52 protein-coding genes and 2 tRNA genes (2 of these 54 running past the window's edge) are annotated in these 56666 nt (G+C 61.5%); 21 read left to right on the plus strand and 33 right to left on the minus strand.

The window, feature by feature from the left end:
• On the plus strand, positions 1-227 hold the end of the coding sequence (locus AC02Y0_RS09225) for an ATP-binding protein (RefSeq protein ID WP_476383593.1). Its footprint begins 646 nt before the window's first position; only the last 227 of its 873 coding nucleotides appear in the window; its start codon lies off the left edge, out of view; the stop codon is at positions 225-227.
• A gap of 75 nt (positions 228-302) precedes the next feature.
• Here AC02Y0_RS09225 and AC02Y0_RS09230 read toward each other — a convergent pair whose 3' ends face one another.
• The 14 genes from AC02Y0_RS09230 to AC02Y0_RS09295 form a co-directional block, all read right to left on the minus strand.
• The gene (locus tag AC02Y0_RS09230; RefSeq protein ID WP_476383594.1) at positions 303-1844 is read right to left on the minus strand and encodes a peptidoglycan DD-metalloendopeptidase family protein; all 1542 of its coding nucleotides are present in this window, start codon (positions 1842-1844) and stop codon (positions 303-305) included.
• 178 nt (positions 1845-2022) lie between these two features.
• Positions 2023-2676, minus strand: a complete 654-nt coding sequence (locus AC02Y0_RS09235; protein ID WP_102019872.1) for a protein-L-isoaspartate(D-aspartate) O-methyltransferase — start codon at positions 2674-2676, stop codon at positions 2023-2025.
• Positions 2673-3443 (minus strand): 5'/3'-nucleotidase SurE, encoded by a 771-nt coding sequence (gene surE / locus AC02Y0_RS09240; RefSeq protein ID WP_476383595.1) that lies wholly within the window; start codon positions 3441-3443, stop codon positions 2673-2675. The genes AC02Y0_RS09235 and surE overlap by 4 nt, the downstream gene beginning before the upstream one ends.
• Before the next feature lie 22 nt (positions 3444-3465).
• On the minus strand, positions 3466-4749 hold the full coding sequence (gene serS, locus AC02Y0_RS09245; protein WP_476383596.1) for a serine--tRNA ligase: 1284 nt from the start codon (positions 4747-4749) through the stop codon (positions 3466-3468).
• A 103-nt stretch (positions 4750-4852) separates the two neighbouring features.
• Positions 4853-5662, minus strand: a complete 810-nt coding sequence (tatC, locus tag AC02Y0_RS09250) for a twin-arginine translocase subunit TatC (RefSeq protein WP_476383597.1) — start codon at positions 5660-5662, stop codon at positions 4853-4855.
• The gene (gene tatB, locus AC02Y0_RS09255) at positions 5659-6429 is read right to left on the minus strand and encodes a Sec-independent protein translocase protein TatB (RefSeq protein WP_476383598.1); all 771 of its coding nucleotides are present in this window, start codon (positions 6427-6429) and stop codon (positions 5659-5661) included. The genes tatC and tatB overlap by 4 nt, the downstream gene beginning before the upstream one ends.
• 114 nt (positions 6430-6543) lie before the next feature.
• The gene (locus AC02Y0_RS09260; protein WP_054150147.1) at positions 6544-6765 is read right to left on the minus strand and encodes a twin-arginine translocase TatA/TatE family subunit; all 222 of its coding nucleotides are present in this window, start codon (positions 6763-6765) and stop codon (positions 6544-6546) included.
• Positions 6766-6777: 12 nt separating this feature from the next.
• Positions 6778-7905 (minus strand): ABC transporter ATP-binding protein, encoded by a 1128-nt coding sequence (locus AC02Y0_RS09265; protein WP_476383599.1) that lies wholly within the window; start codon positions 7903-7905, stop codon positions 6778-6780.
• A 91-nt stretch (positions 7906-7996) separates the two neighbouring features.
• Positions 7997-8731, minus strand: a complete 735-nt coding sequence (gene scpB / locus AC02Y0_RS09270; RefSeq protein WP_476383600.1) for an SMC-Scp complex subunit ScpB — start codon at positions 8729-8731, stop codon at positions 7997-7999.
• 7 nt (positions 8732-8738) lie between these two features.
• The gene (locus AC02Y0_RS09275) at positions 8739-9608 is read right to left on the minus strand and encodes a segregation and condensation protein A (protein ID WP_476383601.1); all 870 of its coding nucleotides are present in this window, start codon (positions 9606-9608) and stop codon (positions 8739-8741) included.
• Positions 9608-10636, minus strand: coding sequence for a beta-N-acetylhexosaminidase (gene nagZ / locus AC02Y0_RS09280; protein ID WP_476383602.1), 1029 nt, complete (start codon positions 10634-10636; stop codon positions 9608-9610). Before nagZ ends, AC02Y0_RS09275 begins: the two co-directional genes overlap by 1 nt.
• A gap of 125 nt (positions 10637-10761) precedes the next feature.
• A complete protein-coding gene (locus tag AC02Y0_RS09285; RefSeq protein ID WP_476383603.1) occupies positions 10762-13836 on the minus strand; it encodes an SPOR domain-containing protein in 3075 nt (1024 codons plus the stop codon).
• Positions 13837-13901: 65 nt separating this feature from the next.
• Positions 13902-15662: an arginine--tRNA ligase gene (gene argS, locus AC02Y0_RS09290; RefSeq protein ID WP_476383604.1), complete on the minus strand. Its 1761-nt coding sequence runs from the start codon at positions 15660-15662 to the stop codon at positions 13902-13904.
• A gap of 60 nt (positions 15663-15722) precedes the next feature.
• Positions 15723-16940, minus strand: coding sequence for a deoxyguanosinetriphosphate triphosphohydrolase (locus AC02Y0_RS09295; RefSeq protein ID WP_476383605.1), 1218 nt, complete (start codon positions 16938-16940; stop codon positions 15723-15725).
• Positions 16941-17137: 197 nt separating this feature from the next.
• Here AC02Y0_RS09295 and erpA point away from each other — a divergent pair, with 197 nt between their 5' ends.
• The gene (erpA, locus tag AC02Y0_RS09300) at positions 17138-17470 is read left to right on the plus strand and encodes an iron-sulfur cluster insertion protein ErpA (RefSeq protein WP_229576384.1); all 333 of its coding nucleotides are present in this window, start codon (positions 17138-17140) and stop codon (positions 17468-17470) included.
• 7 nt (positions 17471-17477) lie between these two features.
• Complete coding sequence (gene xth / locus AC02Y0_RS09305; protein ID WP_476383606.1) at positions 17478-18263, plus strand: exodeoxyribonuclease III; 786 nt, start codon at positions 17478-17480, stop codon at positions 18261-18263.
• Positions 18264-18351: 88 nt separating this feature from the next.
• Here xth and exoR read toward each other — a convergent pair whose 3' ends face one another.
• The 10 genes from exoR to AC02Y0_RS09355 form a co-directional block, all read right to left on the minus strand.
• The gene (exoR, locus tag AC02Y0_RS09310) at positions 18352-19143 is read right to left on the minus strand and encodes an exopolysaccharide production regulator ExoR (RefSeq protein ID WP_476383607.1); all 792 of its coding nucleotides are present in this window, start codon (positions 19141-19143) and stop codon (positions 18352-18354) included.
• A 32-nt stretch (positions 19144-19175) separates the two neighbouring features.
• On the minus strand, positions 19176-19457 hold the full coding sequence (locus AC02Y0_RS09315; RefSeq protein WP_476383608.1) for a hypothetical protein: 282 nt from the start codon (positions 19455-19457) through the stop codon (positions 19176-19178).
• Positions 19458-19690: 233 nt separating this feature from the next.
• Positions 19691-20923 carry an OmpP1/FadL family transporter gene (locus AC02Y0_RS09320; protein WP_476383609.1) on the minus strand — a complete coding sequence of 411 codons (1233 nt, stop codon included), beginning with the start codon at positions 20921-20923 and terminating at the stop codon, positions 19691-19693.
• 435 nt (positions 20924-21358) lie between these two features.
• Positions 21359-24289: a valine--tRNA ligase gene (locus AC02Y0_RS09325; protein ID WP_476383610.1), complete on the minus strand. Its 2931-nt coding sequence runs from the start codon at positions 24287-24289 to the stop codon at positions 21359-21361.
• A 114-nt stretch (positions 24290-24403) separates the two neighbouring features.
• Entirely contained in the window at positions 24404-25357 is a 954-nt protein-coding gene (locus AC02Y0_RS09330) for a PopZ family protein (RefSeq protein ID WP_476383611.1), read from the minus strand.
• 194 nt (positions 25358-25551) lie between these two features.
• Positions 25552-26223, minus strand: a complete 672-nt coding sequence (locus AC02Y0_RS09335; RefSeq protein ID WP_102019854.1) for a protein-L-isoaspartate O-methyltransferase family protein — start codon at positions 26221-26223, stop codon at positions 25552-25554.
• Between the two features lie 144 nt (positions 26224-26367).
• Positions 26368-26694: a hypothetical protein gene (locus AC02Y0_RS09340; RefSeq protein ID WP_476383612.1), complete on the minus strand. Its 327-nt coding sequence runs from the start codon at positions 26692-26694 to the stop codon at positions 26368-26370.
• 195 nt (positions 26695-26889) lie between these two features.
• Positions 26890-26963, minus strand: a tRNA-Cys gene (locus AC02Y0_RS09345).
• A gap of 124 nt (positions 26964-27087) precedes the next feature.
• On the minus strand, positions 27088-27312 hold the full coding sequence (locus tag AC02Y0_RS09350) for a hypothetical protein (RefSeq protein WP_476383613.1): 225 nt from the start codon (positions 27310-27312) through the stop codon (positions 27088-27090).
• A gap of 159 nt (positions 27313-27471) precedes the next feature.
• Complete coding sequence (locus tag AC02Y0_RS09355; protein WP_476383614.1) at positions 27472-27753, minus strand: hypothetical protein; 282 nt, start codon at positions 27751-27753, stop codon at positions 27472-27474.
• Between the two features lie 163 nt (positions 27754-27916).
• On the opposite strand from AC02Y0_RS09355, the gene AC02Y0_RS09360 reads away from it, so the two are divergent.
• The 7 genes from AC02Y0_RS09360 (at position 27917) to sseA (ending at position 35286) form a co-directional block, all read left to right on the plus strand.
• A tRNA-Asn gene (locus AC02Y0_RS09360) sits at positions 27917-27991 on the plus strand.
• A 172-nt stretch (positions 27992-28163) separates the two neighbouring features.
• Positions 28164-28391: a hypothetical protein gene (locus AC02Y0_RS09365; protein ID WP_476383615.1), complete on the plus strand. Its 228-nt coding sequence runs from the start codon at positions 28164-28166 to the stop codon at positions 28389-28391.
• Positions 28392-28499: 108 nt separating this feature from the next.
• Positions 28500-29951, plus strand: coding sequence for a cryptochrome/photolyase family protein (locus AC02Y0_RS09370; protein WP_476383616.1), 1452 nt, complete (start codon positions 28500-28502; stop codon positions 29949-29951).
• 105 nt (positions 29952-30056) lie between these two features.
• Positions 30057-31778 carry a DUF262 domain-containing protein gene (locus AC02Y0_RS09375; protein ID WP_476383617.1) on the plus strand — a complete coding sequence of 574 codons (1722 nt, stop codon included), beginning with the start codon at positions 30057-30059 and terminating at the stop codon, positions 31776-31778.
• 266 nt (positions 31779-32044) lie between these two features.
• A complete protein-coding gene (locus AC02Y0_RS09380; protein WP_476383618.1) occupies positions 32045-33082 on the plus strand; it encodes a cysteine synthase A in 1038 nt (345 codons plus the stop codon).
• Positions 33083-33102: 20 nt separating this feature from the next.
• Positions 33103-33834, plus strand: coding sequence for an alanyl-tRNA editing protein (locus tag AC02Y0_RS09385; RefSeq protein ID WP_476383619.1), 732 nt, complete (start codon positions 33103-33105; stop codon positions 33832-33834).
• Between the two features lie 27 nt (positions 33835-33861).
• Positions 33862-35286 carry a 3-mercaptopyruvate sulfurtransferase gene (gene sseA, locus AC02Y0_RS09390; protein WP_476383620.1) on the plus strand — a complete coding sequence of 475 codons (1425 nt, stop codon included), beginning with the start codon at positions 33862-33864 and terminating at the stop codon, positions 35284-35286.
• A gap of 24 nt (positions 35287-35310) precedes the next feature.
• Here sseA and AC02Y0_RS09395 read toward each other — a convergent pair whose 3' ends face one another.
• A complete protein-coding gene (locus AC02Y0_RS09395; protein WP_476383621.1) occupies positions 35311-36225 on the minus strand; it encodes a DUF4344 domain-containing metallopeptidase in 915 nt (304 codons plus the stop codon).
• 160 nt (positions 36226-36385) lie between these two features.
• Here AC02Y0_RS09395 and AC02Y0_RS09400 point away from each other — a divergent pair, with 160 nt between their 5' ends.
• Both AC02Y0_RS09400 and AC02Y0_RS09405 read left to right on the plus strand, forming a co-directional pair.
• Positions 36386-36853 (plus strand): DUF1203 domain-containing protein, encoded by a 468-nt coding sequence (locus AC02Y0_RS09400; RefSeq protein WP_476383622.1) that lies wholly within the window; start codon positions 36386-36388, stop codon positions 36851-36853.
• A gap of 116 nt (positions 36854-36969) precedes the next feature.
• Entirely contained in the window at positions 36970-38067 is a 1098-nt protein-coding gene (locus tag AC02Y0_RS09405; RefSeq protein ID WP_476383623.1) for a catalase family protein, read from the plus strand.
• Positions 38068-38126: 59 nt separating this feature from the next.
• On the opposite strand, the gene ald is transcribed toward AC02Y0_RS09405, so the two are convergent.
• Positions 38127-39245 carry an alanine dehydrogenase gene (ald, locus tag AC02Y0_RS09410; protein ID WP_476383624.1) on the minus strand — a complete coding sequence of 373 codons (1119 nt, stop codon included), beginning with the start codon at positions 39243-39245 and terminating at the stop codon, positions 38127-38129.
• 159 nt (positions 39246-39404) lie between these two features.
• Between ald and AC02Y0_RS09415 the strand changes: the two genes are divergently transcribed.
• From AC02Y0_RS09415 to AC02Y0_RS09430, 4 genes are all read left to right on the plus strand, one after another.
• Positions 39405-39866, plus strand: coding sequence for an Lrp/AsnC family transcriptional regulator (locus AC02Y0_RS09415; RefSeq protein WP_054150114.1), 462 nt, complete (start codon positions 39405-39407; stop codon positions 39864-39866).
• A gap of 91 nt (positions 39867-39957) precedes the next feature.
• Positions 39958-40293: a PilZ domain-containing protein gene (locus AC02Y0_RS09420; protein WP_444557329.1), complete on the plus strand. Its 336-nt coding sequence runs from the start codon at positions 39958-39960 to the stop codon at positions 40291-40293.
• Positions 40294-40454: 161 nt separating this feature from the next.
• A complete protein-coding gene (locus AC02Y0_RS09425) occupies positions 40455-40793 on the plus strand; it encodes a PilZ domain-containing protein (protein ID WP_476383625.1) in 339 nt (112 codons plus the stop codon).
• Positions 40794-40895: 102 nt separating this feature from the next.
• Positions 40896-42884 (plus strand): bifunctional 2',3'-cyclic-nucleotide 2'-phosphodiesterase/3'-nucleotidase, encoded by a 1989-nt coding sequence (locus AC02Y0_RS09430; RefSeq protein ID WP_476383626.1) that lies wholly within the window; start codon positions 40896-40898, stop codon positions 42882-42884.
• 67 nt (positions 42885-42951) lie between these two features.
• Here the strand turns inward: AC02Y0_RS09430 and AC02Y0_RS09435 are convergent, their stop codons facing one another.
• Positions 42952-43890: a LysR family transcriptional regulator gene (locus AC02Y0_RS09435; protein ID WP_476383627.1), complete on the minus strand. Its 939-nt coding sequence runs from the start codon at positions 43888-43890 to the stop codon at positions 42952-42954.
• 130 nt (positions 43891-44020) lie between these two features.
• On the opposite strand from AC02Y0_RS09435, the gene AC02Y0_RS09440 reads away from it, so the two are divergent.
• Positions 44021-44632 carry an FMN-dependent NADH-azoreductase gene (locus AC02Y0_RS09440; protein ID WP_476383628.1) on the plus strand — a complete coding sequence of 204 codons (612 nt, stop codon included), beginning with the start codon at positions 44021-44023 and terminating at the stop codon, positions 44630-44632.
• Between the two features lie 72 nt (positions 44633-44704).
• Here the strand turns inward: AC02Y0_RS09440 and amt are convergent, their stop codons facing one another.
• A complete protein-coding gene (gene amt, locus AC02Y0_RS09445) occupies positions 44705-47842 on the minus strand; it encodes an ammonium transporter (protein WP_476383629.1) in 3138 nt (1045 codons plus the stop codon).
• Between the two features lie 201 nt (positions 47843-48043).
• Positions 48044-48364, minus strand: coding sequence for an HlyU family transcriptional regulator (locus tag AC02Y0_RS09450; RefSeq protein WP_102019832.1), 321 nt, complete (start codon positions 48362-48364; stop codon positions 48044-48046).
• 112 nt (positions 48365-48476) lie between these two features.
• On the opposite strand from AC02Y0_RS09450, the gene AC02Y0_RS09455 reads away from it, so the two are divergent.
• Positions 48477-49466: an alpha/beta hydrolase gene (locus tag AC02Y0_RS09455; protein WP_476383631.1), complete on the plus strand. Its 990-nt coding sequence runs from the start codon at positions 48477-48479 to the stop codon at positions 49464-49466.
• Here the strand turns inward: AC02Y0_RS09455 and ilvA are convergent.
• Positions 49459-50673, minus strand: a complete 1215-nt coding sequence (gene ilvA / locus AC02Y0_RS09460; RefSeq protein WP_476384003.1) for a threonine ammonia-lyase — start codon at positions 50671-50673, stop codon at positions 49459-49461. The genes AC02Y0_RS09455 and ilvA overlap by 8 nt on opposite strands.
• Before the next feature lie 132 nt (positions 50674-50805).
• Between ilvA and AC02Y0_RS09465 the strand changes: the two genes are divergently transcribed.
• On the plus strand, positions 50806-52260 hold the full coding sequence (locus AC02Y0_RS09465) for a TrkH family potassium uptake protein (RefSeq protein ID WP_476383632.1): 1455 nt from the start codon (positions 50806-50808) through the stop codon (positions 52258-52260).
• Between the two features lie 95 nt (positions 52261-52355).
• On the plus strand, positions 52356-52955 hold the full coding sequence (locus AC02Y0_RS09470; protein WP_476383634.1) for a hypothetical protein: 600 nt from the start codon (positions 52356-52358) through the stop codon (positions 52953-52955).
• A gap of 30 nt (positions 52956-52985) precedes the next feature.
• Here AC02Y0_RS09470 and AC02Y0_RS09475 read toward each other — a convergent pair whose 3' ends face one another.
• From AC02Y0_RS09475 to AC02Y0_RS09485, 3 genes are all read right to left on the minus strand, one after another.
• On the minus strand, positions 52986-53804 hold the full coding sequence (locus AC02Y0_RS09475; RefSeq protein WP_476383635.1) for an ABC transporter permease: 819 nt from the start codon (positions 53802-53804) through the stop codon (positions 52986-52988).
• Positions 53801-54589: an ABC transporter ATP-binding protein gene (locus tag AC02Y0_RS09480; protein ID WP_476383636.1), complete on the minus strand. Its 789-nt coding sequence runs from the start codon at positions 54587-54589 to the stop codon at positions 53801-53803. Before AC02Y0_RS09480 ends, AC02Y0_RS09475 begins: the two co-directional genes overlap by 4 nt.
• 160 nt (positions 54590-54749) lie before the next feature.
• Entirely contained in the window at positions 54750-55784 is a 1035-nt protein-coding gene (locus AC02Y0_RS09485) for an ABC transporter substrate-binding protein (RefSeq protein WP_476383637.1), read from the minus strand.
• Here AC02Y0_RS09485 and AC02Y0_RS09490 point away from each other — a divergent pair.
• Positions 55783-56666, plus strand: partial view of a bifunctional helix-turn-helix transcriptional regulator/GNAT family N-acetyltransferase gene (locus tag AC02Y0_RS09490; RefSeq protein ID WP_476383638.1) — the 5' portion only. 292 nt of this gene lie beyond the right edge of the window; 884 of the gene's 1176 nt are visible here — the first part of the coding sequence; its start codon is at positions 55783-55785; the stop codon falls past the right edge of the window. The genes AC02Y0_RS09485 and AC02Y0_RS09490 overlap by 2 nt on opposite strands.

Below are 56666 nucleotides of genomic sequence, written 5' to 3' on the forward strand. Positions count from 1 at the left end.
CCGATCGCTTCGGGCTGTGGCTCGGCTTCCACAAATGCAGCCAGGACGACTATCTGACGATGATCGACGGCTATGCCGCGCATTTCGAATTGCCGCTGCCGCGCGAACAGTTGCACCACGAGGCGCTCGAATGGGCAACGACCCGCGGCGGCCGGTCCGGGCGTGTCGCCTGGCAATATATCCAGGATCTCGCCGGGCGGCTGCGGATCTCCACCGACCGCGCCTAAGACCTCACAGCCGAGAATTGAGAAAGGCCCGGAACGCGAGTTCCGGGCCTTTTCACTTACCTGGTACGCAATACTCTATTCCAGGAAAGTGATGGGGTTGACCGGTGCTGCGTCCTTGCGGACTTCGAAGTGCAGCATCGGGCGCTTGACGTTGCCGGTCATGCCGGAGGTGGCGATCGTCTGGCCGCGCTGGACCTTCTGGCCGCGCTGGACGGACAGGCTGTCGGCATGGCCGTATACGGTGACCTTGCCGTCATCGTGGCGGACGAGAACCGTGTTACCGAGTTCCTTGAGGCCGTTGCCGGCATAGATGACGACGCCGTTTTCAGCGGCCTTGATCGGCGTGCCCTGCGGGACCGAGATCGCGATGCCATCGCTGCGCTTGCCGTCGATATTGGCGCCGAAGTTGGCGATGACTGCACCGCGTGCCGGCCAGCGATACTTGCCGATACCCGTCATTTCGGGTGCTGCCGATTCCGGCTTAGCGGCGGCAACTTCCGTTACCGACTTGTTGGCGGCAGGCGCCTTGTATTCAGCCGGCTGGCTGGCGGCCGGAACCGATGCGGTCTGAACCGGGTCAGCGGCCGCAGCAGGCGCCTTGGCAACCGTTGCGCCCTTTGCGGGAACAGCGAGTGCCTGGCCAATGCGGATATTGCCGGTCGTCAGACCGTTCGCCTTCTTCAGATCATCGACGGAAACACCGTTCGCCTTGGCAATGCGAGCGAGCGAATCGCCGGGCTTCACGACGTAGGAACCAGCCCCTTCGCCAGCGCCCGCGGTCGACTTGCCGGTTGCGGCCGAAGCGGCGACCTGCTGCTTTTCACGCGAATTCGGTGCGCTCGGCAGAACGGCAACGTTCTGCTGCTGATCACCCGGCAGGACCGGCTTGCGGCCGTCGGTCGGCAGACCGGAGGCGTTTGCAGCGGCACGGGCGGAATTCGGACCACCAAAGGTCGGGATGATGACCAGCTGGCCGGGTGCCGCATCCGATGCATGGGTCAGGCCATTGGCCTTGAGCAGTTCCGTCTGCGGCACGCCGTAACGATCGGCGAGCGTCGCGATGGATTCGCCGGGACGCAGCGTCACGCGGGCAGCACCGGTCGTCGACCAACCGCCCTGCTTCGGCGTGGAGCCTGTCGTGGTCGGCTCGGCAAGAACCTGGCTTGGATTGGCGGATGCCATCTGCTCGCCCTGCTGGGGTGCAGACGGGAAAGGCTGTGAGAGCGCGGCAGCGCGTTCGGAATTGTTGTTGGATACCGGCGCCTGGGCCATGCCCGAAGGTGCGGCAAGCTCGGAACGCTGGACGGAGGCTGGCGTGCTTGCTGCACGCGCTGAGACCGGCTGCTCATAGGCAGGCGCTGCCGGCATCGGCTGCGCCATTGCCTGGTTCTGACCATACATCCCACCCCCATTGCCGATATTCTCGGCGGGTACGGGCGGCTGGCCACGCACAGCGGACTGACGGGGAATGGACGCAGTCGTCAGACTGTCCGTAGAGAAGACCGAGCTGAACCGCGAGGCATCCGAACTGCAACCGGCTGCAGTACCGGCCAGGAGCAGCGCACCGCACAAACGAGCGACGGGCAATCCAGCTTTCGGCGATACACTTTTACGCATGACTCGACCCACATATGACTCAACTTGATGTGGGATCATTAAAGCGCGTTAGTATTACCGGTCAGTTAACCCCGTGGATTCATTGTGAACGAATTCGACCATGCGCATATAAATGATGCAGAAAACCGGCTTGTCCGCAGGGCCTTCGGTCACACTCGACAGATGTTAAACATCGACCTTAGAGGTGCTGGGCAATCTTCGGCTGCAGAGGCAGGAAGGGCACTTCGAACAGGTCTTCACGTTCGAAACGGCTGCCCGTCTTTGTCAGCCGGACCATGATGCAGCGCTCTTCTTCCACCATCAGTGGCACGAGCAGCATGCCGCCGGAGACGAGCTGCTCGGCGTAGAAGCGCGGCATGACGGGGTAGGCTGCGGTCGAGACAATGCGGTCGAAGGTGCCCTCGCCCGGCAGTCCATTCAGACCATCCAGCTGGCGCAGGATCACATTGCGGATCGACAGCTGCTCCAAGCGGCGCTGCGCACTGGCGATCAGCGTCTTGTAGCGTTCGATGGAGATCACCCGCTCCGCAAGGCGCCCCAGAATGGCCGTGACGAAGCCGCTGCCCGTGCCGACCTCGAGGACGCGGTGACCGGGCTTCACCTGCAGCTGGGCCAGAAGCCGAACCGCGAGATCAGCGCCTTCCATGAACTGACCGCAGTCGATCGGGATCGAGCGGCTCGAATAGGCGCTCTGGGCAAATTCCGGCGGGACAAAAACCGAGCGCGGCGTCTGCTCGACAGCCGTCAATAGGTCTAGATTGGTGATGCCTTCCGCCCGCAGCCTGAGAACGAGTGCGGCAAAACCTTCGCGCTCGACAAGAGCTGATCTCACGCGTCGTCTCCCGCAGCGAGCGCCTGGGCGACCAGATCCTGCACCGCGTAATCCGTCATGTCGAGCTTCAGCGGCGTCACCGAAATCTTCTTCTCGCGCAGGGCGTGGATGTCGGTGCCAGCACGGAAATTGCCCTTACGGTCGCCGAAGCGGAGCCAGAAATAGGGAAGCCCGCGCCCGTCCTGGCGCTCCTCGACCGAAAGGCCGAAGTCCAGCTTCCCCTGCGACGTGACGTCGATGCCCTGAACCTCTTCCGGTTCACAATTCGGGAAGTTGAGGTTGAGGAAGGTGCCGGGTGGCAGATCCACGGTCGACAGCTTCTTCAGAAGGTCGGGCGCCAGCGCCTCGGCAACATGCCACGGGATCGGCGCACCGGCCTCGTAGCTATAGGCCTGGCTCAACGCAAAGGAGCGGATGCCGTGAACCGTGCCTTCGATCGCGCCGGCAACCGTTCCCGAATAGGTGACGTCGTCAGCGAGGTTTGCGCCGGCATTGACGCCCGACAGGACCAGGTCCGGCTTGCGGTCCAGCACCTTACGGATCGCCATGATGACGCAATCGGTCGGAGTGCCGCGCAGCGCAAACTTCTGATCTCCGAGTTCCCGCAGGCGCAAGGGCTCGGAAAGCGTCAACGAATGCGCAAGGCCGCTCTGGTCGGTCTCGGGCGCCAAGATCCAGACATCATCGGAGAGGCTGCGGGCGATCCGCTCCAGGGCGCCGAGGCCCGGAGCGTGGATACCGTCGTCATTCGTCAGCAGGATGCGCATGGTCACTCCGGTCGCGGCGTGATCAGGCCGCCTTCTCGATTCTCTTGATACCGCCCATGTAGGGCAGAAGCACGGCCGGCACGGTGATCGAACCGTCCTCGTTCAGGTAGTTTTCCATGACCGCGATCAGGCAGCGGCCGACAGCCGTACCCGAACCGTTCAGCGTGTGCACGAAGGTCGTGCCCTTGCCGTCCTTGTTGCGGTAGCGGGCATTCATGCGACGCCCCTGGAAATCGCCGCAGACCGAGCAGGACGAGATTTCGCGATAGGTGTTCTGACCCGGCAACCAGACTTCGAGGTCGTAGGTCTTGCGCGCGCCAAAGCCCATGTCACCCGTGCAGAGCGTCATGGTGCGGAAATGCAGGCCAAGACGCTTCAGCACTTCTTCGGCGCAGGCCGTCATGCGCTCATGCTCGGCCATCGAGCTTTCGGCATCGGTGATCGAGACGAGCTCGCACTTCCAGAACTGGTGCTGGCGCAGCATGCCGCGCGTGTCGCGACCGGCGGAACCTGCCTCCGAGCGGAAGGACGGGGTGAGTGCTGTAAAGCGCAGCGGCAGCTTTTCCTGGTCGAGGATTTCGCCCGAAACGAGGTTAGTCAGGGTGACTTCCGCCGTCGGGATCAGCCAGCGGCCGTCGGTCGTCTTGAACAGGTCTTCGGCGAATTTCGGCAGCTGGCCGGTGCCATACATGGCATCGTCGCGCACCATCAGCGGCGAGGACACTTCGGTATAGCCGTGTTCGCTCGTGTGCAGGTCGAGCATGAACTGGCCGAGCGCGCGCTCAAGCCGCGCGAGCTGGCTCGTCAAGACCGTGAAGCGGGCGCCAGAGAGTTTCGCGGCGCGCTCGAAATCCATGTAGCCGAGGTTCTCGCCAATCTCGTAGTGCTCGAGCGGCTTGTGGTTCCAGGGCGGCTTTTCGCCAACAACGCGAGCAACCACGTTGTCGTGCTCGTCCTTGCCCACGGGCACGTCGTCATGCGGAATGTTCGGGATGCGCGACAGGGCGTCGTTGAGCTCAGCTGTGAGCTGGCGCTCTTCCTCTTCGGCCGCCGGCAGCGTGTCCTTCAGCGAGGCGACTTCCGCCTTCAGCTTCTCGGCCAGCTCCATGTTCTTCTGCGCCATGGCGGCGCCGATTTCCTTGGAGGCCGAGTTGCGGCGCGACTGCATGTCCTGCATCGCCTGGGCAACAGACCGGCGCTTCTGGTCGAGCGCGATCAGCGAGGCAGACAGCGGCTCGGCACCGCGCTTGGCAAGCGCTGCATCCAGGGCTTCGGGGTTTTCACGGATCCACTTGATATCGAGCATCGTCGTTCCAGGTCTTCAGCTGCGACCGGGAACGGAGTGGCCGGCGGCCATGTCCGGCCCCATGTCTCAATGGGTTGGCTGCGGCAGGACTGCCCGGATCGCCTCAGGCTTGCTCCGCAGAGCCGGCCTCGGCGAGTTCCGTGGCAGCGCGCTTCTTCTCAATGAGTCGCGCCGCATAGATCGCAACCTCGTAGAGAAGGATGGTCGGCAGTGCAAGACCGATCTGGGAGAGCGGATCCGGCGGCGTCACGATGGCGGCAATGACGAAGGCAACGACGATGAAATACTTGCGCTTGTCGGCCAGCCACTGGCTTTCCAGAATGCCGACACGCACCAGCAGGCTGGTCACGACCGGCAGCTGGAAGACGAGGCCGAAGGAGAAGATCAGGGTCATGATCAGCCCCAGATATTCCGAGACGCGCGGCAAAAGCGAGATCGCAACGCCGCCCTCTTCAGGCGCCTGCTGCATGGCGAGGAAGAACCACATCACCATCGGCGTAAAGATGAAATAGACCAGCGAAGCGCCGAGCAGGAAGAGGATCGGCGAGGCGACCAGGAACGGCAGGAAGGCTGCGCGCTCGTTCTTGTAAAGACCGGGGGCAACGAACTTATAGACCTGCGAGGCGATCACCGGAAAAGCGATGACCATGGCGCAGAATGCCGCGACCTTCACCTGGGTGAAGAAGAATTCCTGCGGCGCGGTATAGATCAGCTCGGTCTTCGCGACGTCGAGACCGGCCCAGGATACGGCCCATTTGTAAGGGACGACCAGCAGGTTGAAGAGCTGCTTGGCGAAATAGAAGCAGACAAGGAAGGCGACGAAGAAGGCGCCGAGCGCCCACATCAGGCGCGAACGCAGTTCGATCAGATGCTCGATCAACGGCTGGGGCTTGTCGTCCATATCGCCGCTCATGCGCGGTCCTCACTCTTGGGCTTGCGTGCCTTGGGCGCCGGTTTTGCAACTGCCGTCTCGGCCGGGGCCGGCTTGGCGGCTGCCGTCTTCGCCACAGCAGGCTTCGATTTTTTCGGTGGGACGACGACCGGCGCGGCGGCAGCCACAGGCGCCGGTTTCACTGGTTTCGCAGATGCCTTCACCGGAGCATCGGCCTTGGCAGCGGTGTTGGCTGCGAGCTTGCGCTTCACCGGTTTCGTCTCGACCACAGCCGGCGAGATGGCAGCGGGGGCGGAGGTGGCAAGCGCGGTTGGCATTACGGATGCGGCTGCTGGAGCAGCTGCCGGAATGGGCGCTGCCGGCGCGACCGGCTGCTGAGCCAAAGGCTTCAATTCTTCCGGTGGCTCACCGAGGCCAAGAGGCACATCGGGGAGAATCGAGTTCTCCTCATAGCCATCGTCAAGCGGAGCCGGCTTGCCGTTGGGGCGCGTGGAGCGCTCCAGATCCGACTTGATCTCTTGCCCCATCTGGCGGAGCGGATTGAGCGTTTCGCGGATCGTGTTGGCGGGATTGAGCGAACGGATATCGTTGACCGAGTTCTTCAGGTCGTCGAGTTCGGCCTCGCGCAGCGCCTCATCGAACTGGGCGCGGAACTCGCCCGCCGTCTGGCGAAGGCGTTTCGTCATCTTGCCGAAGGCCCGGATCATCGGCGGCAGATCCTTGGGGCCCACCACGACGATCAGGATGACCGCAATCACCAACAGCTCGGTCCAGCCTATATCCAGCATGCAAACGGGCTCCTGATGCCACGCCATGGCGCCTCAAGACGGGCGCCGGTCTTCCAAGATTTCAACGAAGAACGGGCAGCCCGAAGAGCCGCCCGTCCAATCGGCGAAAGCCGATCACTTTACCTCGTCGGCCTTGTGGTCGACCGTCTTCGTCACGGTGGGCTGTGCGTTGGAGGCGGTCTGCTTTTCGCTCTCGTCCTCTTCGCTGATGCCCTTCTTGAAGCTCTTGATGCCCTTGGCAACGTCACCCATCAGTTCCGGGATCTTGCCGCGACCGAAGAGAAGCAGGACAATCGCCAGAACGATGATCCAGTGCCAAATGCTAAACGAACCCATGCCTGCCACTCCTTAGATTTGCGTTTCCCCGATGTAGGGGCTTTGCGGTGTCTTTTCAAACACCAAAATGTCTTTGGGCTCAACCGCAATCGTGACGTCACGCACACCCGGCGACAAGATATCGGCCCTGATGCGGGCGCGAACGGGGCGCTCCGTGCCGGGGACGGCAAGATCGAGCAATTCGACCACGCCGAGGAAACGGCGGGCAATGATGCGGGCGGGAATGTTGCCACCGCTTTCGCGCACCGAGACGCCGGAGAGGCGAACGGCCACCTCGACCTCCGCGCCCTCGGCGATCCCGCCGGAATCGGCCGCTCCCAGTGGCGTCTCGACCCGTCCACCACGAACGCGGCCCGAGAATTCATTGATTTCGGAGAAGAAAGCGGCAGCGAAGATATCCTTCGGGCGACGGTAGAGATCGTCCGAGGTTCCGACCTGCACCAGGCGCCCATTTCGCAGGAGCGCGATGCGGTCGGCCATGCGCATGGCCTCTTCGGCGTCGTGGGTCACAACGACAGCGGTCGCGCGGGTTTCACGAAGAATTGCGAGCGTGTCAGCCCGCACCGTGTCCTTGAGACGCGAGTCGAGGCCGGAGAATGGCTCGTCCATCAAAAGCACGCTGGGGCGCGGTGCAAGCGCTCGCGCGAGTGCCACGCGCTGCTGCTCGCCGCCCGAAAGTGCATGCGGGAATTTGTCCGCGTAGTGGGCAAGACCAACGCGCTCCAGGGCGGCCATGGCCTCTGCCACCGCATCCTTGCGGGGGAGCGCCGTCAGGCCGAAACGCACATTGTCGAGCACGCACATATGGGGAAACAGGGCGAAGTCCTGGAACATCAGGCCGATGCCGCGCTTTTCCGGCGGCAGGAAGGTCTGGGGTCCAGCGACTTCGCGATCATTGATCACCACACGCCCGGACGCCTGGGCCTCAATACCGGCGGCGATCCTGAGCAGTGTCGTCTTGCCGGAACCGGAGGGCCCGAGCAGACAGAGCACCTCACCCGGTTCCGCCGTCAGTGACAGGCCGCGGATCGTATCCTTGCCGTGATAGCGGTGGTGGATGTCCTCAAACGTCAGACGCGCGGCAAAGGTCACGCCCGCCGTGCGCTGGCCGTCTCCATGCTGGGTCTTCGCTGGGTTCATTCTGCCGTCCGCGCGGATCAGGCCGGATCGTCGCGGATCTCTGCACCGCAAACGAGCCCGGCATCACCGGTCACCGTTGAAAAAGCTGACCCTATTCCTCTGCTTCACCGCCCGGAGTCAAGAGGCCGAGCTCTTCGAGATCGAGCTGAGTAATCGGATCTTCCTCGTCGGTCAGATCGTCATGGCCCATCGGAAGGGGAATGTTGAAGTTTGCCGGGATCCGGCCCGAGAGCAGCCCTGCCCCCTTCAACTCTTCGAGACCGGGCAGATCGCGCAGCTCTTCCAGCCCGAAATGGTCGAGGAAATCCCTGGTCGTGCCTAATGTCACCGGGCGGCCCGGCGAACGGCGGCGCCCGCGAAACCGGACCCAGCCCGCCTCCATCAGCACGTCGAGCGTACCCTTGGAGGTCTGTACGCCTCTGATATCCTCGATCTCGGCGCGCGTCACCGGCTGGTGATAGGCAATGATCGCCAGAACCTCGAGGGCGGCGCGCGAGAGCTTCTTGACCTCGGCCTCATCATTGCGGATCGCAAAGGAGAGGTCGGCTGCCGTGCGGAAGGCCCAATGGTCGTCGACCTGCACGAGGTTCACGCCCCGTCCGGCATACTCTTCCTTCAACTGGTGCAAGACCTCAGTAGCAATAATGCCGCGCGGCAGACGCTCTTCGATGAAGGAGGTCGAGACCGGCTGAGCCGAGGCAAAGACCAGGGCTTCGGCAATCCGCAGCGCCTCGCGCCGGTCGAGTTCGGCACGCAAGGATGCGGAGTGACCGCCATCCTCTGCGTCCACACCGTCTTCCGGCTCGAGATCATCGACATCGACCATATCAGCCTCACTCCACCGATTTCAAAGCTTCGGCCTTGGGGCCGCTGCGCATGTAGATCGGCTGGAAGGCGCCGTCCTGGCGGATTTCGAGGCGGCCTTCGCGGACCAGTTCGAGGGAGGCCGCAAAGGAACTCGCGATCGCCGTCACCCGATCCTCAGGGCTTGGCAGGTATCGCAGAAGGAAATGGTCGAGCGCGGTCCAGTCGGAGATCTCGCCGATCATCCGGGTCAGGATGCTGCGCGCATCCGACAGCGACCAGACCCTTCGCCTCTCTATCGTCACCTGCATGACCGCCTGGCGCTGACGAATTAGCGCATATGCAGTGAGCAGATCGTAGAGCGAGCCCTCGTAGGCGCTGTTGGCACGCGAAGGCACGTGCTCCGGCATGCCACGAGGATGCACATCGCGACCGAGACGGTTGCGGTTGATGAGCCGGGTCGCCGCTTCGCGCATGGCTTCCAGCCGCTTCAGGCGGAAAGCGAGCGTCTGCGCCATCTCCTCACCGGAGGGACCATCGTCCTTGGCCTGCTGCGGGATCAGCAGGCGCGACTTCAGATAGGCGAGCCACGCGGCCATGACGAGATAGTCGGCCGCGAGTTCGATGCGGATGCGTCGGGCGCTGTCGATGAACAGAAGATATTGTTCGGCGAGCGCCAGCACGGAAATGCGGGCGAGATCGACCTTCTGGTTGCGCGCGAGAAAAAGCAGCAGATCGAGTGGCCCTTCGAAGCCGGCGACGTCGATCAACAGCGCCGGATCACTCGCGGCCCTGTCTTCGGCGGTGTCCTGCCACAGGCTGTCCATCGGCGTCGGCGCCGGCGTTTCCCCTTGCGAGGGCCGGTTGACGATCGTCGGCTGGACGGGGCCACGTACCATCAGGCCACCGCCATCAGGTTGGCAAATTCGTCGCGAAGTGCCTGCTCGTCGGAAGCATCCGGGCCGAAAAATGCAGCCTCGACGGCATCCGCCCGCTCACGTGCGCGACCGGAGAGTTCTGAGACGGCAGCAGCGACGGCCTTCATCTCGTCCATATGGCCATGGCAATGCAGGACGACGTCGAGTGTCGCGGCAATCCGAACCGCGCGTTCGCCGATCGTGCCTTCCAGCGCATTCATCGAGATATCGTCAGACATGAGCAGTCCCTCGAAGCCGATCGCCTTGCGCACGATCTCCTCGGTGACGATGCGCGAGGTCGAGGCCGGACGATCTGGGTCGATGTCGGTATACACGACATGGCAGCTCATGCCCATCAGCTCCTGCGCCAGCGCCTTGAAGGGCACGAAGTCATGCGCCTCGAGTTCGGCGCGCGGAACGGTCACAACGGGCAATTCGTGGTGGCTGTCGGCCATGCCACGACCATGGCCCGGCATGTGCTTCATGACGGGCAGCACGCCGCCGGCCTTCAGACCATCGGCTGCTGCCTGCCCCATCTTCGCGACCACATACGGATCGTTCGAATAGGCGCGGTTGCCGATCACATTCGACGCCCCCTCGATCGGCACGTCGAGCACCGGCAGGCAGTCGACATTGATGCCAAGGCGATAAAGATCGAAGGCGTGCAGGCGTGACATCAGCCACGCGGCGCGCAGCCCCTTTTCCACGTCCCGATCATAAAGTGCGCCCAGATCAGCGCCGGAGGGATAACGCGGCGCGATCGGTTCACGGATGCGCTGCACGCGCCCGCCTTCCTGATCGATCAGGACCGGAACTTCGGCACCGCCGCCCACAGTCTCGCGCATTTCCGCGACCAGATCCTTGACCTGTTCCGCCTCGCCGATATTGCGGCCAAAGAGGATGAACCCCCATGGCTGCTCATCGCGATAAAATGCCTTCTCATCAGCGCTCAAGCGCTGGCCGAGGCATCCGAGGATCATGGCTTTGGCGGGACGGGATTGTGCTGTCATGGGGAGACCATATCGGTGGGGATGAAAAAGCCGAAGGGACCGGGAGCGAGCGCCGAGCCCTCATACACAAGAAAAGAGGCGGAACACGCGGTTCCGCCTCTCGAAACGTTAGCAATCAAGCCAGATCAGCGCGAGACGAGGCAGCTGCCGCCGGCAGAGCGATACTGTTCGCAGAGTGCCACAGCCGCATCCTTGGAGCCTGCAACGACGCGCACGCGGTAGAAGGTGCCCTTGCCAGGGATATCCGCCTGGCGGATTTCCCAGGGCTTGCCGCCCAGCACGTTGCCGAACTTCGAAGACAGGTTGCGATAGCTTTTCTGCGCATCGGCTTCAGACGGCAGCGAGGCGATCTGGATCCCGTAGCTTCCGGCAGGTGCAGCCGTTGCGGGTGCAGCAGCAGCGGGCGAAGCGGCGGCCACTTCAGCCGGTGCCTGGGCCTGCTCAGCAGGTGCGGTCGCTGCCGGCTGGGCCGGACGCAGATTGCCCTGATCGGTCACGGTGCCCACGACATTGACCGGCTGATCCGCAGGACGGGTTGTCGGGATCGGGGCGCGTGGAGCGGTCGGATCGGCGGCAGCCGGCGATGCGATCGCCTCGGCGACGGACTGAGCTTCGGTAGTCGCCGGTGTTGCCGCAGCCACCTCGGTCGCAGCGGTCGCCGTTGCGGCAGGTGCAGCAACAGCCGTTGTCGCCTCAGCCGGGCCACCCGGCGTGACCACGCGTGTATCGACGGTACGGACGGTATCGCCAGTGGCGGTTGGCACGCTCGGCGGCGCCAGAACCGGTGTTCCGGAGTCCGTCTGTGCTGGCTGGGCGGCTGCCGTTTCGACCGGTGCCGCTGCCGGCTCTGCCGGTACTTCCTGGGCGACCAGAGTGCCGTCCGGACGGACGATCATCGTGCGGACCTTGCGCGGCGTGATGGTCGTGGGATCCTCGGCGGCTGCCTGCTGCGGCTGGCCATCGGGGAGAAGGCGTGGATCCTCGGTCTCGCCGACCGGGGTCGCCAACTGATCGTTCTCGCCTTCCATCGGCAGGTTTTCGGGGATCAGCGTGCGCTGAACCACGTCAACAGGCTCTTCTTCCGATGAGATCAGGCTCGGCTGCTTGGGGTCTTCGACGCCATTGCCGGCCACCCGGTCATAGACCGCCTTGTCCTGGTTCGGAACGGACTTGCCACCCGGATCTTCCGGCACGATCTTCACCGGGGACTTGTCAGCCGCGATCACCTGCGGCTCGCCGCTGGTCAGCGTGCCGACGGCGCCCGTGCCCAGCCAGGCGTAAAGGCCACCGGCGCCTGCGAGCAGGAGCACGGCGGCAGTGCCCGCCATCAGGTAAGGCTTGAGACGGCGAAAGCGGAAACCCTGACCTTCACCGGCGATGGTGATATGGCCGCGGCTTTCCGGCTCCAGCGCGTTTTGCGATGTCATGCTGCTGCGGAAATCTTCTTCCAGCGCCTTTTCGAAGGCGTCGAAATCGTCGAGCGGTGCAGCTTGTGCGCGGGGTGCAGAGGCCACAGGTGCCGCCATCGGCGCGGCAACACGACTGGTCGCGATCGGCGTTGCCTGCGGCGGTGCGACAGGCTCCTCGAACAGCGTGGCCAGTTCGGCATCGATGTCGATGTCGTAATCCGGCTGTGCAGGCTGGGCTGGACGGACGTCGGCAACAGGAACCTCGGGCACATCCATGCCGCTCAGGGTTTCGAGAAGATCGTCCTGCTCGGAAATCTCGGAAGGATCGAAGCCGAAGCTGTCTTCGACAGGCGCTACTGGTCGCACCGGCGCGCTGCTCTGGACCGGTGCTGGAGCCGATACATAAGCATCCGAGGTCGGGCGCGTGACCGCTGCGGAAAATGCCGAGGCAGGAACCGAAGGCGTTGGCGCAAAGGCCGGCGCGGAGGATCCGGCAAATGCCGATATCGACGGGGCCGCACTTTCGGCACGAACCGGGGTCGCGAAGGCGGCAGCAGCGGCAAAAACTGGTGCTGCGGCAACAGCCGGTGCGATGGTCTGCGGCTGGGGCTTCTGAGGTGCTACATCAAGCTCAGAAAGATCGAGCTCGATATCATCAAGCTGCAGGTCGAATTCCTGGTCCTGGAAGGGATCGAACTCTTCATCGGCGACGACAGCCGGTGCAGCGCGCTGAACCACAGGCTCAGCAGCCTTCGGCGCCACTTCGACCTCTTCGTCGATGGCAAGCTCGTTGAGGAAGTCAAAGTTGAAATCCGGATCTTCGCGTTCAGCAGGGCTTGAAGCCTGCACGGGTGCGGCAACTGCGGGCGCAAAGCGCGGCTCTGCTGCGACGGAAAACGCGGCATCGTCCAGAACAGATGCGGCGGCCAGGGCGGGCGCGCCGACTTCAGCGGTCGGCTGCGAGGCCGGAATGGGCTCCACAGGACCCGCGGCCCAGTCGAAGGTCGCCTTGCCGAAGTCGAGAGCGACAGGCGACTGCGCAACCGAAACGGATGATGCGGCAGGCGCATCGAAATCCGAAAGATCAAATGCCGGGGCAGCGCGCGGCGGCTCGACAGCAATCTCCGGCTCGGCACGGCGAACCGGCTGGGCGGAGAAATTGGCAAGCGGCAAACGCAAACGCGGCGGCTCGGGCTGAACGGCGCGCACAGGAGCCACCGGAACTTCGGGGCGGACATCTGTGTCGGCGACGGCAAATTCGAGTTCGTCGGCGAGATCGAAGTTCACTTCGGGCTCAGCCACGGGCGCAAACGACACCTCTTCGGAGCGAACCTGCAGATCGTGATCGACTGCAGGCAAAGCCGCATCCGCGACATAGGCGTCATCATAGGACACTTCAGGCGCTGCATACTCGACTGGCTCAGGCTCGTAAGCAGGCTCGGGCGCAACATAGGCCACGGGCTCCGGCTCGAAACGGGGCTCCTCGCGATACTGCTGCGGCTGATAAGCCTCAACAGTCGCGGGACGCGACACGACCGGCTCGGGCACGGAGAGCGGAGGCGCATAAGACGACAGCGAAGGCGCAGCCTCATAGCCCTCAAACTCGCGCATCAATTCGTCTTCGAGATTGAAATCGGCCGAACCCATGTCCGGCGCCTGCGGCAGTGTCACCACAGGCTCGCGCTTCAGGGGCTGATCGAATCCGACAATGCGGGCGAGCTCCGCCAACGGATCATCATCCGCGAAACCATCGCCCTGCGATCGCATGTTTGCAGCCTGCTTCTGTACCATACCCTGTTCCACTCACTCACGCGACTCAACGCCTGCCAGCGCAATGTGGGGAATTGGTGACGATACTATCGCATTTCGACCGGAGCTTCGGTGCCAGTAATGGCCAGTCCCGACTTCAACACGGAGGCGACAGCATGCACCAGCCCAAGCCTGGCGATGGTTAATTCTCTATGTTTATCGTTAACAAAGCGTAATTCGGGCGAATCCTTGCCCTTATTCCAGTGAGCATGAAGCGAGCTTGCCAGATCATGCAGGTAAAATGCAAGACGATGCGGCTCCTGCGACAGTGCTGCCGCCTCGATAATCCGCGGATATTCGGCAAGCTTGGCCACCAGCGACAGTTCCGTCGGGTCTTCGATCTGTCCCATTACGGCACTGGCAAGGTCGAGCTTCTCAATTTCGAGATCCGGGAACGCTTCCTTCGCCTGGCGCATGATCGACATGCAGCGGGCATGCGCATACTGCACGTAGAAGACCGGGTTATCCTTCGACTGCTCCGTGACCTTGGCAAAGTCGAAGTCGAGAGGCTCGGAGTTCTTCCGGTAGAGCATCATGAAGCGCACCGAATCGCGGCCGACTTCCTCGACCACTTCGCGCAGCGTCACGAAGTCGCCCGAGCGCTTCGACATCTTGAACGGCTCGCCGTCGCGGTAGAGCTTGACCAGCTGGCAGAGCAGAACTGTGAGCTTTGACTTGCCTTCGGAGACGGCACGATTGACGGCTTCGAGCCGCTTCACATAGCCGCCGTGGTCAGCACCGAGAACATAGATCATCTCGGAGAAGCCGCGGTCGAACTTGTCCTTGAAGTAGGCAACGTCGGCGGCGAAATAGGTGTAGGAGCCATCCGACTTCATCAGCGGACGGTCGATATCGTCACCGACCTCCGTCGAGCGGAACAGGGTCTGCTCACGGTCTTCCCAGTCTTCCGGAAGCTGACCCTTCGGCGGCGGCAGCGTGCCGCGATAGACATGACCCTTGAAGGTCAGGTCATTGATCGCCGTGCGGATCTTCGCAGCATTGTTGGCATGCAGCGTGCGCTCGGAGAAGAAAACGTCGTGATGCACGTTGAGCGTGGCCAGATCGTCACGGATCATGGCCATCATCGCGTCGATGGCCTTTTCCTTGACGATGGCAAGCATCTCCTCTTCCGGCATGCCGTAGAGCTTGGTGCCGTATTCGTCCGCAAGCGCCTTGCCGACCGGAACGAGGTAGTCGCCCGGATAGAGACCTGACGGGATCTCACCGATCTCCTCGCCCAGCGCCTCGCGATACCGCAGGAAGGCCGAGCGGGCGAGCACCTCGATCTGTGCGCCGGCGTCGTTGATGTAGTATTCCTTGGTCACCTCATAGCCGGCAAAGCCGAGCAGGTTGGCGAGCGTGTCGCCAACGACGGCGCCACGGCAATGGCCGACATGCATCGGGCCAGTCGGGTTGGCCGAGACATATTCTACATTGACCTTGTGGCCGGTGCCGACCGTTGAGCGGCCGAAACTCGTTCCCTCACGGATCATCACCGCCAGCAGACGCTGCCAGTAGGCGACCGAGAGGCGAATGTTGATGAAGCCCGGACCGGCGACGTTGACGTCTGCAATATCGGCATCCTGCTTCAGCTTTTCGCCGATCAAGTCCGCGAGCGCGCGCGGGTTCATGCCCATGCCCTTGGCAAGCACCATGGCGGCATTGGTTGCGGCATCGCCATGGCTTGCATCACGCGGCGGCTCTACGACGATGCGGCTGAAGTCGAGGCTGTCGCGCTTCTCGCGCACCGCCTCGATCTCGTCGAGCGCTGCTTTGATCCGGATTTCGAAATCGGCGAAAAGGTTCATGGCGTGTCCCTGCGCGCCGGAGCTCAGCCCCGGCGTTCTCTAAAGAATTTCGTCGGGTGCCTATCGCAATTCGGGAGTCCGGTCAAACAGCTCGCGATGCGTTCGCACCGCATAGGTGTCGGTCATGCCGGCCAGATAGTCGCCGACATGGCGGGCCTTCTGGCCATCATTCAGGCCGGAAATATGGTTGACCCAGAAGTGGCTCTTCATCAGCTTCGGGTCGTTCATATAGGCGTTGAAGAGATCGGTGACGATCTCGGCGGCGGCGGCGCGTATGCGCATGATGTCGGGGTGGCGATAGATGCGGCTGAACAGCAGCTTCTTGATCGCCTTGTCGGTCTCGGCCATCTGATCGGAAAAAGTGGCGATCGTCAACGAGGCCGCCCTGATATCCTCGACGCTCTGGGGTTCGACCTGCTTCAGCCGGTCCTGCGCGACGCCAATCACATCTTCGACCATGCGGGTGATTTGCCGGCGCATGATCTCGTGGGTGAACCTGTCAGGGTCGAGATGCGGATAGCGGTCGCGCACCTCCTTCATCAGGCCGGCGAGGAAGGGCACGTCTTCCAGCATTTCAAAAGTCAGATAGCCGGAGCGCAGACCGTCATCGATGTCGTGGGTGTTATAGGCGATGTCATCGGCAATTGCCGCAACCTGTGCTTCCAGGCCTGCAAAGCTCGCCAGTTCCAGATCATGGATCTCGCAATAATCTAGGATCGGCTGCGGAACGGGACCGCGTGTCCCCTGCCCGTCCTGAGTTTTCAGCGGGCCGTTATGCTTGACCAGACCTTCGAGCGCCTCCCAGGTGAGGTTCAGCCCGTCGAAATCAGCGTAACGCCGTTCGAGCTTTGTGACGATGCGCAGCGACTGGGCATTGTGGTCGAAGCCACCATAGGGCTCCAGCACCTCGTGCAGCGCATCCTCGCCCGTATGACCAAAGGGCGTGTGGCCGAAGTCGTGAACGAGGGCCACACCTTCCGCGAGATCCTCATCGAGCTTCAATGCACGAGCCAGAGCACGGGCAATCTGCGCCACCTCGATGGTGTGGGTGAGACGCGTGCGATAATGATCTCCATCAGGGCCGATGAAGACCTGGGTCTTATGCTTGAGGCGGCGAAAGGCGGTCGTATGGACGATGCGGTCACGGTCGCGCTGGAATTCGGAGCGGGTGAGGCTTCCCCCTTCTTCGAAGAGACGGCCACGGCTCGCCCAGGGATTGGTCGCGTAGACTGCCCGCTCTCCGGTCCCAAAACCCAATGCTGCTTGATCGATCGTCATGCGCGTGCTGCCTGCTCCCCATTGACGCAACTCTTGTGCCTTCATACCTATAGCGGACAAAGCCGCAAGGCGATGCGGGTTCCGAAGGGTCTTCGGGCCGTCTCGCCCGATCAAAAGTCGCGCAATTGCGTGACATTGTGGTGATTTGCGCCGATTAGAACCGTTTTCACCGGACCTTGAACCCGGCAGGAGGCAGAATGAGCACCGAAACCGTTACCCTTTCCGAAGCCGCTGCGAAGCGAATCGCCGCGATCGTCGCCGCCGATGCCGAGAAGCAGGCGCTGCGCGTCTCCGTCGAAGGCGGCGGCTGTTCCGGCTTCTCCTACAAATTCGACCTCGACGGGCAGCCTGCCGGCGACGACATCGTGATCAGCCGTGACGGTGCAACCGTGCTCATCGACCCGATGTCGCTGATCTACATGGCGGGCTCCGAGATCGACTTCGTCGACAACCTGCTTGGCCAGTCCTTTCAGATCAAGAACCCCAATGCGGTGGCGAGCTGCGGCTGCGGCACCAGCTTCTCCGTGTGAGTGCATGATGAAAATTGCCACCTGGAACATCAACGGCGTCAAGGCGCGCATCGAGAACCTGTGCCAGTGGCTGAAGGATAGCGATCCCGATATCGCCTGCCTGCAAGAGATCAAGTCGGTCGACGAAGGGTTTCCGCGTGGGGAAATCGAGGCGCTCGGCTATCACGTCGAGACGCACGGCCAGAAGGGCTTCAATGGCGTCGCGCTTCTGTCGAAGATCAAGCCCGATGAAGTGAATCGCGGCCTGCCCGGTGACGACACCGACGAACAGGCCCGCTTTATCGAAGGCGTTTTCTCTGTCGAAGGCGGCGTGGTGCGCGTCTGCTCGCTTTATCTGCCGAACGGCAATCCGTCCGACGATCCGGTCAAATACCCCTACAAGCTCGCCTGGATGGCAAGGCTCGAAGCCTTCGCCCGTGATCGCATGGCGCTTGAGGAGCCGCTGATCCTGGCGGGAGACTACAATGTCATCCCGGAACCGCATGATGCCAAGGATGCGAGCCAGTGGCTGACAGACGCGCTCTACCTGCCCCAGACGCGGGCGGCCTTCCGCCGTCTGGAGAACCTGGGGTTCATCGACGCGGTCCGCGCCACCAATGACGAGACACCGCTGTTTTCCTTCTGGGACTATCAGGCGGGCGCCTGGCAGAAGAACAACGGCATCCGCATCGACCACCTGATGCTCTCGCCCGAGGCATCAGACCGGCTGCGCTCAACCGCGATCGAAAAACATGTCCGCGCCTGGGAAAAGCCGTCCGACCACGTGCCGGTCGTCGGTCATTTCGCATTCTGAGCTTCAGGACTTCAGCTTGCAGACACGAAAATGGGCGCTGATGCGCCCATTTGCATATCTATAACCCTGCTGACGACGATCTGGCGGATCAGTCGCCCTGCTCGACGACCTGCGGCGCCAAGGCCACCGCCACGCGGCGGTCGTCTTCGGTGGCGAGCGAGAAAGCCCGCTCCTGCAGATCCTGCATCCAGGGACAATCCTTCGGATTGCAACGCTCGAGCGCCGCCGTCAGAAACGCAAGCCCGCGGACGGTTTGGCCTTCTTCAAACAGCACATTGCCGAAGATCGACATGGCGCCGGCGTGACCGCCCTTGCGCGCCATGTTCAGCCACTTCTTCGCCTGCTGGACATTCACGCGGCCGCCCTCGCCGGCCAGGATCATGCGTGCCAGTTGAAACTGCGCTTCTGGCACGCCGAAGGTGGACGCGACCTGGAAGTAGATCTGGCGGGCCTGCGCGAGATCCGCCTTGACGGGGCTGTCGGGAATGCCCTGGCGATAGTAGCGAGCGAGCGACAGCAGCGCGTTGACGAAGAAGCCGGTATCCTCCGACCCGGGCTCGACACCCTCGTTGGCAATCTCGGCATAGATCTTGAAGGCTTCGAAGTCGTTTTCGACCACGCCGTCGCCGGCGGCATACATATTGGCAAGCGCCCAGCGGGAACCGGTATGGCCCTTCTCGGCGGCGTAGCGATAGGCCTCGACGGCCTCTTCCTTCTGGCCCTTCTTGTAGGCGTTGAAGCCGAATTTGAAGAGGTCGAAGGGGCCGGATTCCTTGCTGACGCCAGCGTTCATGTCGAAAGCACGCGCCGATGGGCTCGAGGACAGCAAAAGAGCCGCCGTCAAAAGCACCGCCGAAGACTTCCAGTCAGGTCGCCGCATGGGTCCGCACAATTTCCAAGTCATGATAGACATCAGATCCCCCGCCCCGCATTTACGGCGAGTTCAGCTGTGCCCGTTTCCAAGAATACACTCAACCGATGAATAGACGGTTCATGACCGAACTTGCGGTCGGAGCAGCCGTCATGGCTCCCTGTTGTTCTTGTCTGCATGATCGAGAGATTAGTCTGGATTTCCGGCAAGACCGGGGCGATCGAACATTCGCCTCCGATTTTCTCCGCCAGACCCGCCGACCGCCCCCCAAAAGCGACCGAAGTCATTGCTATCAGCACCCTATTCTTGCCCCAGAGGCTCATGTGAAACTCGTTACACCACCCGACGGAAACAGCGCCTGCCGTCTCTCGCAACACCGGTGCTCTCCGTTTGTGGCGGGAAATGGACAAATTCGGCACAGGCCCGCCCCGCCAAGAAGGATAGGCGCGATGTTGCAGAATCATCACATTCCGGAAAGCTGAAAGACGGGCGGGAGGAAGCGGAAACGAAAGAAGCCCGGACGAGCCGGGCTTCTGATTTGTCAGGTATTGCAAGCTTAGAAGCGAACCTTAAGCGAGGTCGAGACGGCGGCTGCGAGGTCAGTGCCGAAGTCGTAGGAAACCTGCTGGCCGTATGTGACACCATCAACGGTAGTCAATCCTGAGCTACCCGACGTCAACACACTCAGCGCCCCTGCCACGCGGAACTCCACGCTCTCGGTAGGAGTGTAGGCAACTCCAGCTCCGAATGTCCACGTATCGCTCTGAGCTCCAAAGCCTTGCGAAGTTCCGCGGTCCCAAGTCACAGAACCAGCAACACTCCATTGCTCATTGAGCTTGTGTCCGATACCGCCGGAAACGGTCCAGCCGTCCCGATAGGCGAGGTCCAGCGAAGTGGCTTCAGGCGAGGTCGTGCCAACAGCGTAAAACGGGATCCGCTGAAGCTGACTCCAGTCAACCCATTTGACAGAACCAAACGCAAGCCAATCAGGCGCGATGCCGGATTGAAGCTTCAACTCAACCGTGTCTGGCATAGCAGTTGCCCCGTACACGTTTGTCACTCTTCCAAGCAGCGGATTTGTCGCGTCGACGATGGACGGAACTCCACGAAGATCAAGAGTCCCCGTGATGTCATCCAGCTCGACTTCACTGTTGTAGACTAAACTAGCACGGAGAGCGTACTCCGGGATCTCGTACGCAGCGCCAATGCGCCAACCGTAACCATCCCCCTCCAGATCCAAACGGCCTACGCCCGTGCCCAAATTGGCCGGCAACTGTGCAACAAGACGCTCCTTAAATCCGTACACCTCTTGATAAAACGCCCCCCCAATCAGCCTGAACTTGCCAGGACCGGCATCCACGCTGTAAGAGCATGTCAGACCATAGTTATTGCTGCTTACCTTTGTTTCAGCGTTATCGTTAGCCCCCGCCCAGTTAAATCCCGGGTTCGTGTGAGCGCCCCAAGGCTGCGAGTAATCCGCCATACAAGCGACTACGTCCGAAAAGCCCGCCTTAACCCCCAACCGTGGAATGAAATAGCTTTCGGTTTCGTCTGCCGATTGCGAACGTGTATTCAAGTTGCCGTTAGCGTTGACCGTATCTCGAACGTTGTTCAATTCCCGCTGCGGAGCCACGTAAACCACGCCGCTTTCAAACACATACTGACCCGGATCGAACAGAAGGTCGATGTTGTAACCGGCCCGTTCAAGACCGCCAGCCTGCGCGCCTCCCACGAATGCGCATGCTGCGATCAGCCCAAGGGCGGTGGTCTTCATCAAGTGGTTCGCCATGTCTCTCCCCAATTCAGGCAAAACTGTGATTTTGCATACTAATCATGTGCGACAGGATGGCAATCGGGTGATGTGCGTCACAGCCATGTTCCATCGCAGAAATTTTTACGTAATGTTTTTGACATGCATGGCAAACGCGCCGCGACTTGGATGAATTTTGCGCCAAGAAAGCCTCTTGAACAGACTATTGGCAAATCATTCCAACCCCAGGCAACGCCGTTGCAGGTTCGCAACAGATCAGCCAGTGATCATGAAGAACGAAATTTGGGCACTTGCACAGCGCCTGATCGTCTCCATGCCGTTGTCGCGACATATATCGGTCAGAATCGTTATGCATCTCAACAAATTCTACCTCCCATGCTTCCCTGCAGCGGCAAAGCAAAAGGCCGGATCTGAGACCCGGCCTTTAGAATTTCATTCCCAAACAGGAATGGCTCAGCCGGCCTCGAGAACCCGCTTCAGCGCTGTCTCCAGGCTCGCCTTCTGCACTTCCAGTTCCTGATAGCGCTCGCGTTCGGCGGCGACGACGTCCGGATTGGCGTTGGCAACGAATTTCTCGTTGTTCAGCTTGCCGGAGATGCGGGCCATCTCCTGGTCGACCTTGGTGATCGCCTTTTCGATGCGCGCCTTCTCGGCGGAGAGATCGATCAGGCTACCCAGCGGCAGGCAGGCTGTCGCCTCGCCGACCACGATCTGGGCGGCGCCCTTCGGTGCGACATCAGCCACGCTGATGGCCTCGACGCGGGCGAGACGCTTGATCGCCGCATCGTGACGGATCAGCCGTTCCTGCGTCACGCCATTGGCACCAACGACGACCAGCGGCGCTGTTGCACCCGGCGGCACGTTCATTTCGGAACGGGCCGAGCGGATGCCTGTCACGAGGTCGATCAGCCAGTTGATGTCGGCCGCCGAATTCTCGTCGGAGAATTCTGGCTTCGGCCAGTCGGCATGGCAGAGCAGAGTGTCGCGCGACGCGCCCTCTGCCGCCGTATGCGTCCAAAGCTCTTCCGTCATGAAGGGCATGAAGGGATGCAGCAGCTTGTAGGTTTCTTCGAGCACATAGGCCGCACAAGCCTGGGCTTCCTTCTTCGCCGCTTCATCCTCACCCATGAAGACAGGCTTCAGCAGCTCCAGATACCAGTCGCAGAACTGGTTCCAGACGAAGCGGTAGAGGCTGCCGGCAGCATCGTTGAAGCGGTAGCTTTCGATCGCTTCCGTCACTTCGCGTTCGGTGCGCGCCAGTTCGGTGAGGATCCAGCGATTGATCGCGAGCGATGTCGTCTCGGCTAAGAAGCTCGGATCCGCCTTAACGCCGTTCATCTCGGCAAAACGGGTCGCGTTCCAGAGCTTGGTGCCGAAGTTGCGGTAGCCGGCAATGCGGGCTGGGTCGAGCTTCACGTCGCGGCCCTGGGCTGCCATGATGGCGAGCGTAAAGCGCAGGGCGTCCGCGCCATATTCGTCGATCAGTTCCAGCGGGTCGATGACATTGCCCTTCGACTTCGACATCTTCTGGCCGGCCTTGTCGCGCACCAGCGCGTGGACATAGACCGTGTGGAAGGGCTCGACCGGATTGCCGTCTTCGTCCTTCATGAAGTGCAGGCCCATCATCATCATGCGGGCGACCCAGAAGAAGATGATGTCGAAGCCGGTAACCAGCACATCGGTCTGGTAGTATTTCGCCAGTTCCGGCGTATTGTCCGGCCAGCCGAGCGTCGAGAAGGGCCAGAGTGCCGACGAGAACCAGGTGTCGAGCACGTCCTCGTCGCGGGTCAGGATCTCGCCGGGCTTAAAGTTTTCGAGCTTCTCCTCGACCCAGGCCTTCCAGGGGCCTTCATGGGCGATGTAGTGCTGGATCGCCGAATGCAGCGCCTCTTCCTCGGTCTTCTCGACGAAGACCTGACCGTCAGGGCCGTACCAGGCCGGAATCTGATGACCCCACCAGAGCTGACGCGAAATGCACCAGGGCTCGATGTTTTCCATCCACTCGAAGTAGGTCTTTTCCCAGTTCTTCGGCACGAAGTTGGTGCGGCCCTCGCGAACGGAGGCGATCGCCGGCTCGGCCAGCGTCTTGGCGTCGGCAAACCACTGGTCGGTCAGCATCGGCTCGATGACGACGCCGGAGCGGTCGCCGAAGGGCTGCATGATCTTCTTGTTCTCGACGAAGGGAATGTCATTGCCCTCGTCATCCTTGGTGGTGACGGTGAGACCCTCAGAGTTGATCGCGTCGACGATGCGCTTGCGGGCTTCGTAACGGTCGAGACCACGATACTCTTCCGGAACCAGATTGATGTCGTCGACCTCAGCCTCGTTCGGCAGATGGCCGGACTTGGCGATTTCAAGCGCCCGTGCTGCGTAGACGGCATAGTCCTCGCCGTCGTCACGCATCTTTGCCTGGGTATCCATCAGGCGGTAAAGCGGGATCTTGTTGCGGCGGGCGACCTGATAGTCGTTGAAGTCATGCGCACCGGTGATCTTGACGGCGCCGGAGCCGAACTTCGGATCCGGATATTCGTCGGTGATGATCGGGATCAGACGGCGATGCTCCTTCGGTCCGACCGGGATCTCGCAGAGCTTGCCGACGATCGCGGCGTAACGCTCATCCGAGGGGTGAACGGCAACCGCGCCGTCGCCGAGCATGGTCTCAGGTCGCGTCGTCGCGATCGAGATGTAGTTGCGCTCTTCCTGGAAGGTGATGTTGCCGTCCTCATCCTTCTCGACATAGGTATAGGTCGCACCACCGGCGAGCGGATATTTGAAGTGCCACATATGGCCTTCAACTTCCTTGTTCTCGACTTCGAGGTCGGAAATCGCGGTCTCGAACTTCGGATCCCAGTTGACCAGCCGCTTGCCGCGATAGATCAGGCCTTCCTTGTAGAGCGTGACGAAAACTTCAAGAACGGCGGCCGACAGGCCCTCGTCCATAGTGAAGCGTTCGCGCGACCAGTCGCAGGAGGCGCCGAGACGCTTCAGCTGGTTGAAGATCAACCCGCCCGATTCTTCCTTCCACTCCCAGACCTTCTCGATGAAAGCTTCGCGGCCCATGTCGCGGCGCGATAGGTTCTGGCCGTTTTCGGCGAGCTTGCGCTCTACCACCATCTGGGTCGCAATGCCTGCGTGGTCCATGCCCGGCTGCCACAGCACGTCCTTGCCGCGCATGCGCTCGAAGCGGACCATGATGTCCTGCAGCGTGTTGTTCAGCGCATGGCCCATGTGCAGCGAGCCGGTCACGTTCGGCGGCGGGATCACGATGGTGAAGGTATCTTCGCCCGGCTTGGCGTTGGCACCGGCCCGGAAGGCGTCCGCCTCTTCCCAGGCTTTCGCGATCTTCGGTTCGACGGCGGCTGAATCATAGGTCTTTTCGAGCATTTTCCGACCGGATTTTCGAGTTCTGGATGTGGGTTGGTAAATAGGACTGGCAAAACCAAGTCAATAAAAAAGGCCGCTCTTGCGAGCGGCCCATGATCCCGAAAGGGACTAGTGTCAGCGTCGCGGGCCGCGGGCGACGCGTTCGATTTCTTCGCGCACGAGGCGTTCCACCAGCGTCGGCAGGTTGTCGTCCAGCCAGTCCTTCAGCATCGGGCGCAGCATTTCCTCAGCCATTTCATCGAGCGAGCGGCGCTCGGTGCCGTCGAAGGCGGCGGCGAGTTCCGAGAAGGACCGCGAGACCTGTTCAACGGTCGCAGCAGACACCAGCGCCGTCAGGTCGCGGCCTTCGCTTTCCCGCTCCGTGCGGATGTCAAATTCCGGCGCTTCAATAGATACGTCCTCAAGCACTTCCTGTGCAGGCTCCGCAACAACAGGTGCGGCGCGCTCGACGCGCACCTCAACCGAAGCGATACGAGCCATCGGGGCTTCCGGTGCCGCAAAGGTCGCGTGCTGCTCATCGGACTGGGCGTGCAGAGGGGCGGACATCACGGGCTCGGCCGGCAGCGATGCGCGCAGATCCGGGTGACGGATCTCGGCAAGCCGCGCCGTCATCGACGGCACATCGGCGGAGCGAACTTCGCGCGCGTCCGCAGCCGGCTCACGACGCAGGGCTTCCGGCATGCTTGGCATGTCCGGACGGCTTGTCGCCTGAACGGGACGCTCCATGCGCTCGGAGGCCGAGCGGACGCGGGCTGCGAGGTCGGCAAGCGAGACGCTTTTCGGCATGTCTTCCGCCTGAGACTGCGGCGCTTCGCGACGCGGCTCGGCTTCGACGCGCGGAACCTCGCGCTCGAACATCGGGAACGAAGGGCCGGCATCGTTGGCTGCGATAAAATCGCCACCGTCATAGCCAAGATCGGCCTCACCGGCGCCGTCCTCGTCTGCGAAATGCGACGGGTCCTGCGACAGGCTTCCGCCATTCACCGGATCGTTGCTTTCGATGATCCGGCGGATGGATGCCAGGATCTCTTCCATGGACGGTTCACGCGCTACGCTTGGCTGAGCCATACTAATCCCCGTTGTCCTCAGAAACTTCGGCCGCGTCGGTTTTCGCCGGGCCGATTCGCGCTCACCCTAGGATACGCGCTTGCCGAAAAAAATCACGCCCTGACAGGGAATTGCCGTGATGCACAACTTTGTTGCGTCGACGCAAAAAGGCCCGCACGCGGCGGGCCCTGTAGCACTCGTCTGAAAGACTGAGATCAGAAGACGAATTCAGCCGCCTTGCGGAAGCCCGGCAGCGGCTTGATCGCCGCATTGAAATATTCGGTGTAGGAGGTGATGCCGCCATTCTTGACGTAGAGGCGCGCACGCGCCGCGTTGCCATAACCGACGACAGCCACGAGCCGGCCCCCCTCGCGGAGCTGCGACAGAAGCGCTTCCGGCATTTCCTCGATCGCACCATTGACGAAGATCACGTCATAGGGCGCCTCGGCCGCATAGCCGCCTTCGAGCTTTGCAGAGACCACGGCGACATTGTCGTAGCCCAGTTCGGAGAGCTTTTCGGTCGCCTTGGTCACCAGCGCCTCGTCGCTTTCGGTCGCGACAACAGAGCCCGAGAGCAGCGAGAGCAGCGCAGCCGCGTAACCTGCGCCACAGCCGATCTCCAGGACGACGTCATCCTTCGTGATGGCGGCCAGCTGCAGGAGCTTGGCGAGCGGCGACGGCTCCATGATGTAGCGCGGCGGGTTGCCGTTCTGTGCCGGACAGACCAGCATGTCCTCGTCGATGTAGGCGAGCGGCTTCAATTCGGCTGCGACGAAAGCTTCGCGCGGCACCGAAAGGAAAGCGTTCAGCACGGAATGGGACGTGACGTCCGTGGTCCTGATCTGGTTGTCCACCATCTTGGTGCGTGCTGCTGCGTAATCCATCATCTTATTCGCGCCCCGTATCGACCGGCCATAGCGGCAATTAACCCCCGTGTCTTTAATTGCAGGCAGAGGCGCTTTCAAGCCGGTCGACGCCTCGCACACCATAATATCGCGGCTGCGCGCTATCGCAGCCGCGCGGGAGCCGGATCAGTCGGCCAGCGTGTAGCTGTCGCTCTCGCAGAAATCGACTTCATCACGCACGTCATAGAAGCTGTCATCTTCGAAGACCGCGCGGATCTTGTAGACGCAGGCGTCGCTGCCATCGGCAATGGTGAGCTTCCGCGTCTGGCCGCCATAGAGCCCCTTTTTCTTCAGAAGCTCCGAGCGCGTGCCGCCATCGGCCGGCGTCGCATAAAACTGAACGATCATGTTCGGGGTCTGGTTGTCGAGTGTAAAGGAGAGATTGTCGGCGAGCGCCGGAGAGGCGGCGAGACCAAGAAGGGTTGCAGCAAGAAGTGAAAAAGTGTTGCGCATGAGAGAAGCTCCGATTGCAGGAGACCAGCTCATGAAAGAGCCTCTCTGCCGGCGCAATCGGGTGGATCGGCCAAGATCGGGCGCACCTGCGCCTGTAGCGGGATCGGCTCAAGATTGGCCGATCGCAGGCACAAAGCGATGCGGCCGACAGCGATGTCGACAACTCAAGACTTCAGTTTTTCACGAAGGTTCGGATGGAGGCCTCGCCCGGAATTGAACCGGGGTACAAGGATTTGCAGTCCTCTGCGTCACCACTCCGCCACGAGGCCATCCGAGTAGAAAAGTGCGTGTGGTGGGCGGCATTTAGAACGGATCGAGAGTGAGCGCAAGGGGAAATTCATCAAATCTCGCGGGGTCGCTGTGGATGCCGGAAAGCGCCCCATCCGGCCGGTGTCAGGCGTCCGCGCGCCAGCGGCGGCGATCGAGCAGGCGGGTCGCTGCCATGGCGCTTGCGGCTTCTGCGAGCCGCACGGGGTCCGTGACACCCGAGGTGTAAAGCCGGATCACGGCCTTGCCCACCGCTTCGCGATGGCCGTCGTCCCGATGCTTCAGATCGCCGCGTTCGGCAGCGCGCATCGCGAGGTCGATAATGTGGAAATCGCTCGGCGTCAGAATCATGGAACTCCCCGCCTGGATGCAATGGTTCATTTGGTATCACCTTTCAGGGAACGAAACGGCGAGTGCCGTGTTCTGTATCCCGATCGAATCCGACCACCTTAATGAACCCTTACCAACGGGTCATTTCACTATGACATGTGCCTCCCCTTATCCGGGAGGTCAGTTTCCGCGTCCTGTCCCTGATCCGCTCTTCCGTCGGCTCCACCAGACCGTCAACCGACGACGGCGGCGGCGGACGGCGGGAATATCATGCGACAGCACGATCAGGCCGAGTGGCACCATCCAAAAGCCCAGGATGGGGAGAAAGCCGAGAAATCCGCCGCCGACCAGCGCGGTGCCGGTTACGATTCGACCGGCGCGCGAGCGCGGCACCGGAATTTCGAGCCCGCCCAAGACGAGACGCCCGCGCGCATGATCAAGGCGGTAGCGGCGTTCGGGCATGCTAAAAACTCCTCGATTTCAGGGGATTCCTAGCCCCTTTCAGCGCCCCAGCAGATGGTGTGTCCCCATATAAAAACAAGAGGATGACATTTTTTTTGAAAAACCGCTTGGCAAACGCGGCGAGCATCAGTATTACCCCGCTCACACCGCGGCAAGCGGCTGTTCCCTGGTAGCTCAGCGGTAGAGCATTCGACTGTTAATCGACAGGTCGCCGGTTCGAATCCGGCCCGGGGAGCCATCTTATTCCAAGGCCCGCGCCTCAATAGGCAGCGGGCCTTTTGGTTTTTGTGGCCTTGCGATCGAAACTATCAGTTCTCGCATAGTGATTCCGGCAGTCGCCTCGAAACCCCCTCTTCACCTTTCGCTGTTATCTCCACTTGTAACGAAAAGGCATGCAAGGAGGACGGCCGATGTGGCTCGAGCTTCACGACGGGGACGGCTTTCCCTTCTACGTCAACATGGACAATGTGGTGGATTTCCGCTGGTACGAGCGGGAGGGTTATACCTGCCTGCTGACGACCGCGCCGGTCGCTGAAAAGCTGCATCGCCTTTATGTGCGCGAAAACGCCCAGCAGATCATGTCCATGATCCGCGCCGAGCAGGCCCGCCGCGCGGCTCCCGACCGCTCCGCCGCCTGACGGCCACCTCCCGGGGCTCACAATCGGCAACGCAGAATCGTGATCGCGGCGTGATCCCCTGACCGTCGCGTTTCGTATGGCTAGAAAAGCCAACGAAGAAGATATTGCATGCCCCATACCTCCTCCAAGACCCTCATCCTCTGGTTCCGCAAGGATCTCCGGCTTGGCGACAATGCCGCGCTCGCGACCGCAGCCGCCGAGGGTTTTCGCATTCTGCCTCTTTATATCCGCGAGCCTGAGGACGCCGGCACCGGGCCGCTTGGGGCCGCTCAGGCATGGTGGCTGCATCACTCGCTCACGGCATTGTCCAAAAGCCTTGAAGATCACGACTCACGGCTCACGTTCCGCAGCGGCTCTGCCGAGACCGTGCTTGCCGCGCTGATCAAAGAGACGGGTGCTTCTGCTGTCTTCTGGAATCGCCGCTATGATCCGCCAGGCATCGCCATCGACAAGGCCTTGAAGGCAAAGCTGATCGCGGACGGGATCGACGTGCGCACCTTTGCCGGCCAGATCCTCCATGAGCCGACCAAGCTCAAGACCGGTGCTGGCGGCCATTTCCGCGTCTACACGCCCTTCTGGAAGGCGCTTGACGGCTCCGGCGAGCCGCACGAGCCGATCCCGGCGCCGAAGGCCCTGCCCGCCCCCGATCACTGGCCGAAGAGCGAGGCGCTCGACAGCTGGGACCTTTTGCCAACAAAACCCAATTGGGCCGAAAGCTTTGAAGGACATTGGCAGCCCGGCGAAGCGGGAGCCCAGACACGGCTCGCAGACTTCGTCGAAAAGGGCCTCAAGAACTACCGCAACGGACGCGACCTGCCGGCCAGCGAACACGTCTCGCGGCTTTCGCCGCATCTGGCGCTCGGCGAAATTTCGCCAGCAACGCTCTGGCATGCGACACGCGGCCTGCCAGACAGCTATCCACTCGACGATGTCATCCATTTCCGCAAGGAGGTCGTCTGGCGCGACTTCTCCTATCACCTGCTCTTCCACTTCCCGGATCTCGCAACGAAAAACTGGAACGCCAAATTCGACGCCTTCCCCTGGCGCGACGCGCCGGACCTGCTTCAAAAATGGCAGAAGGGCCAGACCGGCTATCCGATCGTCGATGCCGGCATGCGCCAGCTCTGGCAGACCGGCTGGATGCACAACCGCGTGCGCATGATCGTCGCTTCCTTCCTGATCAAGGACCTCTTGATCGACTGGCGGGAAGGCGAGCGCTGGTTCCGCGACACGCTCGTCGACGCCGACCCGGCGTCCAATGCCGCCAGCTGGCAATGGGTCGCCGGCTCCGGTGCCGATGCCGCCCCCTTTTTCCGCATCTTCAACCCGACCAGCCAGGGCGAGAAATTCGACCCCGAAGGCCAATATGTCCGCCGCTTCGTGCCGGAGCTGAAGGACATGCCGAACAAATTCATCCACAAGCCATCAGAGGCGCCGCTGACGGTGCTGAAGGAGGCGGGCGTGAGCCTCGGCAAGACCTATCCGCTGCCGATCGTCGATCACGGTAAGGCCAGGGATGCGGCGATGACGGCGTTTCAGGGGCTGAAGGCGGAGTTATGAGTGTGGGATTGTTTCAACAATACGATCGACTTCATAAATTGTAAATTTCTGAGTTTGTAACCTGGGCTTGCACTCACAAACTGTCTCCAAGGTCAGACAAGCACAATGAAAATCGAAGCATCAGACATAGACATTTCAAAATTATTGAAGATGGGGGTGATAGTAATCCCACGCTTCCAACGACCATACTCATGGAAAAACGACAATATTCGCGAATTCTGGGCAGACATTACCGGCTCAGAAGAAAGCGGATATTTCATCGGATCAATGGTCATATACTCAATGAAACAAGATAGGTTTGGCGTTGTTGACGGACAACAGCGCTTGACCACCATTACAATTTTGCTCTGCGTAATTCGCGACATCTTGGATTCACTGGGCGAAAAAGAACTTGCCCAGGGAGTTCACAACTATATTGAAACACGCGACAGAGACAACATTAAAAGCTTTATTCTGAAAACGGAAACATCGTACCCGTATCTCCAAGACAAAATCCAACGGTATGGCGAACCAGAACTGGACATTGTCCCCCGGGAAGAAGAGCAGAGACTTCAGCAGGCTTACAATACACTTTACAAACTAGTGGATGAACATACGCGCCGAGCATCAGATGGCTTGCTTTCGAAAGAAGAAAAAAACGCCTCTAAGGTTGGTGCACTGAAAGATCTCAGAGAGCTAGTTTTTAACCTCAAAGTTATCAAGATAGAACTTGATGACGAGGATGACGCCTATATAATCTTCGAGACACTAAACACTAGAGGCCAAGACCTCACTCTATCGGACTTGCTCAAAAATATAATCGGGTCACTTATTGTAAAAGATGGCGACGTCGACGTCCTGAAAGAAAACTGGGATTATATAAGCCGCCACATAGCAATATGCGGAGAATCCGTGAAGCTTGATTCTTTCTTTGTTCACTCGTGGACTTCACGTTTCCCAGCGGTAACGAAGCAGCGCGCCTTTAAGGCGTTCAAAGACCGTCTGAAGGAGAGCATCGCAGCAGCTGGTCGAGACTCGGGGCGCACAATCGCACTTTCGCATCTTAACGCGTTTAAGACTGACGCGGCGCGCTATGCGCGGATTTACCAACCGGCAGGCGCTTTCCTACGATCTCAATACATGGTCGCAGATGCTCTGAGCGCGTTGCGGGTATTCAATGTCGAACAGCAGACTCCATACGTCTTGTCCCTTCTGCGGGCGTTTGATGAAAAAAAGATAGCTTATAAGACCCTTCGAAGGGCTCTCACTTCAGTTGAGAATTTTCACTTCCAATTCAATGCGGTAACATCCCAGCGATCTTCTGGAACAATTGCGTCCATGTATGCTCGCGCAGCGCGCAGCCTCACGGAAGCGAGAGATAGAAATGCGGCCGCGATGGTAATTGCGGCGCTGACAGCCGAACTACGCGAGAAGGCGCCAAAATTCGAGGAATTTGCGCTAGGGTTCAAGAGTTTATCTTACAACACTCAGAACCGGGGCAACGCACTGATCAAATATGTATTGTTGAAAATTGCAGCCAATGAAGGACTAAACTTTGAAGTAGCACCAAATCGACTGACGATTGAGCACATATACCCGCAAGCGGCGAGCAACGGTGTATGGACAGCAGACCTTGTTAATTCGATAGGAAACTTGATGCTGCTTTCCGAAGCGAGGAATGGCGCTCTGGAGAATAAGAGTTACGCAGAAAAGCGCGCCATTATGATGGACTGGGTCGGGAGTATTCCCCAGTATGTTTTGGACTCGGCAGATTGGACACCCGAAAGGGTGAAGAGCCGCTCGGAAGAAATGGCTGCTACGGCGTACGAGGAGGTTTGGAAAATCTAGGGATGCGTAGCAGCAACGAGAGCCGTGGCTAACTCACCTCTCTTATTCACCCTATCCTCGCATCGGCTGACGAGGCGAGGAATGCAGGCGATAAAGGTGATCAAATGGTCACCTTTATCCACCCCCTGCTGCCGAACGCATTTTCCCTCCCCCTGCCTCACCGCGAAAAGCCATTCCTTGCCTTTCACAGCCCCGAGGCGGAAAAGACGGGATCAAACCCGCGCATTTGGTTCTAGTGTCCGCGTCAGACAAAAAAGGCAGGCATCATGGCATTCCACCCCTCCGTGCTCGAGGCGATCGGCAATACGCCCCTTATCCGGCTGAAAGGCGCCTCGCAGGCGACCGGCTGCACCATTCTCGGCAAGGCCGAATTCCTCAATCCCGGCCAGTCGGTGAAGGATCGCGCGGCGCTGTTCATCATCCGGGACGCCGAGCGGCGCGGGTTGCTTCGCCCCGGCGGCGTGATCGTTGAGGGCACGGCCGGCAATACCGGCATCGGCCTGACGCTCGTTGCCAAGGCGCTCGGCTATCGCACCGTGATCGTCATCCCGGAGACCCAGAGCCAGGAAAAGAAGGACGCGCTGAAGCTGCTCGGCGCCGAACTCGTCGAGGTGCCGGCGGTGCCTTACAAGAACCCGAACAACTATGTGAAGATCTCCGGCCGGCTTGCCACGGAGCTCGCCAAGAGCGAGCAGAACGGTGCGATCTGGGCGAACCAGTTTGACAACACCGTCAACCGCGACGCCCATATCGAAACGACCGCGAGGGAAATCTTCGAGCAGACCGGCGGCGCCGTCGATGGCTTCATCTGCGCGGTCGGCTCTGGCGGCACGCTTGCCGGCACCGGCATGGGCCTTCGCAACATAAAGCCGGGCGTGAAGATCGGCATCGCCGATCCCGAAGGGGCTGCCCTCTTCGAATACTACAAGAACGGCGAACTGAAATCCTCGGGCTCTTCGATCACCGAGGGCATCGGCCAGGGCCGCATCACGGCCAACCTCGAAGGCTTCACGCCTGACTACGCCTATCAGATCCCCGACTCCGAAGCGCTCGACATCGTCTTCGACATCGTCGAGAACGAGGGCATCTGCCTCGGCGGCTCCTCGGGCATCAATATTGCGGGCGCCATGCGTCTGGCCAAGGATCTCGGCCCGGGCCACACGATCGTGACGATCCTCTGCGACTACGGCAACCGCTACCAGTCGAAGCTTTACAACCCGGACTTCCTGCGCTCGAAGGGTCTGCCAGTCCCGGCCTGGCTCGAAAAGCGCCCCGCCTTCGACCTGCCCTTCGAGACCGCCTGACATTTTTTGAAAGCACTGCCATGACCACCATCGCCCTCTACCGCGACGATTTCTATCTCTCGACGGTGGAGGCGGTGGTGACTTCGGTGCATGAGGATGGCGCAGTCGAACTCGATCAGACCTGCTTTTATGCGGCCTCGGGCGGCCAGCCTGGTGATACCGGCTTCTTCGAGCGCGAAGACGGCAGCCGCATCCAGCTTGGCGAAACGCGCCACGGCGCCACCAAGGATATCATCCTGCACCGCCCCCTAAACGGCGAGCCCCTGCCCTCCGTCGGCCAAAAGCTCGTCCTGCATGTCGATTGGCAACGTCGCTACAAGCTCATGCGCATGCACACCGCCTGTCACCTGCTTTCGGTCGTCTGCTCCTACCCGATCACGGGCGCGGCCGTCGGCGAGGATGAAAGCCGGGTGGATTTCGACATGGGCGAGACCATCGACAAGGATCAGGTGACAGCAGACCTGATGAAACTCATCAGTGAAAACCACCCTATCACCCTGCAATGGATCACCGACGAGGAGCTTGCGGCCAATCCCGGCATCGTCAAGTCGAAGAATGTGCGGCCGCCCGTCGGGCTTGGTCGCGTTAGCCTTGTCTGCATCGGGGAGAACTCCGCCGTTGACAGCCAGCCCTGCGGGGGCACACATGTTTCGGAGACCCAGGAGGTCGGTGCGATTCATATCGCCAAGATTGAAAAGAAGGGCAAGGAGAACCGCCGGTTCCGCATTCGCTTTGGAGCCCCGGAGACCTAAGCCATAGGAACACTACGGGAGAAGTGCATGTCCGGTGAAAGAAGCCGTTTCGTCGTTTCGGCGGATTGGGTCGAAAAGAACCTCGGGTCTCCCGGCTTCAAGCTCGTCGATGCCTCCTGGTATCTTCCGGCGCATAATCGCAACGGTGCCATCGAATATGCCTCCGGCCACATCCCGGGCGCCGTCTTCTTCGATCAGGACGTGATCGCTGATACGTCGACCGGCCTTCCGCACTCCCTGCCCTCGCCCTCCTTCTTTGCGCAAGCCGTCGGCCAGCTCGGCATTTCGGCCGAGGATACGATCGTCGTCTATGACGGCCCGGGCTTCTTCTCTGCCCCGCGCGTCTGGTGGATGTTCCGCGTCATGGGCGCACGGCGCGTCTACGTGCTCGAAGGCGGCATCGATGGCTGGAAGGCGGAAGGGCGCCGTCTCGAAACCGATCTGCCGGAACCGGCACCCGTCACTTTCGAGGCGCAGTTCGACCGGGCAAGGCTCACCTCCTTCGACCAGATGTCCGGGATTGCCGACGAGGGCGACAAGCAGATTGCCGACGCCCGTCCTGCCGGCCGCTTCACGGGCGATGAGCCCGAACCGCGCGAAGGCATGCGCTCCGGCCATATTCCCGGTGCCCGCAACGTGCCTGCGGCATCGCTGTCGGAAAACGGCCGCCTGAAGGATCTCGCCACCCTGCGCTCGATCTTCACCGATGCCGGCATCGATCTCAACAATCCCGTGGTCACCTCCTGCGGCTCCGGTGTTACGGCAGCGGTCGTGACGCTTGCGCTCGAAAGCCTGGGGCATACCGACAATTCGCTCTATGACGGCTCCTGGTCGGAATGGGGCTCCAAGTCGGATACGCCAGTCGTAACCGGTCAGGCAGAACCGCTCGGCTCGAAAACATCAGGGCCGCTCACAGCCCATGTCACCCGGCTCGAGATGACCGCGCCGCCGAAGTCCAGCCTGCCGGTGCCGGTCAATATCCAGACAGCAATCATGCGCACGCATGAGATCCCGCTCCCCTTCTACCGCTTCCTGCATCGCCAAGTCGGCGCGCGTTGGCATTGGTATGAGCGGCTGCGTTTGCCCGACGAGCAGCTGAAGGCGATCATTCACCATCAGAAGGTGTCGATCTCGGTTCTCTATGTGAACGGGGCGCCGGCCGGCTTCTACGAGCTGTCCCAGGAAAGCGACGATCTCGTCGAGCTCTCCTATTTCGGCCTCTTCGAACATGCGCTCGGCCTTGGCATCGGCAAGTGGTTCCTGCTGCAGTGTCTTTACGCCGCCTGGACGAGCAATCCGAAGACGGTGACGGTCACCACCAATTCGCTCGACCATCCCCGCGCGCTGCAGCTCTACCAGCAGTTTGGCTTCTCGCCGGTCGGGACCTATGAAGCGCTGGTCGATCCGATGACCGACCAGGAGCTTCTGGCGCTGATCAAGCGCGACGGCTGATTCCAAATATCGGGGAGCCGTTGCTCAGTCCTTCTTCTTCAGCTTGACGCTTGTGGCTTCGGTTTCCTCCTCGGAAGCCTCTTCAGCCACCTCTTCGCCGCTGGCATCCTCCTCGCCAGCGGTCTGGTTTTCGAACCAGTTGGCGATCAGCCCGGCATGGAAGGCCGCCATCTCATAGCAATAGGTGATCTCGCGGTTTTCGGCGTACCAGAAGGCGTTTTCCGTGCCGCAGGTCTTACCGGTGATCTTGATGCCGTCCTTCAGGTCATAGCCTTCGCCGAACACCGTCGCGATCGTCTCCAGCGCGCCCGCACTCTTCAGGAGATCGGCAAAGCCCTGCAGGTCCTCGTTGCCGGCCGGCTCGTAAGTCACTTCAAACTTGGTCTTGGCGCCGTCCTTCATGTTGGCGGCCAGCAGGCTCATCCAGCTGTCGCGTGCCTTCTGGTATTCGAAGGCACATTCCTGGCGGCGCTCCTCGGGAAATTCCAGCGAATCGGCAAAGACCTTGAAGAACTCGGCATTCGCCCCGGTCATCATGCAGACGATGGAATAGGCGCGCTGGCGGTCGAGGCCATGCGTGCCCATGAAGTCGTCCTCCTGGGGGCCGTCTTCCTTGGCATCGTCCAGCAGGAACCAGCCGTCGGCGGCGTCCTGGATCGTGGTGTTCAGGTCTTCGTCCTCCGCGCCGAGCAGCAGCACGGAGGAGAGCGCGTCGACGGCATCCTCCTCGCGGCCGAGCACCGGCAGGTTGAATTCCGACACCAGCATGTGGCCGGCCTCGTGGAAGAGAATGAAGATCGCGTTGTTGACGACGAAGCGCTGGCCTTCTTCCACCTGTTCCGCGGTCAGCTCGGCCGCCCGGACGGACGTGGATGGCTGGAAAAGACATGCAGCGGACAAAGCCAGCACGGCCGCAGCTGCGGACTTGATAGACGTCATGGGAGCCCCTCACCCGATGTTTGATCGCCGCATTATCTACCGCAGAGGTTAAGCGAGAGAAAAACGCCATTTTTGACAACATCTCCCCGCGCAGGAATCGGGTGGCGGGTTTGGTCCGGCAGAGATGAGAATGCGACATCCAACCTCAGGAGAGATGTCCATGACAGCCGTCCACTTCATCGCCATGCCGTCCGCTGATGCTGCCGCCTACAGGCAGGGTGCCCCCGATGCCTATGGCCTTGCCCCGGAGCAGCGTATCTCGCCCGGCGGTTATCCCTGCCGCCATTGCCTTGGACAGATCGCGTCGGGAGAGCCTTATCTCACCCTTGCCTACCGCCCCTTCCCGACGCTCCAGCCCTATGCCGAGACGGGCCCGATCTTCCTGCATGCAGAGGCCTGCCCGCGCTACGAGGCGGCGGAGGTGCTGCCGCCCATGCTTGAAAGCCCCGACTATATCGTCCGCGGATACGGCCACGACGACCGCATTGTCTATGGCAGCGGCGGCGTGGTGCAGACTCAAGCGATCACCGAACGCGCCGGAGAGCTCTTCGCCAATCCTGACATCGCCTATCTGCATGTCCGCTCGGCCCGCAACAACTGCTATCAATGCCGGATCGATCGACCCTGATCGCATCTGCCCTGGATTGACTTGCGTCACCGCCGGGCCGCCCTCCCGTGGTCCCGCAGGAACCTGCCGTGCCCGCCTGCGTTCCCGTTTGCGGAACAACACAGACGGAGACCTCGATGCAGCCCAATCCACCGATCCCCTATCGCGCCGACCTCGAAACGATCGATCCCGACGAGCAGACGGCCATCGCTGACATCACCGAGAGCATGCTCTACATCATCGGCAAGACGCATGAGGATCTCGGCCATGCGCAGCGCAGCGTGCATGCCAAGAGCCACGCCCTGCTGGAAGCCATCGTCACCGTCCATCCCGATCTGCCGGCCGAGCTGCGCCAGGGCATCTTCTCCCGGCCCGGCCACAGCTATCCGGCCGTTATTCGCATCTCGACGATCCCCGGCGACCCGCTGCGCGACAGCGTCTCCCTGCCAAGAGGGCTTGCGATCAAGCTCTTCGAGGTGGAAGGCGAGCGCTTGCCGGAAAGCCTCGACGACACCACGCAGGACTTCCTCTTCGCCACGGCGCCCGCCTTCGCCGCACCGGATGCTGCAGGTTTTGCCAAGAACCTGAAGCTGATCTCTCGCACCACCGACCGGGTGGAGTGGGCAAAGTCTGCCCTGAGCTGGATCCTCCGACCGATCGTCAGGGGTCTCGAAGCGATGGGGGTCGATGCCGCCGCGCTGAAAGCCATGGGGGGCTATCCCGAAACGCATCCTCTTGGCGAGCACTACTACACCCAGGTCCCGTCCCGCTTCGGGGACTATGTCGCTAAGCTCGACATCGTGCCGCGCTCGGCCAATTTCCGTGCGCTCACGGATCTCCGCCTCGACCTCTCCGACGGTCCGGACGTGCTTCGTCACGCCGTGGCTGATGTCATGGAGCGCGAGGGCGGCGAATGGACCCTGCGCGCGCAGCTTTGCCGCAACCTTGAAACCATGCCGATCGAAGATGCCTCGGTCGTCTGGCCGGAGGAAGAAAGCCCCTATCTGGAGATCGCGACCATCCGCGTCGCCCCTCAGACTTCGTGGTCGATGGATCGCTCCCGCGCGGTGGATGACGGGCTGACATTCCGCCCCTGGCGCGGCGTCGAAGACCATCGACCGCTCGGCAATGTGATGCGCGCCCGCAGACACGTCTATCCCATCGCTGCGGACCGACGGTCGCAGCTGACCGGCTGTCCTATGCATGAGCCGAAAACGCGCCCGATGCTGCCATGAATGACGAAGGGCTCCGGCATATGCCGGAGCCCTTCTGACGTTACGGGAGGAAGCTTCCCTTAGGCGACGTTGAGAACCGCTTCGGGTGCATGGGCCGGATAGCCCAGGGCGTCTGCGACCGGCTTGTTGGTGATGCGGCCCTTGTGAACGTTGAGGCCATTGCGCAAGTGACGATCCTCGGCAATTGCCCGCAGCCCGCGATCGGCAAGCGCCAGACCATGCACCAGCGTCGCATTGTTGAGGGCATGGGCCGAGGTGATCGGAACCGCACCCGGCATGTTGGCCACGCAGTAATGCACGATGCCGTCGACGACATAGGTCGGGTCGGAATGGGTCGTGGCATGCGAGGTCTCGAAGCAGCCACCCTGGTCGATGGCGACGTCGACGATGACGGCACCCTTCTTCATGCCGGACAGCATTTCGCGGGTGACGAGCTTCGGAGCCGCAGCACCGGGGATGAGGACCGCGCCGATGACCAGATCGGCGGAGAAGCTTTCCTGCTCGAGCGCATCGATCGTCGAATAGACGGTGTGGACGCGACCGCCGAAGATGTCGTCGAGCTGGCGCAGGCGCGGCAGCGAGCGGTCGAGGATGGTGACATCGGCGCCGAGGCCGACGGCCATCTTGGCCGCATGCAGGCCGACAACGCCGCCACCGATGACGGTGACCTTGGCCGGCAACACGCCGGGAACGCCGCCGAGCAGGATGCCGCGGCCGCCATGGGCCTTCTGCAGAGCCGTCGCACCCGCCTGGATCGCCAAGCGCCCGGCGACTTCCGACATCGGGGCCAGCAGCGGCAGACCGCCGCGCTCGTCGGTCACGGTCTCATAGGCAACGGCGGTAACACCGGATTCGAGCAGGCCCTTGGTCTGTTCCGGATCTGGTGCCAGATGGAGATAGGTATAGAGGATCTGGCCTTCGCGCAGCTGCACCCATTCGGAGGGCTGCGGTTCCTTGACCTTGACGATCATGTCGGACTTTTCGAACACGTCCTTGGCTGTGGCTGCGATCTTCGCGCCAGCGGCGATATAGGCGTGGTCATCGGCACCAATCCCGGCGCCCGCACCCGTTTCAATCAGGACATCATGGCCATGCGCCACATATTCTCTGACGGCACCGGGGGTCAGACCGACACGGTATTCATGGTTTTTGATTTCCTTCGGGCAACCGACACGCATGAAGCGTTCCTCTCTCTTATTCGCAGCCGAAGCTGCTTTGTTTCAGATACGGAAATTCAAACATTCTCCGCGCAAAATGTCCTTGCAAAGTAGAGGCCACGACCTCAGACAATTCGCAGCTTCTTGCGTCAGGAAGCCGCAAAACGGAGAAAGCTACGAATGGCGGAACTGGATGCCATCGATCGTGCCATTCTGAAGGCGCTTCAGGAGAATGGCCGGATGACCAATGCCGAGCTTGCCGAAACGGTGGGCCTGTCGCCATCCGCCTGCTCGCGGCGCCACGACATGCTGGAAAAATCGGGCGTGATCAGCGGCTATCATGCACGCCTGTCGCACAAGGCGATCGACTACAAGATGATGGTCATCGTCCACATCTCGCTGTCGGGCCAGTTCGCCAAGACGCTGACCGAATTCGAGGCTGCCGTGAAGCGCTGTCCGAACGTGCTCGTCTGTTATCTGATGTCTGGCGAATACGACTATATCCTGCGCGTCGCCGCAAAAGATCTCGAAGACTATGAGCGCATTCATCGCGACTGGCTCTCGGCGCTGCCGCATGTGGTGAAGATCAATTCAAGTTTTGCGCTGCGCGAAGTCATCGAACGACCCAATGTGGGGCTTTGAAGAACAATCCCGAAAATCCTAATGATTTGATTTAGACCGTTCTTACAGATGATGCGTAGGTTGGCTCTATTGTTTCCATCAGGACGGCATCATGAGCAATAATCTCGAAATGGATGTTCGCAAATCGCCACGCAGCCGCTGCCGACTCGACAGCAAGGTCCGCTATTTCCAACAGCAGGCGGATGCGCGGGTGATCAACATATCACGCACAGGGCTTGCCCTCGAACTCGCCACCAAACTGACCGCCGCAGCCGGCAGCCAGGTCACCATCGAGAATGACGATATCGGCCATCTCGAAGGTGTCGTGCGCTGGAATTATGGCGGCCGAATCGGCATCATGTTCCGCCCCAACAGCAATTCGATCGCCAAGATCGCCGCCTATTTCCGCCACTTCCATCAGGAAGTCCGGCCGGTGCTGACGCGCTGAAACCCTGCCGAATTAACGGTAAATCGCGGGGATAAGCCGCCAAATACCTCAAATCTCCTAGGGAGTTTGCTCGCATTCTAATGACCTTGGCCAGATGCCGTTAAGGCGCCTGGCCGAGGCTTCCTGCGTTTCATTCAGTCATTTTGACGGAGCGCATAGGAATGCTTGCAGCCAAACTCAGCCCCGACGGGCGCCGGACCCAGCGCATTCGCTGCCATATCAGGGGTACTCTCGAATTCATGGGGCAGAAGCTGGATATCCGCATTCTCGACATTTCCAGAACCGGTATGGCCTTGAAGCTCGAAGGCTGGATCGAGGCCAAGCGCGGGGCAACTGTCGCGGTGCGCTGCGCCGAACTCGGGCATATCGAGGGATCGGTGCGCTGGTACCGGGCCGGCAAGATGGGCGTCGAATTCGAGCAGACCAGCAATTCGGTCGCCCAGATCACCGCATACTTTCGCAACTTCCACCGCGACCCGCGCAACTTGGTGCCAGCCTGAGCGGCGAAAAGGGCAACGTCTCACCCCTGTCATTTTACAGGTGCAAGCATCTTGAAAGCGACTTAACCTCTGTCGCTTTCAGAACCAGTTTGTGAGGCCCCCATGCCGTCCCTGCTCGATTTCTATCCGCTGTCCCGCCGCTCCTTCCTGGGCGGCATCGCCGCCTCGGCCGCGCTCGTCACGCTGCATCCCTTCGCCGCCCGCGCCAATGGCAATCAGGCGCATCTTCGGCTGATGGAAACCACTGACATCCACGTCAATGTGATGCCCTACGACTATTATGCCGACAAGCCGAACGACACGATGGGGCTGGCGCGCACCGCAAGTCTGATCGACAGCATCCGAGCGGAAGCCGGCAACTCCATGCTCATCGACAATGGCGACTTCCTGCAGGGTAATCCGATGGGCGATTACATGGCCTATCAGAAGGGCATGAAGCCGGGCGATGTACATCCGGTGATCAAGGCCATGAACGCGCTTGGCTATGATTGCGGCACGCTCGGCAATCACGAGTTCAACTACGGCCTGAACTTCATGTTCAACACGCTGGCCGGTGCGCAGTTTCCCTTCGTCTGCGCCAATCTGACCAAAGGCCAGCTCGCCTCCGACCCGAAGCAGGATGCGCTCTACTTCAAGCCCTACCACATCATCGAAAAGCAGATCCGCGACGGCTCCGGCGCGACAAGCCCCATCAAGGTCGGCTTTATCGGCTTCGTGCCGCCGCAGATCATGCTCTGGGATTCGAAAAACCTCGAAGGCAAGGCGCAGACCCGCGATATCCTGCAGGCAGCGCGCGCCTGGGTGCCGCAGATGAAGGAGGAAGGCGCCGATATTGTCATTGCCCTCTCCCATTCCGGCATCGACGGGCACGGCGAGACGGAGGGCATGGAAAACGCCTCGCTCTATCTCGCCGGCGTCGAGGGTATCGACGCGATCTTCACCGGCCACCAGCATCTCGTCTTCCCCGGCCCTAAGGATTTCGACAACGTGCCGGGTGCTGACGCCGTCAAGGGCACGCTGCTCGGCAAGCCCGCCGTCATGGCCGGCTTCTGGGGCTCGCATATGGGCCTCATCGACCTTCTGCTCGAAAAGGACGGATCAGCCTGGAAGATCGTCGACTTTACCTGCGAAGCCCGTCCGATCTATCACCGCGACGACAACCGCAAGGTCGTCGCCGATACTATGGACAAGCCCGAGATCGTCGCATCGGTCGCCGCCGAGCACCAGGCGACGCTCGACTATGTGCGCACGCCCGTCGGCAAGACGTCTGCGCCGCTCTATTCCTATTTCGCCCTGGTGGCCGACGATCCTTCGATCCAGATCGTCTCGATCGCCCAGTCCTGGTATATCAAGGACATGCTGAAAGACGGTCCGCACAAGGATCTGCCCGTGCTGTCGGCCGCGGCCCCCTTCAAGGCCGGCGGTCGTGGCGGTGCGGACTATTTCACCGACTTTCCCGCCGGCGATATCGCGATCAAGAATGTCGCCGATCTCTATCTCTATCCGAACACGATCCAGGCGGTGGCGATCACCGGCGAGCAGGTGAAGAACTGGCTCGAAATGTCAGCTGGCATCTTCAACCAGATCGAGAAGGGCGCGAAGGATGTGGCCCTCATCAATCCGGACTTCCCGTCCTACAATTACGACGTGATCGACGGTGTCACCTACCAGATCGACCTCACCAAACCTGCCCGCTACGACAAGGACGGGGTCGTCGTTCACCCGGAATCAAGCCGCATCGTCAACCTGCAATTCGACGGCAAGCCGATCGATCCCGGCCAGACATTCGCGGTTGCGACCAACAACTACCGCGCCGGTGGCGGCGGCAAGTTTCCGGAAATCGCCTCGGACAAGGTGATCTTCGTCGGGCCGGACACCAACCGCGACATCATCGTCCGATACATCGTCGACCAGGGCACGATCAATCCGTCGGCCGACGGCAACTGGTCCTTCGCGCCGATCGGCGACACCACCGTCACCTTCGAAACCGGGCCGAAGGCACGCGAGCATCTCGCCGGTTTCAAGGGTGCAAAAATCGAGGATGCCGGTGAAGGTTCAGACGGCTTTGCGAAGTTCCGGCTGACGCTCTAACGGAAGCGACGTTGCTCGCGTTCCCGATCCAAACTGCGGAATCGATTCAAGATCTTGAATCGATTCCTTAAACTGCTTTCGCAAGCGCCGCGGGTGCGAAATCCATCGGGCAATTCGACAGCTGCTCCTCGAAGGCGCGGATCAGCCAGGTGCCGGCTGGCCCCGGCGGATTGTCGGTCCGGCGGATGGCATAGAGATTGTAGGATCCCTGTTCATAGGCCGGCAGATCCAGATGCACGATCCGGCCCTTGGCCAGGTCCTCGCGAATGATCGAAGCCGGCAGTCCGCCCCAGCCAAGGCCACCGCGGATCAGCTGGTGCTTCGTCGCCATGTCGCTCACCCGCCAGGTCTTGAAGGACAAGACATTGAAATCGCGACCGGAGGTCAGGTCCGAGGCGTCGCTCACGACGATCTGGGTCTCTTCGCGCACGTCCTGCAGCGAGAGCGTCCCCTTGTGCGACGCCAGGGGATGATCGACGGCTGCAGCCGGCAGCAGGAAATTGTGGCCGATGCGGGTGACGATCAGCGTGTCGTCCTGCCGGGTCGGGGAGCCGCCGATGCCGATGGTCGCCCTGCCGCTCATCACGAGCTCCACCAGGCGTCCGAGCTCGCCCACTTCCAGGCGCAGCGAGACGGTGGGGAACTGCCGCTGGAACTCGCGGAGCACCGCCAGCATCGCACCCGTCGGCACGAGAACGCTGATGGCAACCGAAAGCTCCGCCTCCAGCCCCTGATGCATGCTGCGCACCTTGGCGCGCATCACCTGCAGATCGCCGACGATGCGGCGGGCATCGGTCAGCATGGCCCTGCCCTCGTCCGTCAGCCGGGGTTGCCGCGTGCCCGTCCGCTCGAACAGCGTCACGCCGAGCTGGCTTTCCAGGTTGCCGATCGTATAGCTCACCACCGACTGGGCTCGGTTGAGCTGCCGGGCAGCGGCCGAAAAGCTGCCGGTATCGGCTACAGTGAGAAAGACCTGCAGCTGGTCGAGGGTGGGGTTGGCATCCATGGCGATCAGGCATCCATCCAGTTATTCGATATGACCAATCTAGATTATCACAGTTTCATTGATGCGTGCTCGGACATAGATGCATGGCAGGCCTGCTCCCAAGGGCCAGTCACATTTCGAGGAATAGCACATGTCATCCATCCTTCTCGTTACCTCCAGCCCGCGCGGCTCGGAATCCCTCTCGAACGCGATCGCCACCGAGCTCGCCGAGAAGTTCGCCGGTGCGACCGGCACACTGGTGCGCCGCGATCTCGTTGAAACCCAGCTCGACCATGTCGATGGCGCCTTCACCACCGCCATCCGTAAGCCGGCCGATGCACGCAGCGCTGAAGAGGCTGCTTCGGTTGCCATCTCCGACGCGCTGGTCGCAGAACTCATGGCTGCCGACACGATCGTCATCGGCACCGGCCTCATCAACTTCAACATCTATTCGTCGCTGAAGAGCTGGATCGACCATATCGCGCGCGCCGGTCTCACCTTCAGCTACACCGAGAACGGCCCGGTCGGCCTCGCCACGGGCAAGAAGGCCTATCTCGTGCTCGCCGCCGGCGGCATCTATTCGACTGGTCCTGGCGCGCCGATGAACCATGCCGTACCCTATCTGAAGACGGTTCTCGGCTTCCTCGGCATCGAGCTGGTTGAGACGGTTTATGTGGAAGGCGTAGCATACGGTCCGGAAGCCGCCGAAAAGGCTGTTGCTTCGGCCAAGGCCAAGGTCGAGGAACTGGCGCGCGCCGCCTGATCTTCCCTACTTGCAAGACATGGAAGCGCGGCCCTTGCAGTCGCGCTTCCTACCCGATCCGCCTGGAAGACTTCAGGCGCCGGCGGCCCTCGCGCCCGGCAGATCCTGATCCACCCGGGCAGAGCGCTTGTCGAGACGGATGGCGAGCCTGGCGATCTTCTTCAATTCCGTCACAACAGTGTCGACCACGGCGTTTGCCACCTCGCCCACCGGCAGTGGCCTACCCAGCAGGTAGCCCTGCAATTCGTCACAGCCCGCCGCACTCAGATAGCGCGCCTGTTCGACCGTCTCCACGCCCTCTGCCACGACCCGCATGCCAAGCCCGCTGCCGAGATCGATAATCGTACGCACGATGGCATCGGCAGTATCCTCCGTGCCGAGCGCCGACACAAAGCTGCGGTCGATCTTGATCACATCGAACGGGTATCGACTGAGATAGCTCAGCGAGGAATAGCCTGTTCCGAAATCGTCGAGCGCGATCCTCAGGCCAAGCATCTTCAGATGGCCGAGAATGAGACGCGCCCGTTCATCGTCATCGATCAGCACGCTCTCCGTGATCTCAAGCTCGAGCTGATGCGGCGAAACACCGGAGGCTGTGAGATTGGCCTCGACCCTTTCGAGGAATTGCGGGTGGCGGAACTGGACCGGCGAAACATTGACGCTGATATGCAGGTGGTCGGGAAAACCCGCCGCCAGGCGGCAGGCCTCGGCGAGCACCCATTCCCCGAGATCGATGATCTTGCCTGACACCTCCGCCACCGGAATGAAGTCCCCCGGCTGGACCATGCCCCGCTCCGGATGCTTCCAGCGGACCAGCGCCTCATAGCCGACGATCGCGCCATCGCGGGCGGCGACCCGCGGCTGGAGATAGAGCTCGAACTCTTCGCGCTCCAGCCCGCGCTCGATATCGGCTTCCAGCGCACGCCGCTTCTCGATCAACTCATCCATGCCCCGGCGATAGGCCCGGAACGTGTTCCGGCCGGACTTCTTGGCATGATAGAGCGCGACGTCGGCGCGGCCGATCAGCTCATCGAGCTCACCTGCATGCTCGGGGCAGAGCGCCCCCCCAATGCTGACGCCGCATTTGATGCGTTCGCCCTGGCCGGTGTCGAAAGGCTGACGGAAGGATTCGATGAGGCGACGGCTGACGTCTTCGAGCTGCGCCTCGAAATGGCAATTGCCGAGGATCACAGCGAACTCGTCGCCACCCAGTCGCGCCGCCATGTCCGAGGGGCCGAGGATCTCGGTCAGCCGTCGCGAGGTCTCGCGGATCACCTCGTCACCCGCCGGATGGCCATAGAGGTCGTTCACATCCTTGAAGTGATCGAGATCGACGAGAAGGACGCCGCAGCCCCAGCCGTCATTGGCCTGGGCGACATGCGCGGCCAGCGTCTCGGTGAAGAGCGCGCGGTTGGCAATCCCGGTCAGCGGATCATGCTGGGCGAGATGGCGCATGCGCCCCTCGACGGCCTTGCGCTCGCGCAAATCCACCAGGCAGCTGATGCGGATGTGGCGTCCGCGATATTCGATGTTGCGACCGCGCGCCTCGATCGGGATCGTCGTTCCGTCCAGGCGGACGATCTGGAACTCCCGCGACACGTCGGGCGCCGGGTTCGGGTCATCGATCAGCAAACGTCGGCCCGTTTCGTCAACCAGATCGAGGATCGAGGTGCCGACAAGATCCCGGATTTTCCGGGCAGTCAGAACTTCGAACTGCTCGTTGCCGTCGATGATCAAGCCGTCTTCATGCATGACGATGGCTTCGAAGGTGGCATTGGCGAGCGCCGTCACCCGCTCCGCTTCCTCCTGGTCGCGCACCTGCGCCTCAAGTTCGCTGCGGCTGCGCTCCTGCTGCTGAATGTTGTCCATCAGACTGTTGAAAAGCCGGGTGAGCTTCTCCGCCTCATCGCCGGGATCGACCGCCAGACGGTCGCCCAGATCCGCCTTTCCGGAGACGAGCTTCGACAGCGCGTCCTCGACATGGCCGACGCCCAGGCGCGTCCCGTGCTCGGCAATGTTCAGGCCAATATCCTCGGCCTCTGCCGTCACGCGAATGGGCACGAGCTTGTCGAGCGTCCAGAAGAAGGCATAGCCGAGACCGAAGGCCCAATAGAAATTGAGCGCAGACCCGAAGATCTGGATGTAGAGCTGGTCGAACCGACCGCCTGCCGGCAGCCGGTCGACGGGGGCCAGAAGCGCAAGCGCCACGGTGCCTGCAACGCCTGCAAAGGCATGGACGCCGACCGCACCGACGGCGTCGTCGATCTTCAGCTTCTCCTCCATATACTGGTTGCCGTAGAGCGCCACGATGGATCCGAGAGCGCCGATCAAAAGCGCGCCGCCGGGCTCGAGGAGGTGGCAACCGGCCGTCACCGCGACCAGAGCGCCCAGCATGCCGCAAAGCGCCTTTTCCGGCAGCACGACACCGTCCTGCTTGGCACCGATCACATAGCCAACGCAGGTCCCCATCCCACCTGCCAGCACGGTATTGAGGATGATCGGGGCGACATCGGCATTGGCAGCGAGCGTTGAGCCGCCGTTAAAGCCGATCCAGCCGAAAAACAGGATGAGAGCCCCCGTCGTCGAGAGCACGGGATTGTTGCCGGCAATGCGGATCGGCCGTCCCTCGGCATCGAAACGCCCACGCCGCGAACCAATTACCAGGCAGGCGGCAAGTGCCACCCAGCCGCCCGTGGCATGCACAACGGTCGACCCGGCGAAATCGACGAAACCGAGATTGGCGAGAAAGGCACCGGAATTGGGGCCGATGGCCGTGCCCCAGACCCAGTGCACGAAAATCGGATAGATGAGCGTCGACAGAACGATCGAGCCGAGCACATAGGCAGAGAGCGACATCCGCTCGGCGACCGCGCCCGAGACGATGGTCGCCGCCGTGCCGCAGAACATCACCTGAAAGACAAAGAAACCGGCAAGCCAGCTGTCGAGGCCCTTCAGCAGGAAATAGTCAGCATCGATGCCGAACGGAAGCACACCGGAGCTGCCGAAGGCGAGCATGAAACCGATGGCGGCAAAGCCAACCACGCCGAAGACGAAATCGAGCAGGTTCTTCTGGGCGACATTGATGGAGTTTTTCGATCGGACCATGCCGGCTTCGAGGAGCAGGAAACCCACCTGCATCATCATCACCATGCCAGCGGCGGCCATCAACCAGGCGAGATCCGCCGAGGCCTTGGCGGCCTGGATAGTCACGGCCTCTTGTGCGGCTACAGAGGGTGTCGCCGCCAGAAGGGCAGCTCCCGTTGCAAGCAAACCGAAACGAGGAAAAAGTCCGGAGCAAAACGCATTAATCACTTGAAAAACCCGAGCAATATCTCGGGCGTCAGTGTTGCGCTGCATCATTAACATTCGGTGACCGCAAAGAAACATTTCTTCGCGATACGAAGGTAAGCCTCAGACGATACGCGTCTGCTCACCGTCACCGAAGAGAGCCGGGCCGTTCTGGTCGATGATCTGCTGCGCCTTGCGGAAGGTGCAGTCGAGTGCATCGTCAAGCGAGGTGAAGACGTCGGCGCGAATGAACTTCCGCTCCAGTGTCCGACCATCCACCTCCCGCTCGATACGGCCGGCCAATCTGAACTGGCTGCCTTCCCGAATGGGTTCGGCGTGGATGACGCAGTCCTTGTAGGTCTGCGGCTCGGCCATGGGCTTGGCAGAGGCCTCGGACGAGGCGCCACCGGTGAAAATGGAGAGGATGCTGGACAGGATCGACATGTTTTTCCCCTAGCACAGCGAGCGGCGACGCGGAAGAGCGGGCGGCGCGGCTTTCCGTCGCCCAAGGTCATGCTAAGCTCGATCCGGGCGGCTGAGACCCGGGGTTGAGGGAATGCGGAGCATCATGGGCCTATCGCTTGTTGTCATCGCCGTCGTGATCGTGGCGCTTGTCATGCTCTATCGCTGGCCGCCGACGCTAGCCCTGGAACGGGAGGCGACGATTTCCGCCGAGACTTCGCTGGAAGCCATTGAAACCATCATTTCCGATCAAGAGAAAACCGTGGGTGCCTTGAGGACAGGCCTCGCCAAGCAGATCGTCTGGGCTGACCCGGCCAATCGCCAGCGGACACCGATCTCGGTTGTTTATGTGCACGGCTTCTCCGCCTCGCCCGCCGAGGTACGCCCCCTACCCGATCTCGTGGCCAAGGCCCTCGGTGCCAATCTCTTCTTCACGCGGCTTGCCGGTCATGGCCTCGCAGATCCGGATGCCCTGGGCCTTGCGACGATCAAGGACTGGGCCCATGACATCGGCGAGGCTCTGGCAATCGGACGCTTGCTGGGCGATCAGGTGGTGGTGATCTCGACCTCGACAGGCGCTTCGCTGGTCACCTGGGCACTTGCCCGCCCCGCGCTTGCTGACCAGGTCACGGCCTCCGTCTTCCTGTCACCGAATTACGGCGTTCAGGCCTCCGGCAGCTTCCTGCTCACCGGTCCGTTCGGCGCGCAGCTCGCAAGGTTGATCATCGGCTACCGCACCGGCTTCCAGCCGATCAGCCCGCTCAACGCACACAACTGGACGACCGATTATCCGGTGACGGCGCTCATTCCCATGGCGCAATCCGTGCGGCTCGCGACCCATACGCCGGTCGAAGAGATCCGCATTCCCGCCCTCTTCCTTCAATCGGCGGCAGACAAGGTCGTACGGCCAGACCGGACGGCGGCCATTGCAGCCCGCTGGGGCGGTCCGCATCGGCTCGTCGATCCCGGCCCGACCGGCGACGCCAACAATCACGTCATTGCCGGCGACACCTATTCGCCTCAAACTACCGAACCGATCGCGCAGACGATCCTCGACTGGCTGGGCGAACAGGGAATCAGATGATCAGATTGGCAAGGATTTCGTTTTCGGTGATGTCCTCGAAGCCGAGGCCCGCCTGATCGAAACGATCGAAGAGTTCGGCGAAGTTTTCGCGCTTGCCTGTTTCGATGCCGATCAGGATGGAACCGAAGTTGCGGGCCGATTTCTTCAAATACTCGAAGCGGGCGATATCGTCCTCGGGTCCGAGCAGATTGAGGAAGTCGCGCAGCGCGCCGGGGCGCTGCGGCAGGCGCAGGATGAAGTACTTCTTCAGTCCCGCGTACCGCATGGCGCGTTCCTTGACGTCGGGCAGCCGCTCGAAGTCGAAATTGCCGCCGGAAACGACTGCAACGATCGTCCGCCCGCTCAAGGCCACGCGGGGCAGAAGATCAAGGGCTGCAAGCGCCAGCGCACCCGCCGGCTCCAGCACCACGCCCTCGACATTCAGCATGTCGGTCATGGTGACGCAGATCGCGTTTTCCGGGACGATCAGCACCTGATCCGGCCGGAAGCCCTTGAGGGCTTCGAAATTGTAGTCGCCGATCCGGGCAACGGCGGCACCATCGACGAAATTGTCGACCTTGGCCAGCGTCACCACCTTGCCGGCTTCCAGGCTCTTCTTCAGGCTCGGCGCGCCTGACGGTTCGCAGAAGATCATCGCCTCGGGCGAGACCCGGTCGGCCATATAGCCGGTCATGCCGGACGAGAGCCCGCCGCCACCGACCGGCATAACCACGAGATCGGGCGTCACACCTTCCGGCAATTGCTGCATCACCTCGGCGGCCACCGTCGCCTGGCCCTCGATGATATCGGGATGATCGAAAGGCGGCACCATATAGCCGCCGATCGCCTCGACATGCTCGCGAGCGGCCGCATAGCACTGGTCAAAGATGTCGCCGACGAGCCGGATCGTGATGAATTCGCCGCCGAAGATGCGGGTCTTGTCGATCTTCTGCTGCGGCGTCGTCACCGGCATGAAAACCACGCCCTGCACGCCGAAATGCCGGCAGACATAGGCAAAACCCTGGGCGTGATTGCCGGCAGAGGCGCAGACGAAGGTGGTGCCGGAGGGGCTGTCGCCGACGATCTTGCGGAAGAAATTGAAGGCGCCGCGAATCTTGTAGGAGCGAACCGGCGTCAGATCCTCGCGCTTCAGATAGACATTGGCGCCATAGCGCGCGCTTAAATGTTCATTGAGCTGCAGAGGCGTCTCGGGAAAGAGGCCGCGCATCGCCTCCAGCGCTTCGTCGACTTGACTGGGGCTCACGTCGCCCTCCGTTGAATTTTGGACCAAGCCCCGCTATGGCATACACATCGGGCAGAGACAAAGCCTCTTTGCGATGCAACAGACGGAAGTCATTCCTTGAATACCAATCTGCTCCGCTCCGTCGTCTACATCGCCGCTCTCTGCGGGCTTTATCTGTCCACCGCGATGCTCATCCCGGCGATGGTCAGCCTCTATTATGGCGACGACGCGTGGTCGGCCTTCACGATTTCGGCTGCGATGATTGGCGGCCTGTCGCTGACGGCCGCGATGGCGACGCGCGGCGCGCCGCCCGCCTTCACCAAGCGCATGGGCTTCCTTCTGGTCAATGTGCTCTGGGCCGTCTTTTCGGTGGTCGGCGCGATCCCGCTCTATCTCTCCGATCTTGGCCTCACCTTTGCCCAGTCGCTGTTCGAGGCCATCTCCGGCATCACCACGACAGGCTCGACGGTCATCTCCAACCTGCATCAGGTGTCGCCCGGGATCTTGATGTGGCGCGCTTTGCTCGCCTGGCTCGGCGGTATCGGGATCGTCGCGCTCGGCCTGTTCGTTCTGCCGTTCCTGCGGGTCGGCGGCGTCTCCTTCTTCAAGATGGAATCGTCTGACATCGCCGACAAGCCGTTCGCGCGGATCGCCACCTTCACCCGCGCCTTCATTGCCGTCTATCTGGGGATCACGCTTGCCTGCACGGTTGCCTATGACGTGACGGCCATGGGCCATTTCGATGCGATCGTGCACGCCTTCACCACCGTTGCGACCGCCGGTTTCGGCAACTACGACAATTCCTTCGCGGCGTTCGACAGCCTGCCGCTGCTCTGGGTGTCCACCTTCTTCATGACGCTGTGCAGCCTGCCCTTCTCGATCCTGATCGTGCTTCTGGTGCGCGGTCGCCTGGATGCCCTCCGGGATCCGCAGATCTTCATCTTCCTCGGCTATCTCATCGCCTTCGCCGTTGCCGGCGGGCTCTACAATCACCTGCGCAACGGCGTGGATCTGCCCGTCGCGCTCACCCATTCCTTCTTCAACTTCGCCTCGATCCTGTCGACGACGGGTTATGCGAGCGAGGACTACACGCTCTGGGGACCGTTTGCGGTCGCCGCCGCCTTCTTCGCCACCTTCATGGGCGGCTGCTCCGGCTCGACCGCCGGCGGCATCAAGGCCTACCGATTCGTCATCCTCTTCAACATCATCGTGACCGGCCTGAAGAAGCTCATCTATCCCAACGCCGTCTATTCCGTGCGCTATGGCAGCCAGACGGTCGATGCCGATGCGCAGCGCGCCGTCTTCCTGTTCTTCAGCGCCTATGTCTTCATCTGGGCGATCGGATCGATGGCGATGGGGCTCGCCGGCTATGAATTTGCGACAGCGACGTCCTCGGTGATCACGGCCCTTTCGAATGTCGGCCCGGGCATCGGCCCGCTGATCGGACCGGTCGGCAATTTCGCCATGATGAATGACCCGGAACTCTACATCCTGTCGCTCGCCATGCTGCTTGGACGTCTCGAGGTGCTGACCGTAATCGTGCTCTTGGTGCCGATGTTCTGGCGGTCCTAAACCTCCGCCCTTCGTGATGCAGGTTTCCCGCGCCGCCGCTTGACGCGCCCTGTCGCTTCTTCCCACACTCCCGTCATCAAACACGGGAGAATCACGTGACGCTGAAATACACCGGACCGTCCCGTCACTTCACCGCTGCCCTGCTAGGCTCCCTGCTGATTGCAGCACCGGCCACGTCAGGGCCGCTTCTCGATGCAGCAATCGAGGCGGAAAAGCTGGCCGCACAGAACGATGCGCGCGGTGCATTCGAGGCGATCCGCTCGGGGCTCGCCGCTTTCTCCCAGTCGCTGCCGCTCACAGTCCCCCGGGCGATCTTCGTCACCGAAGTGCCCAAGGCCTACCGGGCCTACACACCGAAGGCAGAACCCGTCTTCCTCTCGGGCGAAAAGCTGATCACCTATGTCGAGGTGACCGGTCTCAAATGGCAACCGGCCGACGGCAACCAGCGCCAGTCGCATTTCACCGTCGATCTGGAACTCACCGATGACGAGGGCAAGACGCTGGCACTGCAGAAGGAATTCGGCAATTTCACCTTCACCGCCCATTCGGATGCGGTCGAGGTCTACACCCACCTCACCCTCGATGTTGATGGCGCCAAGCCCGGCGGCTATGTGTTGCGGTATACCGTCAACGACGTGATCGCCGAGCGCTCGACACCGTTCGAGCTGCCCTTCACGCTGAAAGACAAGAGCTGAACGCCGCCGTCGGGCGTTCAGCAGATCCAATCAGTTGGCCATGGTCGAGCGATGCGCCCAGCCGGTCATGCGCTTCTCGATCCAGGCCATCAGCGCGTACATCGCAATGCCCTCGATCGCGAGCATCATGAGGCCTGCAAAGACCAGCGGCACGTTGAACTGGCTCTGGGCCGAGCTCATCATGTTGCCAAGGCCGTAATTCGACGCCACCGTCTCCGACACCACCGAGCCGACAAAGGCCAAGGTGATCGCAATCTTCAGCGAACCGAAGAAATAAGGCATCGAGCGGGGAATGCCGACCTTGAGCATGATGTCCATCTTGCGGGCACCCAGCGCCCGCAGCACATCCTCGGTCTCCGGCTCGATCGTGGCGAGGCCCGTTGCGACATTGACGACGATCGGGAAGAAGGAAATCAGGAAAGCCGTCAGCACCGCCGGCACCGTGCCAATGCCGAACCAGATGACCAAGATCGGCACCAGCGCCACCTTGGGGATGGCATTGAAGCCGATCATCAGCGGGTAGAGCCCGGCATAGATGGTCTTCGACCAGCCGATGAAGAGGCCGAGGCCGAGCCCCGCGACGACCGCAATCAGGAAGCCGAGCGTCGTCGTATAGAGCGTCTGCAGCGAGTTCTTCCAGATCGGCGACCAGTATTGCACGATCGCCTCGAACACCCTTGTCGGTGCCGGCAGCAGCGTCTGCGGCAGGGCAAAGACGATGACAGACAGTTCCCAGATGATGAAGAGGCCGAGCGTGTAGAGAAAGGGAGCCGCCCGGACCCAGTTGATCCGCTGCGATAGCGGCTTCGTCGCGGGCTTCGTGACCGTGGTTTCCATCGTCATGGTCATGCCGCCACCCTCGCCTTTGCGATCTCGCCATGCAGGACATGCACCATGTCGTTGAAGGCATTGTCATAGGTCAGTTCGATGTCGCGCGGTCGGGCAAAGGGCACCGTGTGCTCCTTCACGACCTTGCCCGGACGCGCACTCATCACGAAAATCCGGTCGGCGAGAAAGACCGCCTCGCGCAAGTCGTGCGTCACGAGCACGATGGTCACGCCTTGGGCTGCATGCAGGTCGCGGATGACGCACCAGAGCTCCTCGCGGGTGAAGGCATCGAGAGCGCCGAAGGGCTCGTCGAGCATCAGGAGTTCCGGCTCGTGGATGAGCGCCCGGCAGAGATTGGCGCGCTGCTGCATGCCGCCGGAGAGCTGCCAGGGAAACTTCGAACCAACCCCTTTGAGGCCGACGATCTCCAGCAGGTTTTCCGCCTTCTCGATGTATTCCTTTTTATTCGCCCGCAGCCGGTGACGATGGCGCTCGACGATCTCGAGCGGCAGGAGGATATTCTCGAGCGTGGTGCGCCAGGGCAGCATGGTCGGGTTCTGGAAGGCCATGCCAACAATCGAGACCGGCTTGGTCACCTGCTGGCCAGCGACGATGACGACGCCCGATTGCGGGATATGCAGCCCCGTCACCAGCTTCATCAGGGTCGACTTGCCGCAACCCGACGGCCCGACCACGGCTGAAAACTCGCCCTTGTCGACGCGCATGGTTAGGCCGGACACGGCAAGCGTTCCGTCCGCGCCGCCATAGCGCATGTCGACATTGTCGATGGAAACGAGGTGGGACATGGGGGCTCCTTTAAGCTTCCTCTTCTCCCCAGCGGGGAGAAGTGCCGAGCGCATGCGAGGCGATGAGGGGGCGACACTGCACAAGGCTTGCCAGCGTCGTTGCTTCGCCCCCTCATCCGGCGCTACGCGCCACCTTCTCCCCGCTGGGGAGAAGGAGAGATTAAGGCAACATCCGCTCTTCCTTGGCCGGCAGGAAGCTGGCGTCGAAGACCTGCTCGGCCTTGACGTTGCCCCTCAGCCCCATCGACACCTTGAGCGTCTCGATCGAGGCGGAGAGCCGCGCCATATCGACGGTGCCCATGCCGTTTTCGACCACGTAAGGCGTCTTGATGTTCATGGCATTGGCCATGTCGAGACGTTCCTTCTCGATGTCAGGATTGAGCGTCTCGTTGCGCTTCAACACGGCGGCCACGCCCTCTTCCGGATTGGCAACCGCATCGGCAAAGCCCTTGGCCAGCGCCTTGAGGAAGCCCTTGACGGCCTCGGGGTTCTCGGTGGCGAAATCGGTGTTCACCAGCACGCTGTTGCCGTAGAGGTTCAGGCCATTGTCGGCCATCAGGATGGTCGAGATGTCGTCGGCGGCAATGCCTTGCGCCTTGAGGTTCAGGATCACCGAGAAGGCGAAGCCGAAGACGGCATCGACATCACCCTTGGCGAGCATCGGCTCGCGCACGGGAAAGCCGATCGATTCGATGGTGATCTTGCTGTCATCGATGCCGGCGGCCTGCTTGAAGGCCGGCCACTGGGCGAAGGCGCCATCCGGCGGCGGCGCGCCGAGCTTCTTGCCTTCGAGCGACTTCGGATCTTCCGTCACGCCGAGCGACTTGCGGCCGACGACCGAGAAAGTCGGCTTTTCATAGACCATCATCACGGCCTTGACCTTCTGGGTCGGATCCTCGTCAAGGAACTTGATGACGGAATTGATGTCGCCGAAACCCATCTGGTAGGCGCCGGTCGCCACACGCGGAATCGCCTCGACCGAGCCATTGCCGCTGTCGATCGTCACATCCAGGCCCTCGGCCTTGAAATACCCCTTGTCGAGCGCGAGCAGGAAGCCGGCTGCCGGGCCCTCGAACTTCCAGTCGAGGGTAAACTTGATGGCGGTCTCGGCATGCGCCTGGGTCACCGGCAGCGTGACGCCGGCCATCAGGCCGGCAGCGAGAACGGCCGCCGAAAAGAGACGTCTTGAGATCATGGATTTAGCTCCCCTTGTTTTTGATGGAGGCCATCAAAGCAGGAATCGCGGAGGCCGCAAAGCGGAAAATGCTCAAACTTTCGTCATGCATGAATTTGCATTATTTTTAAGCGGTGACGGCAAATCAACATCACGACCGACCTCTTGCCCCACGGCTTGCGTCGGGATATTGGTTGCAAGATGCAACCATATGGATCCGGCGATGACCCTTCCCGAGACCGAACTCGACGCCATTCGCGCCCATTCACGGCGGCTCGTCCGCAGGCTCGGCTTCCTGAAGTCCGACCTCGCCGAGAGCGGATTGCCCGCGTCCTGCGTCCATGCCCTGATCGAAATCGGAACGCGGTCAGACCTGTCTGCACGTGATCTCAAGGAGATCCTCGGATTGGACAAATCGAGCGTCAGCCGACTGCTCGGCAAATTGCTTGCCGCCGGCCTGATCACGGAAACACCTTCCCCTGAGGATGCCCGCAGCAAGCATCTGTCACTGACAACAGACGGGACAGAAAAGCTCGCCGCGATAGAGGCCTTTGCCCGGAGCCAGGTGAGTGCGGCGCTGGCGGGTTTAAGCGCCGGGCAGCAGCGCGTCGTGCGAAACGGTCTTGAACTCTATGCCGACGCCCTGGGCGGCATTCAAAATCCACCGCAGGAGCCTGCAGCAAAACTCCGCATTCAATCCGGCTGGCAACCCGGATTGCTCGGCAGCTGCATTGAAATGCATGGTCGCCACTACAACAAGAGCAGCGGGTTCGGCTGCGCTTTCGAAGCGATCGTCGCCGGCGGACTGGCCGAATTTGCCACCCGCCTCGACCGACCGGTGAATGAAATCTGGGCGGGGCACATCGACGAGCGCATTGCCGGCACGATCGCAATCGACGGCGA

This window comes from Allorhizobium sp. nf9_anc, assembly GCF_056323085.1.

Bases quoted from the DNA above. Each gene is read 5' to 3' on its own strand.
- AC02Y0_RS09355 (WP_476383614.1), bottom strand. From the start codon at position 27,753: ATGCCCGAACGCCGCTACCGCCTTGATCATGCGCGCGGGCGTCTCGTC.
- AC02Y0_RS09330 (WP_476383611.1), bottom strand. From the start codon at position 25,357: ATGGCTCAGCCAAGCGTAGCGCGTGAACCGTCCATGGAAGAGATCCTG.
- AC02Y0_RS09405 (WP_476383623.1), top strand. From the start codon at position 36,970: ATGCAGCCCAATCCACCGATCCCCTATCGCGCCGACCTCGAAACGATC.
- tatB (WP_476383598.1), bottom strand. From the start codon at position 6,429: ATGCTGGATATAGGCTGGACCGAGCTGTTGGTGATTGCGGTCATCCTG.
- tatC (WP_476383597.1), bottom strand. From the start codon at position 5,662: ATGAGCGGCGATATGGACGACAAGCCCCAGCCGTTGATCGAGCATCTG.
- AC02Y0_RS09475 (WP_476383635.1), bottom strand. From the start codon at position 53,804: ATGACCATGACGATGGAAACCACGGTCACGAAGCCCGCGACGAAGCCG.
- AC02Y0_RS09340 (WP_476383612.1), bottom strand. From the start codon at position 26,694: ATGCGCAACACTTTTTCACTTCTTGCTGCAACCCTTCTTGGTCTCGCC.
- AC02Y0_RS09320 (WP_476383609.1), bottom strand. From the start codon at position 20,923: ATGGCGAACCACTTGATGAAGACCACCGCCCTTGGGCTGATCGCAGCA.
- erpA (WP_229576384.1), top strand. From the start codon at position 17,138: ATGAGCACCGAAACCGTTACCCTTTCCGAAGCCGCTGCGAAGCGAATC.
- AC02Y0_RS09335 (WP_102019854.1), bottom strand. From the start codon at position 26,223: ATGATGGATTACGCAGCAGCACGCACCAAGATGGTGGACAACCAGATC.
- exoR (WP_476383607.1), bottom strand. From the start codon at position 19,143: ATGCGGCGACCTGACTGGAAGTCTTCGGCGGTGCTTTTGACGGCGGCT.
- argS (WP_476383604.1), bottom strand. From the start codon at position 15,662: ATGAACCTTTTCGCCGATTTCGAAATCCGGATCAAAGCAGCGCTCGAC.
- AC02Y0_RS09325 (WP_476383610.1), bottom strand. From the start codon at position 24,289: ATGCTCGAAAAGACCTATGATTCAGCCGCCGTCGAACCGAAGATCGCG.
- AC02Y0_RS09230 (WP_476383594.1), bottom strand. From the start codon at position 1,844: ATGCGTAAAAGTGTATCGCCGAAAGCTGGATTGCCCGTCGCTCGTTTG.
- AC02Y0_RS09480 (WP_476383636.1), bottom strand. From the start codon at position 54,589: ATGTCCCACCTCGTTTCCATCGACAATGTCGACATGCGCTATGGCGGC.
- AC02Y0_RS09395 (WP_476383621.1), bottom strand. From the start codon at position 36,225: ATGACGTCTATCAAGTCCGCAGCTGCGGCCGTGCTGGCTTTGTCCGCT.
- AC02Y0_RS09375 (WP_476383617.1), top strand. From the start codon at position 30,057: ATGAAAATCGAAGCATCAGACATAGACATTTCAAAATTATTGAAGATG.
- AC02Y0_RS09260 (WP_054150147.1), bottom strand. From the start codon at position 6,765: ATGGGTTCGTTTAGCATTTGGCACTGGATCATCGTTCTGGCGATTGTC.
- AC02Y0_RS09430 (WP_476383626.1), top strand. From the start codon at position 40,896: ATGCCGTCCCTGCTCGATTTCTATCCGCTGTCCCGCCGCTCCTTCCTG.
- AC02Y0_RS09400 (WP_476383622.1), top strand. From the start codon at position 36,386: ATGACAGCCGTCCACTTCATCGCCATGCCGTCCGCTGATGCTGCCGCC.
- ald (WP_476383624.1), bottom strand. From the start codon at position 39,245: ATGCGTGTCGGTTGCCCGAAGGAAATCAAAAACCATGAATACCGTGTC.
- AC02Y0_RS09435 (WP_476383627.1), bottom strand. From the start codon at position 43,890: ATGGATGCCAACCCCACCCTCGACCAGCTGCAGGTCTTTCTCACTGTA.
- serS (WP_476383596.1), bottom strand. From the start codon at position 4,749: ATGCTCGATATCAAGTGGATCCGTGAAAACCCCGAAGCCCTGGATGCA.
- AC02Y0_RS09485 (WP_476383637.1), bottom strand. From the start codon at position 55,784: ATGATCTCAAGACGTCTCTTTTCGGCGGCCGTTCTCGCTGCCGGCCTG.
- nagZ (WP_476383602.1), bottom strand. From the start codon at position 10,636: ATGACAGCACAATCCCGTCCCGCCAAAGCCATGATCCTCGGATGCCTC.
- AC02Y0_RS09415 (WP_054150114.1), top strand. From the start codon at position 39,405: ATGGCGGAACTGGATGCCATCGATCGTGCCATTCTGAAGGCGCTTCAG.
- surE (WP_476383595.1), bottom strand. From the start codon at position 3,443: ATGCGCATCCTGCTGACGAATGACGACGGTATCCACGCTCCGGGCCTC.
- AC02Y0_RS09265 (WP_476383599.1), bottom strand. From the start codon at position 7,905: ATGAACCCAGCGAAGACCCAGCATGGAGACGGCCAGCGCACGGCGGGC.
- AC02Y0_RS09285 (WP_476383603.1), bottom strand. From the start codon at position 13,836: ATGGTACAGAAGCAGGCTGCAAACATGCGATCGCAGGGCGATGGTTTC.
- scpB (WP_476383600.1), bottom strand. From the start codon at position 8,731: ATGGTCGATGTCGATGATCTCGAGCCGGAAGACGGTGTGGACGCAGAG.
- AC02Y0_RS09315 (WP_476383608.1), bottom strand. From the start codon at position 19,457: ATGAGCCTCTGGGGCAAGAATAGGGTGCTGATAGCAATGACTTCGGTC.
- ilvA (WP_476384003.1), bottom strand. From the start codon at position 50,673: ATGCGCGGCCTCTTTCCCGAGACGCCTCTGCAGCTCAATGAACATTTA.
- AC02Y0_RS09440 (WP_476383628.1), top strand. From the start codon at position 44,021: ATGTCATCCATCCTTCTCGTTACCTCCAGCCCGCGCGGCTCGGAATCC.
- AC02Y0_RS09275 (WP_476383601.1), bottom strand. From the start codon at position 9,608: ATGGTACGTGGCCCCGTCCAGCCGACGATCGTCAACCGGCCCTCGCAA.
- AC02Y0_RS09455 (WP_476383631.1), top strand. From the start codon at position 48,477: ATGCGGAGCATCATGGGCCTATCGCTTGTTGTCATCGCCGTCGTGATC.
- AC02Y0_RS09350 (WP_476383613.1), bottom strand. From the start codon at position 27,312: ATGATTCTGACGCCGAGCGATTTCCACATTATCGACCTCGCGATGCGC.
- AC02Y0_RS09425 (WP_476383625.1), top strand. From the start codon at position 40,455: ATGCTTGCAGCCAAACTCAGCCCCGACGGGCGCCGGACCCAGCGCATT.
- xth (WP_476383606.1), top strand. From the start codon at position 17,478: ATGAAAATTGCCACCTGGAACATCAACGGCGTCAAGGCGCGCATCGAG.
- AC02Y0_RS09380 (WP_476383618.1), top strand. From the start codon at position 32,045: ATGGCATTCCACCCCTCCGTGCTCGAGGCGATCGGCAATACGCCCCTT.
- AC02Y0_RS09385 (WP_476383619.1), top strand. From the start codon at position 33,103: ATGACCACCATCGCCCTCTACCGCGACGATTTCTATCTCTCGACGGTG.
- AC02Y0_RS09450 (WP_102019832.1), bottom strand. From the start codon at position 48,364: ATGTCGATCCTGTCCAGCATCCTCTCCATTTTCACCGGTGGCGCCTCG.
- AC02Y0_RS09365 (WP_476383615.1), top strand. From the start codon at position 28,164: ATGTGGCTCGAGCTTCACGACGGGGACGGCTTTCCCTTCTACGTCAAC.
- sseA (WP_476383620.1), top strand. From the start codon at position 33,862: ATGTCCGGTGAAAGAAGCCGTTTCGTCGTTTCGGCGGATTGGGTCGAA.
- AC02Y0_RS09370 (WP_476383616.1), top strand. From the start codon at position 28,500: ATGCCCCATACCTCCTCCAAGACCCTCATCCTCTGGTTCCGCAAGGAT.
- AC02Y0_RS09295 (WP_476383605.1), bottom strand. From the start codon at position 16,940: ATGACGATCGATCAAGCAGCATTGGGTTTTGGGACCGGAGAGCGGGCA.
- AC02Y0_RS09420 (WP_444557329.1), top strand. From the start codon at position 39,958: ATGAGCAATAATCTCGAAATGGATGTTCGCAAATCGCCACGCAGCCGC.